Source organism: Actinomadura fibrosa (genome assembly GCF_900659615.1).
GTDB classification, from domain to species: Bacteria; Actinomycetota; Actinomycetes; order Streptosporangiales; family Streptosporangiaceae; genus Spirillospora; species Spirillospora fibrosa.
The window spans coordinates 1-56,744 of the sequence record NZ_CAACUY010000042.1; the positions used below are offsets into that span (position 1 = coordinate 1).

The following is a 56,744-nucleotide window of genomic DNA, read 5'->3' on the forward strand; positions in this document are numbered from 1 at the left end:
CAGCCCTCTTCAGGAGCGGACCGTGACCAACACGGTCTACGTCGCGAGGACACAACCAGCCCAGGCGTAACGCTGGCCAACCGATCTGCGGCATGAGCGGATGTCCGTTGTCGGGAACAGGGAAACATGCTCCGGACTGGCAGGAGACGCAACGTGTCCGATTGAGGCCTGGACGCCGCCGCCTCCAAGACGACGCGCCACGATGGTGCTCCGCTTTGCGAGGAGGATCAGCATGGGCAGGGACGACAAGAAGATCGTCTTCTTCGCGGCTGGAGTGCTGTTGATGATGGCCGTCCTGCCAGCTGGCCTGCTGCTCGGCCCGCTGCAACTGGGTGAGGGGGAGGCTACGCGGCTTGCGGCCGTGCTCACCTTCATCGGCGTTCTGGTGACGGCGTCGGTGTCGCTGATCGGGCTGATGGTGAACCGCCAGACCGAGCATCGGCTGCAGACAGAGCAAGCCGAACAGAGCCGCCAGCTCCGGCTGGACGCGGCGATGCGTGCGGGGCAGTTGATCGCCCCCAATGGCGGGGCCTCGTCCGATCCGGCCGCGCTGGCCTCCGGGCTCCTCGCGCTTACCAAGCTCGACAACGCCGGTCTCGCCGTGACCCTGCTGGTCGACCTGTGGTCCGACGAGAACCCGCGTGTCGCCAAAGAAACCGCTGTGCTCATCATCGACGCGGCATTACGCTCGCCGTCGTCCAATGCACAGCTCATCGCCGCCGAACTGCTGTGCCGTCACGCGACTCGCCTCAATCCCTGTCAGTCCCTGCACTGGCCGAGTGCGGTGGAGGGCTGCTGGATCCCCGATCTAAGCCCACGGGCCAAGCTGCTGCTGGTCGAGGCCTTGGTAAACATGACACTGGCCGGACCGCCCGACGAGAGCGCACTGCGTGCAGTCGCCGTGCGTCTCTACGGCATCTGGCGCGAGGATTCCGACGACCGTGTGCGGGGCTGCATCGGCAAGCTCATCGATTCATTGATCGGCAGGCTCAACGACCTCGGCTACAAAGATTTTATGCAGGGCACCCAACGGGTTATGCTCAGCGAGTTGCAGGAGGCCGCCCGGAGTAGAAGCAATAACCCGGACGGCTACCTCGACCGATTGTCGACCAGATTCGCCGACGACCTCCGCGACTGGGCTCAGCGGTGTGAAGGACTACCTACAAAACCCGGATGCCTCGCCACAGCTCACTGATGACCAGATCCGCCCGACACGATCGACCACGCGAAGCCAACGCGACCAGTCTGCGCCGTGCATCACGTTCCAAGATGGACCCCGCCACTCGCCCGATCGGCGGCATGAGCGGATGTTGCCAGGTAGGGGCCCGAACCAAGACGCTGCAATCGTGGCTGACAATGAGCGCCCCTAGAGGATGCTCGATGAACTCCGGCAGATGCGCGACCCAGTTCGAACTCGAGGTACCTGCGGTACTCTCACGTGGTCTCCGTGCTCCGGTAAGTAATTGATGATCTAATCAAGGAGCGGCAGGTATGTGGGAATCGTTGTTGGGTGACTATCAGCGGCTAGCAGCGATCGTGTCCGCCCACCAGCGGGGCCGGCGCTTCGAAGAGTTGCTGGAGCGGTTGTTCCAGCAGGCACACTTCTGCGTAGACCGTGATCCCTCCGTGGCGGCTCCGCGGCAGACAGATCTGGTGGCCCGCTACGAAGACACCTGGTACCTCATCGAGGCCAAGTGGCAAAACGCTCCCGTTGACGTCGGTGTCGTGGATGCCGTGCGGAGCCGTATGGATCGGACGGCATCCAGAACCGTGATAGGTGTGATCATCAGTGTCAGCGGGTTTACCGAGTCAGTGGTGGAGGACCTGCGCCGCTACCGGAACCGCGCACCGATCCTGCTCTTCGGTGAGGAAGAGATAGCTCAGACCCTGAAGACGCCCAGAGATTTGTTGGCACTGCTGCGCTCCAAACACGAGCGGCTGGTCGCCCACGGTGAGGTGCAGTTGGCCGCCGACCGCAAGGCTCAGCCGCGGCCCCGCCCATCCAGAGACCTGCCAGAGTCCACGACGCGACTGCTCGATACCGATCTTGCCCCAGTGGACTCGTTCACCAGCGACGGACAGTTCGGGGAGTTCGTCTTCGTTCCCCAGGTGCCGGACGTGGATTGGGAATACCCCGGCGGGCACGGCGTCAGTGTTGATTTGCCGCTGCGGGTCTTCAACCAGGAGCACGTTGTCGACCTCGTACACACTCTGTCCCGCCTCGGCTTGAGGGGCTCGGAACCACGATGGATCATCCAGCAGTCCACGGTGAACTGGCACGGCGTCGGCGCCCGAACCCTTTGTGACGCCCTGCGCGCATGGGAAGCACGTACTGCGGACCTGATTGATGCACACCATACGGAGCAGGTCGTCTATTTCGACACTTGCCCAGGCGGAGGCTTCTATACCATTACCGCAGATGTCGCGATGCACACGACCAGACGGGTGTATCGCTGTAACGTGTCGTTTCAGTTGCCGGGCGTACCCCTGGACACTGGACCGCTCCGCCATCTGTTCGAGCGGTACCAGACCGGGGTCTTTCATTATTTTCGTCCGATGACCACCTCGGCGCTCACTCGGTTCTCCTGGCCACGGAGCGAAGCGCCGATCCTGGAGGTAGTCGGCTACGTCGTCGTCCACGACGACCTACCACCCAGCTTTTGGCCCGATGTCCAGGCAGATGAGACCCAGAAACCCGCAGGACCTGGCGAGGTCCCCACGGAATGGGTGACCGGAGTGGTGGCTAGGAACCCGTATCGGACAGAAACTGGCATCACGGTCCCGCCCGAGTGGCCGAACGAGATCCAAGCCAGTGACCTACTGATCTGCAGTCTGCGCAACCACCACCCGCTCGACCGTCCCAGCGGCGCCTATCGCCTGGAGTCCTGGCGATACGCTCGTACTTCAGATGCGCTGGTCTTCCAGCCGCTGGCCGACTGGTAAGGGCGGCCCAGCTTGTCTCGCATGGTGACGACCCGGGCCGTATACGATCAACGATCTCGTTGGCCTGGGCGACGTCCACCAGGGATTCGAGTTCAGAATCGATCCGCCACGGTCCCGTTCACCGTGCCGACTGTAAGGAACACCAAAACATCCGGTTATTGGAACGAGCGGGCGCACAAGATTCGCCACTCACTCGCGCGGTTGGCGGCATGAGCGGACGTTCGCGAGACGCCACACATGCGGGTCGGAACCTCCCCCGGCCCGCGGTGGCGCATAGGGGATGCCCTAGCCTCCGATCGCGATCCGGTACGGCTCACCGAGGGACGACAGGGGATATGTGCAAATAGATATGATCATCCCGGAGACAAACCATTTGCACGTGCGGGGGTCTGGCAAGACATCGTAGGCGAGCAAGTGGACAGGATGATGCAACCTGCCGTTCGCGCCGATCGCGGGGTTCAGGAGGTGCTGGCTGCGAGGCGGTACCAGCCGGGTGCAGCGGTCTGCATGTTTTCCCCGGGGGTCCAGGACCGTACCTGGGAGCGGGCCAGCCTCCCAGGGTGGTTGTCTCCGCTACCGAGGTCTCTGTATACGTCCTTGCCGGTGTTCTCGACCCAGATCATCGACTTCTGCTCGGCGATGAGCCACCGTTCGAGCCACTCAGCGTCAACGAGGAGTTCGTTCTGTCCAAGTTTGCCCGCGTGCCGAACGGTCGCGACGAGCTGGCTCGTTTCGTCGGTCCAGCCGTTACGTCCATTCCATCGGAGCTCGCCGGGAGCGAGTCCGAAGAACTCGGGGGCGGGCATGTATAGGGAGATGGTGTTCTGGTCTTCGGGGGCGTACTCGTACTCGCCGAGGAGGCGCCAGGCGGCGGGCTGGGTGGGGACGGTGAGTGGCTCGGTCCATTCACGGCGCATCATGTGGAGTTCTTCTCCGTGGTGATGGCCGTAGGGGAATTCGCCGACGTATCCGTGGTGCAGTTCGGGGTTGTTGGCGATTGTCTGGTCGAGGAGATCGCGCTCTTCGAGTTCGCTGATGGCGGTAGCAAGGTCCTGGGTTGCGACCAGATGGGCGTAGAGATGGGACCAGATACCCCGGTTGCGCTTTGTGGTGTCGGAGCCGTTGTTCCAGTTGTAGGTGCCCGCCAGGACGATGTGGGGGTGGCCTTCGAAGACGGCTTCGTTGACTGCGATGTCGGGGAGGTCGGTGTCGTCGGCGACCCACTCGGCGTCGGTCTTCGCGACGGTGGACGCCCAATTGTAGGCGGGCACCCATGAACGTGGGGTCGGGTTGGGGGAGAACTCGACGACGGTCGGGTCGACCTGCCGGGAGATGTCGGTGTGTGGGCCAGGGACGGCGGGCGCTGGCGGGTCCCATCTGTCGGGGGTTTTGGGGGCGTGGTCGGAGACGATGCCGATGAGGCGATTGAGTGCTATCCACTGGTACTTTTTGCCGATGCGTTCAATCCATGCCGGCTTGGACCGGCCGAAGCCGAACTCGCCGAGGACGTAGCTGTCGAAGGATGCGTGGAGGTGGGGCTGGTACCCGAGGCGGATGACTTCGGTGACGACCCACCGGGCGGCAGAGGCAAGGTCGATGCCGGGGCGGTCTCGGAGTTCGGGGCTGAGTTGGTAGATGAAGAAGTCGTCGCCGGTGGCCGAGTGGACCAGCTTCGGGTAGTTGCTGGTGTCGTACGAGGCGATGTCTTCGTCTGTGGGCCAGGTGAGGGGCCAGTCGCTGGTGTAGGGCGGCCGGAACTGGTCGACGTTGACGCCAGCGGGGAGAGCTCCGCGGTCGTTGGCGGCTTCGAGGATGCTGCGAGCGGCATCACGCACGGCGGCGTTTGGGGTGACCTCCGACGGCACGGAGAAGACGTTCTTCCACACCACCTCGGCTGCGGCCTCCCAGTCGTCTTGGGTGCCGCTCACAAGGAGGGCCGCGTATGGGGCCTCGCAGGCTCGTTCGATGACCCACTCGTCGTCTACCACGGTGAAGCGGTCTAGCAGCCCGGCCGCCTGACTCGGGTGGCGGGTCAGGAGACGGGCGGCGGCGATGGTTACCGGTTCTCGGACGCGGCGGTCGCTGGCGCTGGTTGCCCACAGGAGCGCTGTGACCCACAGGCGGGTGGTTTGCTCACCGACGTGGTCCAGCGGCTTCTCCCTGGCCCACCGGATGAGCCGGTCGACTGCTCCGCTGGTGTCGTGGGTGATGTGGAACCAGCCGGGCAGAAACGAGTCGCGAGCCGCCATGTTCAGGCCGGTGAGGAATGCGTGGAGGCAGTCGGCGTTCAGGGGGTGGCTGGGCCGGGCGGCGAGACGGAACAGCATTGTCAGCGTGTCGGAGCATACGTCGTTTCGGCGGAGCGCGTCGATGACGATGTCTCGGGTGGCGTCGGTGATTGAGCTGTCGTTGCGCCATCCGATTCCGGCGACGACGGCAGCCGCGATGGCGTCGTCGTCACCGATCTCAGTGCGGAACTCGGTGAGCTCAAGCCCGAAACGTTCCGCGACGACGATGGAGGTTGCTTCGAGAAGGCCGAGGTCGATCGTACCGCCGAGGCCGATGACCCTGCCGAGGCGACCACCAAGCTGGGCCGTGATGCCGGCGGCGTCGGTGACGTCGGAGAGGGCGTCGGAGACGATGAGGTGGTGTCCGATGCGTTCGAACGTGATGGCGATGACGTCTGCGCCGTAGGGGGTGCCATCCGGGACGATGTCTTCTTCGAGAAGCCCTTGGGCGATGAGCGCGTCGAGGAGTGATTTCTCGGCGCTCCGGTCGGACCAGATCGATGCCAGCTGGGCTTGGGCCTGGGTACGAGTCAGCAGCGGATCGCCGCCGCCGTCGGCGATGGCTGAGGCGAGGGCGTGCATTGCCTCGTGGACGACGCGGTCGGACGGTGAGGCATCAATCCGGTCACTGACGATGTCGTTCGCATTGTCAAGGACCATCTGAGTCAGCTCGCCGAGGCCCATGGTGGCCTGGTCTAGGGACAGCCGGGTATTGCTCTTGAGCGCTTCGCAGACCAGGCGCAGGTAAAGCGGGTTGTCGAACTCGCCGTGGATAGGCGGCGACGTCGGCGGTTCCAGGCCGTAGAACGCGGCGTACTCACTGACCGCCTCGAACTCGACCCCTTCGAACCCGGTGTGCTCGAACTTCGCCAGGGTGAGCCCGGGCGGGAGGACCTGGCCGACGTAGTGCGTGCGGGCGGTCAGAAGGAGCCGGACGTTGGAGTATCGGCCGACGGTGGTGATAAGCCGGTCGAGGTTGTCGCGCCACATGGACCGTGGGCGGGTGTCGTTGAGCGCATCGATGACGAGGAGGGCCGGGACGCCTGCGACGCGGGCGCTCTCGTCGAGGAGTGCGATGGCCTCCTCACTGGTGAGGTCGGCCGGCATCTTGAGCACGTCGCGCAGGTGGGTCAGCGGGTCGCGGTCGGTGAACCAGCGGCCGTGGATCATGACGCTGGGGCGGCCCTGGCCGAGGCGCCGGACGACCGCGTCGATGGCGAGATAGGTCTTCCCGATACCGGCGGCACCCGTCATCAGTGCGACCTGGGCGGCGGCGAGCCGGCCGACCGGGCTGATGAGGAGGCCGGTGGCATCAGTGAGCTTTTTGCCGAGTTCGCGCAGAGCATCGACGGCTGCCGCGGGGAACGACACCTGGTACTCAGCCTGGAACTGCCGCCAACTCCGGGTGTCCCAGCCGTCGGGATACTTGGCGTCCATCGCTGCGCCTTCGGCAGCTTCTTGGCCGCTAACTATTCTCGAGGCTTCATCGAGCGCTTGAGCGAGGTCGTCGAGTCCAGCGGTCGTGCGCGAGGTGTGCCATGCAGCTAAAGCCTCAGCGACCTTGCTGGCGGCGTCGAGGGCTGCGTTCAGGTCTGCGGCGAGCACTTCCTTCTCAGCGTTGCGCACGCGGCGAGCGGAGTCGTTGACCTCATCGATCTGGTCGGTGACGACCGCCCACCACTCGTCGTCGGAGCAGAGCGCCGCAATAGACCTGGCTGCGGGTACCTCAACGTTCACCTCGGGCATGTACCGGGGCCGGGCGGCAGCGATCGCCTCTTCCAACCGGTCTTCCCACCACTGGGCGGCGAGGACATCGGCGTCGAACCAGTACCGGCGCTGGATCCCGGTGGGGTCAAGGCGTTCGAGACGGGTAAGGATGTTCGTCGCCCACTCGAACTCAAATTCCACCGTCATACCGCGCATGGTGGCCATCGATTTCCAGCCCTCGAGCCACCCCCCTGCGTTGTTGATCTTCTCCAGGAGCGACTTGCCGCGACCTCCGGTGCGGCCGGTCGGATCAGCAGGGATGGCAATCGTGTACTTGGTCAGGTTCGGATGCTGGTCCAGGGCGGCCTCGACGGACCCGTCGAGTTGGGCCTTGTTGACGTCAGTGTGGGTGGTCCAGTACTTGGCCTGCCAGCCGTGCTCGGTGCCGTCAGGCAGCATCCAGTAGCACTCGACGCCGCCATCGCCACCGGCTCCGTGTAATGAGACGAACCTGGCCTTAGTCGCGGGCGGCTCCTGTGCGACCTGTTGACAGATGAACTGCTCATACCCGTCGCGTTGCCCGCCCGGGCCCAGCGACCGAATTCGCGTGAACTCGATGTCAGGGATGTTCACTGGGGGAGGTCCTCCGAGCTGCTCCTGTTGCGGTCGTCGAGGCGTGGGGGAAACGCTACCGGTCCGCCACGAAACTCGCGGCCAGGCCGGCGTGACCCGGCCCCGATCGCGACCGATTCGCCAGGAGCACTCCCGAGTTCCGATCCCGCAGACGCATAGCCAAGCCCGTGACCTCGGCCTCGCCATGTGCGTTAGGTTGTGCTCCCGCTCTCGCCGACACGAACCCCGACCCGAGGAGCCCCGCAAGCGCCGGCCCAGGAGGAAGAGCGTACTGATGCCATACCAGCAGGGACCTAGAGGGCGAGAGACGGCTCAACCGCCGAGCGGGAAGAAGCCGCTGATCACCAACCGACCGGTCAGCGTACCGCAGCCCGCGACGATGGGTGTGTCTCCATCTGCGGGATACCGGCAGAGGTACGTCACGACCGGGGGCGCTTGCACCCGCCCGGTCAGCGACTGGCCGATCGATGATCGGCAACTCTATTGTCCTGGGCTCGTTAGGAAGGAGCTACTCATTCCGCGGCCCCAATGATCGCCTTCTCCGGCCGTACGGTTACGCTCGCGTTCGCGCTCGCGTTCCGCTGGCCGAGAGCAAACGGGCCGAGCCGATAACGGCAAAGATCGAAAGACGCGGGCGACCGAGGCCGCCCGGACGCCACGTTTGGGTGCCGGGGATGTCGTCGAGCGCCCGGCCTCCACGGTGGGGACGACGCCTTGCGCCATGGGCAGGGAGATCACTGTGAAACCGGCGTGACTTCCAGGACGTCGTCTGGCGGAACGGCCACATTGCGGCAATCGTGACCGTATATATGGTGCCAGCCCAGCTTCTCTCCACGTAGAGAAGCATGGATATACCAAAAGGCCGTGCGAATCGCGTGTGTCGTCGTCTCGGCTGTACGGAATTTGACGATGTGAGGGCTGGCCGCGCTTTCGAAGAGTTCCTGCAGGCCGAAGTCGCAGGTCCGCGCTATGTCTTGAACGATTTTCGGGATCGCCAAGTAGTCGTGGTGCCCATAGAAGGTGGACAGGTGCTGGTCGCGTATCAGGTAGGCGTACGGTCCTCCATGGAACGCGGCATCCTGTGTCTTCAAGCGGTCAACGAGTGGGTCGCGTCCATTCGTGAAAGAGCGGGCGCTTGGCTCGCGGCTCGTGGCTTCTTCACCGACGCACGGGCGTTCCGGCACCTTCCCGAGCTCCTCGCACGCCTGGACCGGTACGACGAGTTGAAGGAGCTCATCCAGCCAGGGTTCGTCGCCGAAGGCATTCGTGCGTTCCAACCACCGGAGGCGCTTCAGCGGGCCGTCGGAACCGTTGCCCGTGAAAGCGAAGTGCGGCTCGACTGGCCAACGCTGATTGCCTGCGTCGAGACCCGCAAGGCGATTGACACCTACGAGTCCGAGTCGCTGATCGACTCGATTGTCGAGTACGCGGACGTCGTGGTGGCCATCGTTGGTGCCGACGTCGTAGCCGAGCGGCTTATGTACGAAGGACGGCCAACATTCCCGGCACGGTGGGGCCTTCGCATCTGTGAGTCCGTGGACCGAGCCGGGGACGCGGCCCCATGGAACGCCTACATCGACGCCCGCGAATCCGAATCGAAGCGCGAACGCTCCACCTACAGCTCCGATCACGACGGCGCACTCCACCTCGCCATCCAGCTCGGCGCGCTCCGCCGCCATAACCAGCGGGGTGACATCCCGCCGAACCTGGCTGAGCGGGTCGCCGAAAACCTCGAACAGGATCACAAGGCGTCACTCGAAGACCTCGTCGAGGTGTTCACTGCCGGTCTCCCGGCAGGCGTCATGCCGGATATCGCCGCCGCGATGACCGACCCTGACAAGGCCGCCCGGGTCTACCTGAAACTCGCCGACCTCGCCGCATCTGGGGCACCTGGCCTACCGAACCCAGCCGACCTCGCCCGGCAGGCGTGGACGCTTGCGCCGGCACTCGACATCGTCAGGTACCTGGACCACAGCATCCCGGCCACTGATGTCCTCGCAGGGCTGGGAACCACCGACCTCGAAGCAGACATCCAGGCCGCTACCGATGCCGTGCTTGACGGTCGCCCCGTAACCTACGACAGCATCCAACGGTGGCTTTCGCTCCTCACACTCGCCCACACCCTCGACCGGACCATGCCACTCAGGTACGTGGGCCAACTCGCAGGCGTCGGCTTCTATCGCGCCTGGCTGCGGTACGCCGTGGGGACCATCGGTATCGCAGACGACGTCGCCGCAGATGTCACCACGGCCGAAGCAGCCTCCACGGCCGTCCTGGTCGCGCTCGCAGACCTCGCGGCAGAAGCACATCCGTTCACCGGGAACCCACGAGCGTGCGACCTATATTCCATTCACTCATTCATCCACAAGGTCGTCGAGGACTCGCTCGTTGTCGTCCAACCCAACGATATCGATCCGGTTCTCGCCCACCTCGTCGCGATCGGCGATGGCACCACCACCACGACCAACTTCGGATTGCCCGAGAATGGACCCCTGGTAACCAACGACCTCCTCGAAATCCTGTCTCGCGTCTCCGACCACATAGGCGTCGACGCCATCCACGCTCTGATGGAGGTCATCCGAGACCGACGCTGCGACACCAACACCCAGTACCGCGTCACTGCCGACTTCGAACTCGCAACGGCCCGCATCTGCATCGCCGCGGGAGCCAAGGATGAAGCCGACGAATGTTGGCGCCGCGCCTGCCTACTCCTCGCCAGCTACGGTGGACACAAGGATCCCACCGCCTCCGAAATCATCGATAGCGTTCAAGACATCGCCGACGTCGACATCGACACCGCACGCTCCTGCCTGGAGAAGCTCGTCGATCTCGTCTACCTGGTGAGGCAACACACCGACGGCCGCGACACCTCACACTTCGTAGACCTGTGGTGGGAGACGGCCGCAACCATTGATCCGACCGCCGCCGCCATCGACGGCGCCGACACCCTCCTCAGCGAACTCGGGTTCGAAGACAGGCGCGCGTACACCGCACACACTCACCTGCTCGAAACCCAGGTCATGGCGGCGGACCCTATTATCTTGGCGGCCCTGCGCCTCACCGTCGGGACGGATTGGCGTCGTCCGACCACCGATCTCCAACTCCTCACCCGACTCGAGGATGAGCTCGGCAAGAGCCCGCAGACAGACGTGATGCTCTCCATCGTTGCGAACAACGTCGCGGCGACCTACGACGATCAGCCGATGCTGTACTCCAGCGACCAACCCAAGTCCGTGGTGACACCCGAGCTTGTCGAGGCAGTCGTCCGGCTGGGTGGGGCGGCTTTCCCGGCCCGGACGCCGCGCACGGAGCAGGAGCGTAAGAGCGCATGGGCCTCCACCCCAAAGCCCGACCCGCAGGAGATACAGAAGCGACTTGTGAACGACCAGCGTCCTGTGGTCCCCGAAGGCCGGGCCGGCGCGGTACTCGCGGCACGCGAGTTCGAGATCCAGCGGTCTAGGGATGATGCGGCTCCGAAATGGGACCTTGACGCGCTCACGAACGCCATCGGGTGGCGTGTTATCGAAACGACCCTAGCCCATGGGGCCGAGGCAGGTATCAGGCTAGTTGACGAAGTCGCCTGTGAGGTGGCTTGGTATTCCAACAACGAGGTATTTGCTGGTCTTGGGGAGGGGCTCGCCGCCCGCAGTGGTAGCACCCACGACTCATTGAAAAGGGTCGCGAGCTACTGCCTTACACTCGCCTACACCCGGATCCGTGGCGGGGGAGGGTGGCGCAGGTTCGCCGGACGGGAACGCGTACACCTGTGGACCGCGGCACACGCGCTGGACTCGGTTATTGCGGAGAGGACGCTGGCGACGGCGGTTGTCGAGACGGTCGTTTCTGATGCGCAGCGCACGTACGGGGTGACGCAGGCTGTGGTCGCGGCACTCGCTGCGACGCCGACCTACGCGCCGGGCGGTACGGCAGTCCAATGTTGGGAGGCTGCACTCCCCATCATCCAACACCGGCTCCCAGGGATCGCGGAACGGGGCGGCCACACCTATCGGCCGACCGCAACCCCTGACTCGCAGGACACCTTAGATGTCGCGATGGTGGCGCTTGCGCTGGCGACGATCGCTCACCCGCTCCGCGCGGACCTGCGGCAGACACTCGTCGCCGCCGCCCTGCTGGTGATGTGCCGCCCGAAGATTGGGCAGCTGGCACTCGTTCACGTACTGAGGGCAGGGTTGGATGCAGGCCGGACCACATGGCTGTTGGACGTCGTACGCGCCTGCCTGCCGATTGGTGAGCTGACTGATGAGATGGCGGCGGAGTTGACAAAGCTGGCAGGGACGGATCGGTTGTCGGTTCGTGTACTCGCGGACCAGATCCTGGATGCACACGGGCGGCCAGTTCCGCACCCGCCGGCGACCGAACCGGACCCGAAGGTGCGTGCCGCGTTTCACGACCTGATGAGGGAGCACGAATGACGTCGCCGACACCGGAGGAGCGGGCTGACGGCCTGGTAACCCTCTTCCTCGATGACCTCATCAAGAATGCGAACCAGCCCCCAGGACTGCGTGAAGCAATCGTCGCCCGGCTTGCTGGGCGGGTCGACGACATCGGACAGCGCTTCGGCCAACAGATCGACCATCTGCGGTCACCATCGGCTCGACGAATCCCGAACGCGTACCTCGCGGACGAAGAGGCCGTCGAGAACGAGCTACAGGCCGCTGCTGCCGGTATCCGGACCGCGAGAGCCTTGGAGGGAGTCCTATCAGACCCTCGACGGTTCGAACGCAATCTCGCACAACGCTTGGCACCGAACATACGATGGGCGCTGCGCAGCGAAGCATCAAGAGTTCCGCGGCCTCCAACCCGAGCCAGTGTGCTCAACTGGTCGTTGACGCCCGTCCCGTGGGTCGAAGACGACGCTGAGTGGCCCCCTGCCGGTGCAGTGGCCCTCGCGGATGTCCGGCAACTCACCGGTGAAGATGGCGAGTTGGTACGCGTCATCGAGGAGCCCTACCGAGGATGGGTCCAGCTCGGGATGTTCGAGCGGCAAGCGACACTCGCAACCCGCTACCCCGACGTCCCAGCCCGGCAACTACTGATTGCCACCGGACTCGAGGCGTGCGACGGATCACCGCCGGTCAATAGCATGCCGATCTCCCACACTGCGCCGAACCCGTGGGCCGTCCGCTATGACCGCCTCGCACCAAGCCTCGACGCCGAACATGCCCGCATCACCATCAACTCCACGCAAGGGCCCCTCGCTGCACTCATCGACTACAAGGGCCAATTGGGCTCCCCAGCGCCTGAGCGCGGAGTTGGTCTCCAACCCTTCGCGCTCGTCCCCCGGATCGAGGTTATCGCTCTCCTTGGGCTTCGCCCCGAAGCACCAGCACTACGTCACGCCCTCGTCGACGACCACGGCGCAGCAATCGTCGGCCGGCAATGGCGCGGATTCCTCATCCACGACGGCAACTACAGTCCACTTGAACCAGCCATTTACGGAGCCGACCTACTCCTCCGCCCAGACCTTTACGAGACCCTCGTAAACGCCGTCGGCAATGGCAGATTTGGCTTCGGGGTGAGCGTTAACCATTTCGAGTCCGCGCCATCGTCTAGCAAGCCGGAAGGTGGTGATTGAAGCGCTCATCTCACCCTGCTGAGATCATTCGTCGCTACACACGCGCCAATGGATATGTCTCGATTTCTCGTGTCGTTTATTGACGGGTGGCGCACGCTGATCGACATGGGGCGGTGGATCGCCTTTAAATGGGTTTCAAGATCGCGGTCTGGCTCTTCACTGGCCGCGGGTACCATCGGTTCGCCTGTCGTGCCGCACCTCGCATCAGGGCACTGCTTTTGCGGCTCGGTCAGGCGCGCCGTGATCTCCGCAATCGAGTGATCTGGCGCTGCTCGCGCCGCGAGAAGTACCCAATCTGTATCGCTGGAGGTCATCCGATACCGCGCTTACCGTCCGTGGCTACGGTATGTCAGACGACCCGTTCGCGCTAACTGATTTGGCTATGGGGAGTTGGTGGGCCGGACAGTCTCACATACAACGACTCTCCCCTCGCCAACCGCTCAGCTATGTCTTGGGCCTGCGGGTGGCTGGACGACATCAGGCGGATGCGGGCACTAGCGAGAGCGGTGGTGACTTGCCGTGCCAGTTCCGCGCGCCCGTCTAGGGCTTCGATGTCCGTGGACAGCTGGAGCCGGAGATCAAACCGTAGTAGAGCGGCAGCAGCGCGTCGGCCAAGGCGTGCTTAACGCCAGCGTCGGTCAGGATTCGGACAGCCTTGACGCGCAGGTCAGCCGCGGTCTTCTTGTCGACCTCGCGAGCAGCTGCGTAGATCGCTTCGCAGAGCATGTGTGCGGCGCGGCTTGCCGTCTCAACACCGATCTTGTATGGCCCTAGGGTGATGGTGCCAGCCCTGGAGTCGTAGCCGAAGCCGGAGAATGTCCGCGCGATATCGCGCAGGTCCTCACCAGCACCCCGACGGGACCTCTGAGGCTCTCCCCGGCCCTCACCGCGGGACCAGTCCTCGAAATGCGTGAGGGCGTCCCGCACGCGGGACCAGTCCTCGAAATGCGTGAGGGCGTCCCGCATGTGCTTGATGCCGGGAAGGGCGTCCTCGAAGCGGTCACGAGCGGCCTTGAGGGTATGGCCGACGGTCGGGTCTATGTCGAGCGCTTTGAGCGAGAGTTGTTCGAGCTGTTCTGCTGCGAGTAGCTGCCGCAGGGCGAGGATGACAACCCGGGCGTCGATCTGCTCGGAGCTGAAGGGTTGCGTCCAGCGCTCCTCGCCCCTTCGGATGCGAAGCCTGCTCAGCTCCACCATGTGTAGCCACCATTGAGCCTCTGATACAGCGATGGTGTAGGGGTGGTCGGCGGGGCTACATTCGGCGAATTCGCCTGACCAACAAGCCCGCTCATTCTGCTACTCAGCAAGACTATCGCCTGATCCCGGACTGTCACAATTCGTGATCAACGAGATCTCCACGTGAGCCAGGCAGCTTGCTGACGCCGGACTCCCAGCATCCGCTCATCGGCATGAGCGGACGATGGCACAGCGTCCGGGAGCAGGCCATGGACCCTCATCCGAGCCAGGTCTCGGCGCTGAGGCAACACTTCGCTGCAAGACCGTCTGCGAGGATCGTCCGGTCGACGGACTGCACCGACTCGGCGCTGTGGGAGGCGATTACCGAATCGTGAACGCCGACCTGCTTGGGCCAGCGTCACTCTCCCCGCTCACCAGACACGCCTTGCGGCCGTGAGTTGGCCTAACGGCCACAACACCATTCAGTGGCCTGTGACCGCGGTGGCCAAACTTTGATCATCAAAGCAACCAGGCACACACACGACCACAGGCCGCCAAGTCGAGTGACCGGCTCGCACTCGACAGGTTCCCAGGCTCGAGAGGATCGCCGGCCGTTTGCGACGCCCAGCCGGGCTGCACAGGGTGATCAGTCGGCGTCGAGTAGGGCGCGGAGGGCTGCGGTGGGGACTCGGTAGCAGTGGCCGATTCGGATGACCTTGCAGGGAAAGGTGCCGTCCTTGGCGAGTTGGTACGCGTAGGTGCGGGAGAGGCCGAGGGCGCGGGCGGCGGTGGTGATGTCGACGACGGCGGGCAGGTTGTCGAGGTCGGCGTACTTCATTGACTGCACAGCGATGCCTCCGAGGTATCGGGATGTGTGGCTGCTTGTTGATCGGTTCGTTAGGTGAAGCACCAGCCGCTGTCGCAGGCGCCGTCGCCTTCGTCGAAGGGGAGGGTGTCGGTGTCGGGGGTGACGTCGTTGAGGGGTGCGTTGTAGCGGGTGAGGTAGACGGGGTCTTTGCCGAGGGTGGCGCGGCGGGTGTTGATGGTGTGTTCGAGGTGGCAGGCCTTGGTGAAGAGGTCGGGTTGGTCGCGGCGCATGTCTTGCCAGGTGGTGAGGCGGTGGAAGGGGCAGAACCAGCAGGCGGATTTGGGTGGGACGGGGAGGCCGGCGGAGCGGATGATGCGGGGGCAGTCGGTGCGGCGGATGCCGAGGTCTAGGAGGGGGTAGGTGATGCGTTCGTAGGGTTCGTGGCGGCGGTTGTTGGCGCGGTGGATCTCGTCGAGGCTGATGCCGATGCCGATGGTCGTGGGGTTGGTGGGGCTGGCGCCGTGGGCTTTGAGCCAGCGGCCGATGACGCGGATTTTGAAGTCGGCGGTGCAGGAGCGGGTGCCGGGTGCGCCGTTGCTCATCCGGACGGGGATGGGGATGGAGCGGGAGCCTTCGCGCATGAGGCGGCCGTAGAGGGTTTCGGTGGTGCCGTCGCGGCGGGTGCGGGCGAGCTGGCGCAGTTCGATGCCGTGGGCGGCGGCGTAGGGGGCGGCGTGGTCGCGGATGTAGGTCAGGGTGGCGGGGTGTTCGGAGTCGTCGCCGACGTTGGCGAACAGGAAGAGGCGGAAGTCCAGGTCGCCTTGGGCGGCCAGGACGAGGGCGGCGGTGGATTGCCAGCCGCCGCCGAAGCTGAAGGCGCGGAGCGGGCCACATGGTGGCGAGGTTTTTGTGGTCCTTGCTCGGACGAGCTCGTGGGAGCGGGTGACGGGGCGTTTCGCGGCATGGTGCGGGTGCCTGGGGTGTCGGTCGCTGGGGTGGGCGGGTCGGGTGTCGTGGTCGTGGTGCAAGGGCGTGCCTCCGGTCAGGTCAGCGTGGTGCGTATGGTGGGGCGGGTGGCGCCGGCGTATTGGTGTTCGCGGTAGGGGTTGCTGGTGAATGGGGAGATGCGGACGACGTCGCCGGTTTGTGGGGCGTGGATCATGCGGCCGTGGCCGAGGTAGATGCCGACGTGGTGGATGGTGGCCGGGCGGTTGGGTTGGGTGGCGAAAAAGAGCAGGTCGCCGGGTTGCAGGGCGGTGCGGGCGATGTGCGGGCCTGCGTTGTACTGGTCGGCCGCGACGCGCGGGAGCGTGGCGCCGGCTTGGGCCCAGGCGTATTGGGTGAGGCCGGAGCAGTCGAAGCCCTTGATGCCGGCGCCTTGGGCGAAGCCGTAGGTGGGGCCGGAGGGGCCGCCGCCGCCCCAGGCGTAGGGGGTGCCGAGCCAGCGCAGGGCGGCCCGGACCGCTACGGTGCCGCGTCTGCTGCCAGTGGGAGCGAGGGTGGCGTAGCGGTGGGCTTGGGCGAGCACTTTGCGGACGTACCAGTCGGCGTGGTTGTAACGCCAGATCGCTTGGTAGAGGTGGTGGCCGCCGTTTCCGGCGCCGTTGGCGCATAGGTAGTGGGCGGCGCCGTGGATGGCGTCGGCGGGGTTGTAGCGGTCTTTTCGGCCGTCGTGGTCGCCGTCGATGCCGTAGGTGTTCCAGGTGGTGGCGAGGAACTGCATGGGGCCGCCGGCTCCGGCGGTGTTCTGGCCGGAGTGCACGCCGGGGGCGGTGGAGCGGCCGTGGTCGGATTCGATGCTGCCGATCGCGGCCAGGACGTTCCAGGGCAGGCCCGGGCAGGTGGACGCGGCGTCCAGGTACCAGCGTAGGTAGGCGGGCGGGATGTCGGTCCTGGCGTAGGCGGTGGGCGCACCGGCTGCCGCGGTGGCGGTGCCGGAGGCGGAACTGCCGCCGGTGAGCAGGACGATCAGCAGGAGCGGCAGGCTGAGCAGCGCGGCGCCTGCGGTGGCGGCGGCCTTCACCGCCCGGGCCGCCGCGCAGGTCGGTGGAGGCTAGTCGGCGGGCTGCTGGGCGCCGGTGCGAGCACGGCGCTGGGCGCGATACCCAGCGCCCTTTCTGGGCTGCTCGGTGGGCTGCTGGTCGGTTGGGTCATCGGCGGGCACCCCGGGTTGATGGTGGGGCTGCCGCAGCACCTGTTGGACCGCTTGCCAGGAGTACCGGAAGTCCTTGCCGGTTTTGAGGGCGGGGATCTGCCCGGCGTTGGCCATCCGGCGGACGGTTTGTGCGGACAGGCCGAGCTTGGCGGCGAGTTCGGCGGTGGTGAGCACGTCGGGGTCGCGGCCGGGCAGCTCGGTCATCGCTACGTCTCCTGGGGTGTGGGTCACGGTGTCGCCTCTCAGTGTGGTGGACGGGTGCCGCGGAAGCACGTTCTTAGATGTCGTGGCGCTTTCAGAAACTGTTTGACGTTGCTTGCGCTCTGTCATGTTGCCACGTACGGTGATCGTCAAGCAACTCAGCGCAGTGATTCGGGGGTATTCGAGTGAGTCTCCGTCAAACACGGGCAATCCGCCCGGCGCCGACGCCAGCACCGGATGAGCACGCGGCAGCGCCCATGGACGTCGTGGTCGCCGGCGCGCACGGCGGCGCGGGCACCTCAACGCTGGCGGCGCTGCTGCCGGCGGTCTGGGACATGGGGTCGCTCAAGCCGCTGCTGGAGTTCGATCGATCGCCGTTGCGCGCCAAGGGGCGGCCCGTCGTGGTGACCGTCCGCAACACACCCGCGGCGGCCAAGAGCGCGATCGCCGCGATCGCCGCCTTGGATCAATGGGGCGAGGCGGTCTCGGCGCTGGCGATCGTCAGTGACGGCGGCCCCGAGCCCAAGGACGCCACCGCCCGGTTCGCGCTGCTCGCACCCCGGGTCGGCGGCGTGGTCCGCATCCCGCACGTTCGCGCCCTTCGGCTGGTCGAAGACCCGACCGAAGTCGTCCTGCCCGTGAAGGCGCAGCGGGCGCTGGACGAGCTCCGCCGCCTGGTCGGCGACCGGTCCAGGTGAGGAGCACCCATGTTGCTGACCACGCTCGTCCTGCACATGTTGGCCGCCGGGCGGATGCCGCTGCATGCGCCCTGGCTCGCAGGCCCTCAGAGCGCTCCCAGTCCCGGCGTGAAAGTGCCGGATCCACCGCCGACTCCCCCACCTGGGCTGGACAAGAAGATGGACACGCTGCTGGCCTGGGGCAAGTGGGGCGTGATGGTGTGCGGTGTCGCCGGGCTGTTCTACTGCGCGGGCCAGATGGCGATCGGCCGCAAGAACCGTTCGACCTTCGCCGCCGACGGTGCCACCGGGGTGCCCTGGGTGCTCGGTGGGCTAAGCCTGGCGGCGACGGCAGCCCCGGTCGTCGGGGTGTTCTTCAGATGAACCAACCGCCGGGATATGTGCACGGTCGAGCGCCGGCAGCGGGATGGCGGCGGGTCGGCCTGACCGCCATCACAGCGGCGATCGCCGGAGGCGTGCTGGTGGGCCTGACCATGCACTCGACGCGTCCGGCTGCTCCCGCAGCACCGGAGAACCCGTCAGCGGAGGGTCATCGGCTCGTCCACGATGAGCCGCTGTGGACCTCGCCACATGTCTCCTTCGCCGAGCTGTCCTGGAGCGACTACCATGGCGTGTCGTTGCCGCGTTCGGTTCAGGACGGTCCGCGCGATATGGGCGGGGAGCTGGCGGCCGGGTTCAGCCGGACGGCGCGCGGTGCGCTGCTGGCCGCCCTGCACATCGCGGTGCGGGCGAACGCCCAGTGGGGCCCAAGGGTGTTCGAGCCGACCATCCAGCGGCAGGTCACCGGACCCGACGCCGCGACCCTGCTGGCCTCGACCAGGACCCTTTACGTCGGCCAGCGCGAGCGCGCCCGCGTCGCCTACGGGACGGCGTTGGGCAGGGCGTACTCCGTGCTGGAGGGCTTTCGCTGGCTGGGTTACTCGCCGGAGGTCGCGAGCCTGGATTTGGTCTCGGCTGGTCCGGGTGACAGTGACGCCACGGTGCGCGCCGTCACCAGGATTCAGCTGCAATGGCGGGACGGTGATTGGCGGGTGGTGGCCCCGCCGGGCGGAACGTGGGGTGGCTCGGCTGCCTCGGTCGACTCGCTCGATGGCTACTTGCGCTTCCCCGATGGGAGCGGCTGATGCTCGTGCTGCTCGCACGGCCTGGGCCGTGCTCGTCGGTGCTGGATCCGGGGTGCGTCCAGACCGTGGACAACGACGATCACCCTTTCGGTCCGCCCATGCCCGATATCCCGGCTGAGATCGGCGGGAACGTCCTGGACGAGGCTGCTAAGGCCTTTCAGACGGCTGTCGGGTGGCTGGTGTCCAACACCGCCTCCTGGTGGGTGAAGACACCCTCCCCCGATCTGGAGGCCGAGTCGGCGATCGGCACGCTGCAGGCCTACCTCCAGCCGCTGACCGTCACGGTGGCGTTGCTGGCGCTGCTGGTCGTCGCGGGGAAGATGACCCTGACGCGCAAGGCCGCCCCGCTGATCGACGCGGGCCGGGGTCTGGTCATCCTGGCCGCCGTCACCGCGATCGGGACGGTCCTTCCCAACCAGTTGCTGCAGCTGGGCGACCAGTGGTCGGACTGGGTGCTGCAGGCCTCCGCCAGGGGCGGGTTCGCCAAGCGCATGGCCGAGATCGTGGCCGTCCCGTCGGGGGTGCCCGCCGCGCTGGTCATCGTCTTGTGCCTCGCCGCGCTGTTCATCGGCATCGTCCAAGCACTGTTGCTGCTGTTCCGCGGCGCCGCCCTGATCATCCTGGCCGGGCTCCTGCCGCTCGCCGCGGCCGGAGTGAGCACCACCGCGACGCGTCCATGGTTCGCCAAGGTCACCGGCTGGATGCTCGCTTTGATCTTCTACAAGCCCGCGGCCGCGGCCGTCTACGCCACCGCGTTCGGGCTCATCGGCACCGGCAAAGACCTGCATGCCGTGCTGATGGGGTTCGTGATGATGCTGATCAGCCTCATCGCCTTCCCCGTCCTGCTGAAGTTCTTCACCTGGACGACCGGTGGGACCGAGTCCGGCAGCGGCGGCGGGATTCTCGGCGCGTTGCTGGGCGGCGCGACCGCGCTGGGAGCGCTGCGCGCCTACAGCGGCGCAGGCGGCTCGGCGGGAGGACGCGAAGCGTCGGCCGGCGAGCACGCCGACTACCTGAACCAGCAGCTGGGCGAGCAAGGCAGCCAGTCCCCCGCTGGTGACAGCCCTCCATCGGGCACGACCGTCCCCGGGCAGACGCAGGACGAGCAGTCCGCGAGCACGGTGCTCGGCAGCCAGGACGATGAGCGCGGCGCACCCTCAGGGAGCGGCCCGCTCCCTGATGACGGGTCGGGCGCGCAGCAACCCTCAGCAGGCAGCGACTCCTCTGGCCGGACACCTTTCGAGGGCGGCACTGGGGAACCGGTCGGTCCGACAGCGATCCGGACCTGGGACAACGAGCGTCACCGCGGCCAGGACACCCTCCGCTGGCTGGGCAACCCCAGCGGATCCGACAACGCCGGAGGCCCAAGCGGCGCGGTCGGCGAAGGGGGTGGTGGCGGTGGGGCATGAGGTGCGCACCTACGGCGGCTGGCGACGCCGCCACCCGATCGGCCTGCTGGGCCTGGACACCACCTCGACCTTCATCGTCCTGGCGTGCGCGATGCTGCTGGTCTTGGTGGCGGCCGTCGCCCCGCAGGCATTGGTCTTCCTTGTGCCTCCGGTGGTGCTCGCCGGCGGGCTGGGGCTCGTCCGCATCGGCGGCGTCCCGGTTGGACGGCTGGCGTTGGCGCGTTGCCGCTGGCACTGGGGCGTGTTCTGCGGACGGAACCGGTACCGGGCCGGCGTCGTCGTCGACCACCCGTGCGCGTTCCAGCTCCCTGGTGTGCTGGCGCCGTTGACGCTGCTCAGCGCTGAGGACGGTTATGGCGGACGGTACGGGATCGTGTGGGACCGCCGCACCGGCCTGCTCACCGCGACACTGCGGGTCGTGCCGACGTCCACCTGGTTGGCCGACCGTGGCGACGCCGACACCTGGGTGGCGGCGTGGGGAGGGTGGCTGGCCACGCTGGGGCATACGCCCGCCGTGCGGTGGGTGACGGTGACCGTCGAGACCGCTCCCGAACCCGGCTCCACTCTCGCCGACTCCGTCGAGCGCGCCGTCGTACCGGCCGCTCCGGCGGCCGCACGCGCCATCATGAGCGAGCTGGTCCGGACGGCTCCGTCCGCGGCCGCCGATGTCGACACCCGCGTCTCGATCACCTTCGATCCACGCGCGTCCCCGGCCAGCCCGAAGGACCTGGTCGAAGCGGTCGCCGAACTCGGCCGGACCTTGGACGGGCTAGCCTCTCGGCTGGGTGCCTGCGGTGTCTCCGTGCTCGGCCGGGCCACCGCCGCCGAGATCGCCGGAGCGGTCCGCACGGCCTTCGACCCGCATGCGCGCGGCGAGGTCAACCGGCTCCTGGCACGTCCCAGCTCGGAGGAGATCCTCAGCTGGGGCGAGGCCGGCCCCGTCGCCGCGACCGAGCACACCGACCGCTACGAACACGACGGCGGCACCTCGGTCACCTGGGCCTGGCACGAGCCACCACGCCAAAACGTGCGCTCGGACGTCCTGGCGCGGCTGGTCGCGCCCGGTCCCTTCCCCAAACGGGTCGCACTGCAGTACCGCGCTCTCCCGGCTGCGGCCGCAAGCCGAGTGCTGCAGCAGGAGGTGAACGCAGCGGCGTTCCGGGCCCAGTTCCGGCGCCGCATCGGACGGGACGAGACCGCCCGCGACAGCTGGGATGCGGCGCGCGCCCGGCAGGCGGCGGTCGAGGAGGCGATGGGCGCCGGCGTGTGCCTGGTCTCGATGTACGCCACCGTCACCGTGACCGACCCCGCGGACCTTCGGCGGGCCGTCGCCCAGGTCGAGGCGTCCGCCGACTCCTCCAAGATCCGGCTCCGGCGGCTGTGGGGCAGCCAGGCCGCAGGCTTCGCCACGACGCTGCCCTGCGGCATCTGCCCACCCGAGCTGTCCCGCCGCCTCGTCCACTGAACCGGAGGTACGACATTGCTCCTTCGCTCCCGACGCCCCCAGGCGCAAGCCCTCCCGTACAACACCGAAGGCCGGGCGATGGCCGAAGCACTCGCCCCGGCTTGGGGCTGGCGCCAGCCCGGCGCCGGACGCGCGGCACACGTCGAGGCCGCACCGGAGTTCCAGGCGACCACCAGCCAGGTGTGCGGCCTCTTCCCGTTCACCGCCGGCTCCGGCACACCGACCGTCGGCACCCCGGTCGGCCGACATCAGCTGTGGGGCGAGGTCGTCTGCCTCGATCCCCTGGCCTGGCTACGCGCAGGCCTGGTCACCAATCCCGGCATGTTCGTCCTCGGCCAACCCGGGACCGGCAAATCCACCCTGGTCAAACGTCTCGTCACCGGCGCGGTCGCCACCGGCACGACACCGATCATCCTGGGCGACACCAAACCCGACTACACCAAGCTCGTCGAGTATCTGGGCGGCCAGGTCATCCGGGTCGGCCGTGGTCTGGACCGCATCAATCCGCTCGACGCGGGCCCGCTGGACCAGGCACGACGCAGACACGCCGGTGCCGACGCCGAGGCGCTGCGCTGGGAGGCCCGGTCCCGGCGGCTGTCCCTGATACTGGCGCTGGCGACCCTGGTCCGCGAAGCACGCATCACCAACGCCGAGGAAGTCGCCCTCGGACGCGCCATCGACCTGCTCGACGACCGACTCGACGGCGAACCGACCATCGTCGACGTCCTGCGCGTCCTCGAACAGGGCCCGGTGGAACTGCGATCAGCGACCCGAAGTGACACCGACACCGCCTACCGCGAGCAGACCCGCGATCTGGTCTTCACACTCGACCTGCTCATCTCCGGCTCGCTCGCCGGTGTCTTCGACTCCCCTACCACCCGTCCACTCGACCTGGACGCGCCGGCGATCAGCGTCGACATCTCGCGCGTCCGCGCCGCCGGCGACAAGCTGCTCACCGCCGCGATGCTGTGCACCTGGGCCTACGCCTTCGGCATGGTCGACGCCGCCACCGCCCTCACCCACCTCGGAGCCGGACCACGCCGTTCCTACCTCGGTGTGATGGACGAGCTGTGGCGCGCCCTGCGCGGCGCGCCCGGCCTGGTCGAGCACGCCGACGCCCTCACCCGCCTCAACCGCGCCAAAGGCATGGCCTCGATCATGATCACCCACTCGCTCGCCGACCTCGACGCCCTGCCCACCGAAGAGGACCGCGCCAAGGCCAAAGGCTTCGCCGACCGCTCGGCCATCACCGTCCTGGCCGGGCTACCACCACGCGAACTGGCCCGCGTCAACCAGATCACACCGCTCACCGGCCCCGAACAGCACCTGGTCACCTCCTGGTCGGCGCCCGACTCCTGGCAACCCGGCGCCCGCCACCCCGGACGCGGCAAATACCTCATCAAAACCGGCGAACGCCTCGGCATCCCCATCGAACTATCCCTCGTCGGCCCCGAAACCGAGCTCTACGACACCGACCAAGCCATCCGGGCAACCGCATGACAAGATCCCTGGGACCGCGGGCATCGCTCTGGCACACCGGCGCCGGCGGTGCGTGGCTAGTGCTGATCGCCTGCTGGACACCCATCTTCGGTCTCTGGCTGGTGTGGGCTGCCGCGAGGATCGCCGCTGCTCTGAGCGGCGGCGACGTCATGCATTTCGGTACCGACTTCGCGATCGCTCTGGCCAATCGGCAGACGCAGCAGAGCTGGCCCGCTACCCCGACACCGCTCGTCCTGCTCGTCGTCGCCGTGCAGTCCACCGGGCTCGCGGCCCTCGCAGGGCTGGTCTGGCGGTGCGTCGCAGGACGTCTCCCGCAGCCCGGTGATCCGCTGGCAGCACTGGCCGACAATCCGAACCTGCTCGCGCTCCAACCCGCCTCCGCCGCGAAGAAGGCCATCGCGCTACGCCGGTCACTCCAAGGCACATCACCGAGTCAGCTTGCCCCTGAGGATGTCGGACTTGTGCTCGGCGACGTCTTGCTTCCGGGCGAGCGGAGCGGCCCAACGCTGTTCTCCTCCTGGGAAGACACCGTGGTGGCCTTCATGGCGCCACGCTCGGGCAAGACGACCACCCAATCCATCCCCCACGTGCTATCGGCCCCGGGACCGGTCATCGCCACCAGCAACAAGGCCGACCTGTGGTCGGCGATCGCCACCGTCCGCGCCGAACACACCGGCGGACGCACCTGGCTCTTCGACCCCCAGCACATCACCTACCAACCCCAAGCCTGGTGGTGGAACCCCCTCGCCGGGCTCACCACCGTCGAAGACGCCCACCGCCTCGCCGGACACTTCGTCCTCACCGTCGACGACGGCCAAAAGAAGGACCTCTGGGGACCGGCCGCCCAAGACCTGCTCTGCGCACTCTTCCTCGCCGCCGCCACCTCCGCCCGATCACTGCACCACGTCGCCCAATGGCTGGACGAACCGGCCGTCCCCACCCCCATCGAGCTACTGCAGAAGGCCGGGTTCCAGCTCATGGCCTCCTCGCTCAAGGGCACCCAGAACGGCGCCGTCGAAACCCGCGACGGCATCTACCAAACTGCGCGCACCGCAGCCAAAGCCCTCCGCGACCAAGAGATCCTCGCGTGGGTCACACCAGGCCGCGACCTTCCCGTCTTTGACCCCGACGCCTTCGCGACCTCCCGCGACACCCTCTACCTGCTCTCCAAATCCCTGTCCGCCGCCGCCCCGCTCATCGCCGCCCTCACCGACACCACCATGCGCGCCGCCGAACGCCGCGCCGAACAAGCCGGCGGCCGCCTCGACCCACCCTGGTCGTCGCCCTGGACGAAGCCGCCAACATCTGCCGCATCGCCGACCTGCCCCAGCTCTACTCCCACCTCGGCTCACGCGGCATCGTCCCCGTGACCATCCTGCAAAGCTACGAACAAGGCGTCACCGTCTGGGGCGAACCCGGCATGGCCGCCCTCTGGGGCGCCGCCACCCGCAAACTCATCGGCGCCGGCATCGACTCCCCACGCCTCGTCCGCGACCTGGCCACCCTCACCGGCCAGCACGACGTCCCCGTCCGATCCCTCACCTACAACGACGGACGCCTCAGCGAACAGATCTCACTCCGCCGCCAAGACATCCTCGAAGCCGCCGACATCCGAGCACTCCCCACCGGCACCGCCCTCCTCCTGGCCACCGGCACCAAACCCGCCCTCATCCGCCTACGCCCCTGGTACCAAGGCCCGCACGCACACCCCATCGACCAAGCCATCAAAACAGCCGACACCGCCATCGCGGACGCCGCCCGCCACCACTACCACCGCACCGACGAACCGCCGGTCCCCTGACCACACGACTCGTCCCGCCAAACCGACACCGCTTCAAGAGAAGCGCCCGCTCATGCGACCACCCGACTTCGGAGGCCCGATGTCCAGCAACGCCATCAACAGCTCAGCCGCTCAAGAAGCCAACCCCAAGCCGCTGTACGCCGACCTCACCGGCTGGGTAACACAACACTTCGTCCCCATCTACCGCCGCACCCTCGGCGGCGACTTCCGCTGGTGCGCCCAATGGTGGCAACACGGCGAAGCGATCTCCCGCCTCATGGCCCTCTGGTACTCCTGGGAAGCCATGCGCCTGCAAGGCGCCACCGGCATGGCCCTGTGGTACCGCGACCACCTCGACCACCAACTCCCCGTACTCCTCGGCCCACGCGGCCCCTTCTACCAATGCACCGAAAACGAACACCTCATCCCCCACCAGGCCAGACTCGTCCCCACCCCGAGCGGATGGCTCGTCTCCGGGTCCTCAGCGAGCCCGGCAGAAGAACAGCTCCCTGAAGACTGACGCATCCGGCGCCTCCCCCTGGGACGACCCGGAACAGGCGCCGCGACACCGCGAGCCTCTCGGACGACCAGACAAACCCACGCGCATCGCCCGAGCCGACCTCTGCGAAACATCACCTGGGCAGGAGGACGTCCGAGATCGCCAAGCCTTGCAAGGCGCGTTGGCAACCTGACACGAACTGGACGAACGCGTCACCGACCTCCTCCTTGACAGGATCTCCAACCACCCCCGGTCATACGGAGCGGTCCAGCAGGAGTCGATCCCGCTCTTGACCGACCGGGCCACATCGAGACGACTGGCCACTCAGGGCCTCCCCGAGCATCTCAGCCCTGACTCCGCAAGCGAGTCGGTGGCCATGAGACGAACAGCCGCTGCTCGCCGCTCCCTATCCAGCCCTGCCCTCTGAACCGCTCGTGCACCCCATTGATTTAAAAAGACGATCGACGACACTTCACAATGATCATTGACGTCTTCTCGATAGGCCGACAGACTGATTACAGCAACTTTAGTCAATGGCCGCGTCTCAATCTGGGACTCGGACGATCCGGAGGAACCAGTGCAAGCGCATCTCGACTACGCCATCAAGCAGATCAAGGCCGCCGACAACGTCCCGAACCTGCTCGTATCAGCGTTCACCGGCCTCGAACTCATCGAGCGCGCCACGACCGTCCTGGCCGGGGAAGCCTCCGAAACCGCCTACCCGGCCTACCGCGCCGCACTCGACGAGGCTTCAGAATCCTGGTGGGCGCTGTCCGAAGCGCCCACTCTGGCCTGGCTCGGATCTTCCGAGGCCTTCACCGCCGACTTGCAGGACTTCGCCGATTCAATCGCTCGGCTGGTGATGGTCTCAGCCGAAGCGATCATGACTGTGGCGTCCAAGACGACGGACCCGGCCGACCGAGCGGCCTGCCTCCGAGCCGCGCACCACGCCGGTCACATCTACGCGGCCCTCAAGTAGGCGGGCATGACCGACGACAACGCCGCGGCGAAGCAGATCGGCCGTGCCGCCAAGGCTCTCGAAGCCTATGAGCAGGACGCTTTCCCCGGCGAGGCTTCACTCCTTCAGGGAGACACGCTCTACGCCGAAGCACTCCTGACCGGGCTCATCTGCGACCTTGAGCACTACGCCACCACACACGGGATCAACTTCTCCGAGACAGTACGCACCGGCCACTCCATCAATCTCGAGGAGGTGGCCGACCAAGCGCCGTACACGGTCGGCGCCGAGGTACAGCTCCTTCGGCAACCCGGCTACTGCGGCACCATCATCGGCTGGGGCAACACGGCGTCCGGCCTCGAACAGACCTTCCTCATCGAGGTGCCGGGCATCCCGTACATCTTCGAAGAGCCCACCCACCACCTCGCCTCCGCGCCGGCCTTCCCGGTGACCAGCACAACGCTGGGCGATCTGCAGCATGCAGACCAAGCCGAGCAGGCATACGCCGACCTCGCCGCCCAACTCCCTCGCGCCACTACCGCGGCCCGTCCCGTCATCGAACGAGATTGTCAGGCACTCATCACCGCCTTGAGCTCCTGGAGTGGCGTCCCGACACCCCTGCTCGAGGCTCAGCATCGATCCCGATTCATCAGGGGGAGCACGAGAAGGCCGCAGTCCCCCGCCAGGTCCCCGAGAAAGCACGAAGAGAACGAGCCGTCGCCCGAGGACCCCACCCAAGCCGCCTGAACCGGCCAGCGCGCCAGCACAGCTGGTGATATCCCACCTGAACGAACCCCACCACAAGCTGCAAAGCATGCTCACCACCGGCCTCTTCCACCACCATCACCCAACCCGGAGACACCCAATGACGCATGATCGCGAGCACGAAGAAGTCAGGCGTACCTGGTTCACCGAGATCCTCAACCAAGCGCTCAACGACCTGGCACACGCAGAACGGGTCATCAGCTCGTTCGCCGATCAGGGAACGAACGGCTTCATCACCTGGGGCATGGCCGAGGGGGAAGCCACTCAAGCACATCAGGCCCTCAGACGGGCGCCGTCGCTCCGCTCCGCGGCACCTTCGGATCACACAGCCGCGAGCGCCACCGCCGACGCGCTCTTCGCACTGGCGAAGAAGGTCTCCCAGGACCTGGTCCGCGCATCCGAACTCGCCAGCGACCCTGACGACAAGCTGGCCTGCCTCCAAGCGGCCCTTCACGCCGGACGCCTCAGGGAGGCGCTTCGGTAGCCGCCGTGGTCACCTTCGGGGAGATGACCACGCTTGCCAACGCCCACCTGGACGAGCTGAACCGCGCGCTGCACCGGCCAGAACTCGAACAGCAAGCCCAACATCCAGACACCGCCGGCGAACTGGCCAGGTTCGCCCGAGTCCTGACGCGCTACAGCGATCGGGTCGCCACCGGCTTCGGCATCGCCGGTGACCAGGACAGCGGCGTAAGGGATGTCGCCCGACAGTGCGGCATGCTGATCAGGCAAGCCGAGGAGGTCCTCAGTGCGCCGCCGACCAGCAACACATCCACTACCGAGCTAGCCGGACACCTTCGCCTCGTCTCGATCTCCTTGGGATGCGGCCTGGATCTGCTCTCCTCACACTTCTCCGCCACTCGTCATGAGCCTCACCGCCCCGCATCACCCAGCGCGGCCGTGATCAGCGCGACCGACACGGCCAGGTCGCTCCTTCACCAGTTCAGCGAGTACGCCGCCACCGCGGGCCATCTCGCGCGCCGCATGCCACCGCCCTCAAGCCACGCTGGCGGCCCGCTCCTGCTAGCCGCTCTGCTGGCCAGGCTTCTCGGCGAGACAACGGACGAACCCGTCTCTGCCGTACACCTACTGCACACTCCTCAACGGATCCCGCCCGCTCCCGGTGAAGATATGGCGCGCGCCATGGCGGGAATCGACACAAGCGCCCGACGCCTGAGCTCACCAACCGACCCCAGCACCATCTCGAACTGGCATTACCTCGCCCGGGCCGCAGCCATCACCTGCGACATCAGCACGAAAATCGTCCGGCACCTGGCTCTGCGCATGCACGAACTCGACCAGGAAGGTCAGACCCTCGCCTTTCTCACGGCCGCTCAGGCGGCTCGCAACACCGGTCGCAAGTGGAAGGTGATAGCCCGCCGCTGGAGCGAGTTACCGAGCCGGGACGGCCGCCCGCTCGATGGTCCAGCCGTCGATGCCGGCGACCTCATCATCCGCCTCGGCCGCCTGGTCTACGCCGACCCCGCCTGGAAGCCGGGGCCGCGAGCGTCCTACCGTCTCACTCCGCCCGATCAACTCGCCGCCACCCCTACCGACGCCGCCACCGTCGCCATGGCGGCGCTCAAGGCGATCGAAGCCTGCAACATCATCGCCACCGGCCACAGAGCCGCGGTCAACGATGTCGCAGTAATCAGCAGACTCGAGAACAAGCGCAGATATCCGGACCGCTTCCCACGCCCGTCCGCGGAGGTTCGCCATCTCCTCAACTGGTACAGATCCGCCGAGGCACAAGGACGGCAGGCGGTGATGGCCCTGGGCGAGGCCATACGCGACCTCGCGCTCGCGCCACTCGCCTCCGTCGCAGAGGCATCTCTCCTCGTCCGCCGCGCAGCGCCGATCGGTCAGCAGATCCCCGGCGCCATTACGAGCACCGATTTCCCGAACTCCATCAGCGACTGCCTCTCAGCGGCACAGGCCACAAGCACGGAAGCCTCGTCGCAGACGGCCAAGCCCGCAGCCACCACGACACCGCGCACCCACTCCGCACCGAACTCCCGAAAGACCAACCAGAAGAGGTCGACATGAGCACGAGGAACAAGCTGGACGTCTCCACCTACGTCCGCCACGAGATGAAGAACCTCAACGACATCTACGACAACCTTCGCGCACTCGAGAACGGCCACATGACCGAGCCGAGCGACGACAACCTCAGCGACTACGACATGCTCGTCGACGACCTCGAAGCCACGTTGCAAAACCTCCTACGAGCGCTCAACCGAGCAAGACCGAACCTCGAACCGCCAGAGCCCGCCAAGGACGACTTCCCGACGCCTCTGTCCGGCAGCCTCTCCACGACAGCTCAACCGACGCGACCTCGACAGCAACGGCCGGCTGGCCACGAGCGACTGGCCGAGTCTCCTTGACCATCGACTGACGGCATGCAGACTGCCCTATTGATGCGTCTCGCTGACCTGGAAGGACACTGCTAAGCGAGATCCCCGGTCCCACAGGTTTTTCGTCCGGCGCACAGGGTTTAGGCCGGTCGAGGGCCGTAGCTGCTCCATCGACGAGCGACCGGAGATAGCAGGCAGTCACGAAGGGCCGGGCAGTCACCTGGAACGCCGCCGTCGCGAGCCCATGCGACGGCGGCGATTCCAGCTCCACCTACCGCCGACAGACGCAGCCCGGTGGGTGACTCAACCTCAGCGTTGCAGGGACCGACCGCCCTCGCCTCGGAGGATGCAGGCAACGAATCGGGCTCCAGGCCCTGCAGGGCAGCAGGCGACACCTCCAGCGGCTGCTCATGTCGAGTACCTGAAGCGTCACCTGCGGGAGGAGACGTCCTTGAAGGCAGGCTGCAGCCGACGTCGGCGTGGGCGGCCGGAGCTCGCTGACCCGTTCGCGGTCGTCCCCCCATTGCATGGCGGGACGTCGCATCGTGCTACGTCGGTTCCCGGATGGATGAGAAGGCGCGTAGTTCGGCGGCGGCCTGTTGTGCCGTGAGCAGCTCGATCGGCCGAGGGGGGAGTTCTTGGGCGCCGCCCGCCCCTATGTAGTGCGTAGGTCCGTAAGCCCAGGCACCCCAGACCAGGGCGGTCACCTGCGGGCTGCGCCGGTGCCGTAGGACTTGGTGGACGACGTCTGTGTGCTGGCCGGGAGCGACGAACCAGATGATCGCCGAAGACCGCACGGCCGGGACGAGCCCACCGTTCGGCACAGGTTCGGTCTCTGACTCGATGTACTCGACAGCGTCCTCCAGTAACTGAAACGTCCGAAGGCGAGTTCCGGCGGCTCTTCTCGCTTCGGCGAAGGCTTCGCAGAACAGCCGCTCGAAGAACTGTTTCTCGATTACGACTTCTGCGGTGCCGGGGTCGCGGGTGAAGAGCTCGGTCAGCGCGGTCCGTCCGAGAGCGTCGGCACCGGGGCCGATGAGGCCAGCTCCCTGTGGAGCACCGAAGAGCTCGCACAAGAGGTCCTTGGCTGTGCCTGGGCGTCCGAGTCCGTGTGCGAGACGGCGCTGGATGAGCACCCGCAGGTGACCGGAGATCTTCCGGGACGACGGCCAGCAGATGTAACCGGAGGTCATGCCGGTGCGATGCTGCTGCGCGGTGTCCCGCTCGGTCGGGCACTGGTGCTGGGACGGGCTCGGTGCCGAGGAACTGTTCATGGTCGCTCCAGGTGGCCAGGTCGGCGGATGCCATGATCAAATCGGAAGCGGTCCGCCACGGGGGTGAGCAAAACTCGCCACCGTCGCGATTGATCAGTCCGGGGAGCATGAGGTTCAGCCGTTGACGCGGGCCGATCCCTGGTGCTGCGGCAGCTCGCTGGCCTTGCTCCGGCCCCTGGTGACTTCTGCTCACTGGCGCGAAACGCTCACTCGTCAGGTCATGTAACTCTGACGTCGCAAGCCGCTACTCTCTGTGCCCGGAGGTGGTCGTGTGAGTGTGCAAGCCGAACAGCAGGCGACACGACTGTTGAAGGGGATCGTGCCGGACGCGTTGCTGGCCTCCTACACCCGCCTGGTGCTCGAAGGCGCTTGTCCGCAGCCTGAGGCGGCGGATCTGCTCGGCGGTGCGGATCAGGTCGCGGCGTTGACCAGCTCGGGGATGGCGCAGATCCGGTCGTCCGGTCCCACTTTGCCCGCACGCCTCGTTCCGGTGCCACCTGATCTGGTGTTACAAGGAACGCTCGCCGATCTGACACGCCGACTCGTCGCCGACCAGGAGCGGTTGCTGGACGGGCAGCGGCGGATGGCCGAAACGCATCCGTGGGCGAGTTCGGCCATCACCGAGTCCGATGACCGCCTGGTCCGCCTCATCACCGATCGGGAAGAGATCAGCACCGTCTCCCGCGCGTTGATCGGCGCGGCCCGCCACGACTGGATGACCTTGGAGAACCAGTTCGTCGAGCGGTCGATGGATGAGCTGTCCGCTGTCCCGCCTCCACCGTCCTTCGACGGTCGCGTCCGATGCCGAGCCATCTACGAGGCCGGCTGCGCCGAACATCCGGTCGCCGTCATGAGCATCGAGATCGCCGTGCAGGCGGGCGAGGAGGCCCGGCTGCTGCCCCGCATCGGCATGAAGATGAAGGTGGCCGACGACTCGATCGCGATGCTGCCGCTGACGCCGACCGGGATGTCGGGCGCCCTGCTGATCCGTTCCTCGGTCATCGTCAGTGCACTGCGCGAGTATTTCGAACTGCTGTGGGAGCGCGCGGTCCCCTTCGGCGCATCCTGCACCGAGAGCCCGCTCAATGAGAAGCAGCAAAAGGTTTTGAGCATGCTCGCCGAAGGTGTTCCTGACGCCGCCATCGCGAAGCGGACGGGGATGGGCCTGTCCACGGTACGGCGGCACTCAGCGACCATCCGCGCGAAGCTCGGCGTCGACCACCCGTTCGCCGCCGGAGTGGCCGCCGTCCGCCGCGGCTGGATCAAGTAGCCCGTCAACCCCCCGAAAGGCCGCCATGCCCGGCTACCGCGACTTCGTACCCCGAGAAGGCTTTCAACGGACCTTGGCACTGTCTCCGGACGGCAGCATGGTGGCCTACTCCAGCAATGCCAGTGGCCACTTCGACCTGTGGACCGTCCCGGTCGCCGGCGGCAAGCCCCGGCGGTTGACCCGCCTCACCGAGCGCGCCGTCCGGCAGATCGCCTGGGCACCGGACGGAAAGAGCCTGGTGTTCACCGCAGACCGAGGCGGCGACGAGCAGTACCGCCTGTATCGCATCGGGCTGGAGGACGACGCCCCCGTCGAACTCAGTCCGGGGCATGACTGTCAGCGAGTGCTGGCGAAGTTCCCGTTCGACCCGGGCGGCCGCTTCCTCGCCTATGCCGCCAACGACCGTGACGCCACCGTCCAGGACGTCCTCGTCCGCGATCTGGCCGAGGACACCGAACGCCGTGTCCAGCCGCCGCCGGGTGTGATCTTCGAGCCGGTCGGGATCTCACCGGACGGGCGATGGCTGCTGATCAGTGGGTTCCGTTCCAACAGCCAGATGGCGGCCTACCTGGTCGACTTTGAGGACCCGACCATAGATCCGAGGTGTGTTACTGCGGACCATGGCGACGGGTTCTTCGAGCCGGGCCCGTGGGCGGCCGACTCGTCCGGCTTCTACCTGCGCACCGACCGGTGGGGGGAGTACATCTCCGCCGCGTTCTACCGCCTGGACACCGGGATCCTGGAACCGGTCGCCCGCCACGACTGGGACGTCGAGCACATCGACGTCGCCGGAGACACGCTCGTGTGGTCGATCAACGTGGACGGGTGCTCCACCCTTCACGCCCGTCACGGTGAGGACGACCTTCCGCTCCCTTCCATCCCGCCTGGCGTCATCACCGCGCTGGCACTTGCGCCTAAGGCACAGCCGATCGCCGTCCTGCTGGGCACAGCGACCCGACCGACCGAGGTCGCGGTCCTGGACGCGGTGAATGGCCTGCGGTACCTCACCCACGCTCGCCCGCCCGTGCTCACCGTCATCGAACCGGTAGAGCCTGAGCCCGTCGTGTACCCGGCGTTCGCGGGACGCGAGATTCACGCGCTGTTCTACCGGCCGAACACGCCCGGCCCTCACCCGGCCCTGCTGTCGATCCATGGCGGTCCGGAGGCACAGGAACGGCCGATGTATCTTCGGGCAGGCCTCTACCAGCATCTTCTGGCGCAAGGCATCGCGATCTTCGCTCCCAACATCGCCGGTTCCACCGGGTACGGAAGCACGCACCAGAAGCTCATCTACCGCAACTGGGGCGGCATCGACCTGGACGACCTCGATCACGCCGCCCGCTATCTCCAAGCGCACCCGGACATCGACGGCAACCGCATCGCCGTCATGGGCGGATCGTACGGAGGCTTTGCCGCACTGTCCTGCCTGTCCAGGCTTCCCTACAACTGGGCAGCCGGCGTCTCACTGTACGGGCCCACGAACCTGGTTACGCTCGCCCGCGCCTGCCCCCCTACCTGGAAACACTTCGTCGCCACCGTGCTCGGCGACCCGGATACCGACGCCGAGTACCTGACACAACGCTCACCGGTCACCTATGCCGACGCCATCACGGCGCCGCTGTTCATCCTCCAGGGCGCCCGCGACCCGCGTGTCGCCCGCGCTGAATCCGACCAGCTCATCGCCCGCCTCAGGGACCGTGGCGTCGATGTCCGTTACGACGTCTTCGATGACGAAGGCCATGGGTTCACCAACCGCGAGAACGAACTGCGAGCCCACGAACAGATCGCACATTTCCTTTGCAGCCATTTGCTCTAGCCGAGAGACAGGATCTCCACTGATTTACGAAATGATGGCGCGGGCATGAGTGCAATGCAGAGGCCAGCTCGCTAGCGTGCCTTCGTGGTCGAATTCTCTTCACCTCTGACTTTTCTCAAGAATCCAGAGATCGCGCCGCTATTCATCGCACGCCTCGTCTCCAGCGCCGGCGTCGGTTTCGGTCAACTCGCTCTGGCCTGGGGCGTCATGCGACTCGGGTACGGTCCAGGCAGACTCTCCCTCGTTCTGGCCTGCAACTCGATCCCCGCGATCCTCATCATCTTCACCGGCGTGGCCGGTGACCGTTTCCGGCGCCACCACATCCTCATCACAGCCGAGGTCATCACCTGTGTCTCCTGGCTGGCACTCGGCATCTGCCTCTCGGCCGAACGAACCCCACTTCCCGTAATCTGCGCGCTCGCGCTCTCCTCAGGAATCGCCACGGCGATGTTCCTGCCGACGATCCGCGGCATCGTCGCCGATCTCATGTCGGGCCAGGAACGGCTCGGCGGCAACGCGATCGTCAACCAGACCGAATCCATCGGCCTGCTCATCGGCCTCGCCTCATCCGGCATGGTCGTCACGGCCCTCGGCCCCGGCTGGGCCGCCTCGATCCGAGGTGTCCTCTGCGCGGTCAGCGGACTCCTGCTCTGTCGTCTCGACACCCCCCGCTGGCAGAAGCCAGGAAGCAACGCGCTGCGCGACCTGCGCACCGGTTGGCGCGAATTCACCGCCCACCGCTGGGTCTGGATCATCACCCTGCAGCACACCGTCGTCATCATCGCGATGATCTGCTACGACGCCATCGCGGCCCCGGTCTACATGGACCACGGTCACGGCGGGGCACAAGCCTGGGGCATCGTGTCCGCCTGCGAATACACCGGAGCACTGGTCGGCGCCTTCCTCGGCACACGCTGGAAACCGTCCAGGCCGATGCTCGCCGTCGCCGTACTACCCGCCGCCGGGGCCATTCCGATGTTCCTCATGAGCATCGAGACGCCGTGGATCCTCCTGGCCGGCGCCGCCCTCCTTCCCGGCGCCTGTGAAGCGATCTACTACGTGCTCTGGACGACAGCACTCCAGGACACCTTCGCGCCCGACGTCCTCGTTCGCGTCAACAGCTGGAACATCATCGCCACGTACATCCTGATGCCCGTCACCTTGCTGACCGCAGGTCCCCTCGTGGGCCGGCTCGGCGCTGAGACCACGGTTCTCGGCACCGCCGCCCTCACCCTCCTCGCCACCACCTGTGCATTCTCCGTCCTGCGAGCGATGCGCCCTGCGGCGGACGGATTCGCGGAACACGGCGACCTGCGAGTGCCCGCTTCAACGTCGGTCAGATCGCCGAACAGCCTCACGGAGGGGTGAACAACGCGGCTCGCCATTGACTCGCGGACCTGGGCGGATGCGGCTAGCTCGATGACCTGACAGGTGAGTGTGCGGTCCCACGATCGGCCGAGGACGCCAGCACGCCGCTGACGCCCCGCCCCCGGCACGGCGACAGCAGAGATGGGATCCGGGGCGTTGGCGTCGCTTGCGTTCCTTGTGACTCTGGGCCGTACTGCTGGCTCAGGCGCGCTGGCTGGGCAGGTAGATGGTGCGGGCGTCTTTGCGGGCTTGGCGGGCGGCGGGGATGCGGGCTGCGGTGTTGGCCGGGAAGTGCGCGGGTGCGGCATCCCAGTCGAAGAAGGCGACGTCGTCGAGTTCGGTGTCCTGCACGACGATGTCGTCGGGGTCGGCGGTGCCGGCGTCGAACAGGAAGTTCATGATGGGCCGGTGCCGGTCGCCGGCGGCCGGGGCCCAGTCGACGACCAGCAGCAGCCCGGGGGCGACGGTGAGGCCGGTCTCTTCGGCGGCCTCGCGCTGGGCGCAGTGGTGGGGCGCTTCGCCGTCGTCGGCGATGCCGCCGGGGAAGGCCCAGTGGGGCCGGTAGTTGGGCTTGACCAGCAGGACCCGGTCGGCGGGGTCGGTGAGCAGCACTCCGGCCGAGACATGGACCGCGGGCAGTGTGGCGTAGTACTGCGCGGGCGGCACGAAGTCGTTTGAGCGCACCCGCTCCACGCTACCCCGGTCGCCGCCCGGCAGCGGTGGGAAGGGGCGCGCGGTGTGGTCGGCGAGCTGACGCGTTGTCGAGTGCCCAGTGCCCATCGTGTGAGGTGGGCCTAGCCATCGAGCGACTCCCGCGTCTGGCGGCTGCACAACGGTAGAACCGTCAGCCTTTCGAAGGCATCCGACCGCGAAAGCAGAGACAGTGACTCGGGTACGACTTCGCCCGGCTTTTGCTGCGGCCACTTGCTGACTTCACCGGTGGCGGATATCACGGCCGATGATTTGAGGTCCTCCAGCGAGAGGACGGCTGTCTCAACCGCCGCAGACCCTGTGTACGTGACCGTGGGCTCAGTGCCGGACATGATGAGCAGTCGCTGCGATGTCACCGGGATAGCCAGGTAAGACTGCGTATGCCGAGCGTTCTCGGTGAGGATCAGTCCCGGGATCTGCTCGCTGCACAGGGCTTCGTTGTCCAGTTGAAGCAATCGCCAGGCGTCAGCGCGGGTGAGGACGACCTCTGCAGTGCTCCCGCTGCGTTTCGTCAAGAGTTCGATGGCTATGTGACGCACCGCGTCCTCGGCTCCCGGTCCGGCCAGCGATAGGTTCTTGAGAACGAAGAGGTCCATAGCCAGCTTCGGCCGAACTGGCGGTGGAGCAACATGTGAGGATGCCAGCGCAAGGTCAGAGGTACTCGATGAGGTTCTGGCCCCAAGTCGCGCCGACATTGAGGAGGCGGTGACGGCCGCGCATAGGAGTCGCCTCCACTTGTATGCGGCGGCGACTACTGCAACAAGCGCGAGCGCTATCCCGATCCACGCGCTCGGTCCTTCCGGGTGGTCATCGTCGACTACCCGGACCCGGCTGTCGGGGATGGTCGGTCGGTTGCTCGGTAGGGAGACCCGCGGCCGCGGGGTAGACGGCATCGGTTTTGGGTGTTCGTTCGGCTGCGGGCGATGCTCGCGTTCGGCGTCTTCCATCCTGGTAGGGGCCGATCGCCGTCGGGGCTGGCGGTTCGTCGTGGGTGCAGACTCGCGTTGTATGGCTCGGTGTTCCCCATGGCTTGTGCTTCGGTGTCGGCGCGGGTGCCGGACGCTTCGCCTTGGCAGGTAGTCACGGAAGACGTCTCGCCAATCCGGATCCTTGCCGGTCTCGAGGCTGCGTAGGATCTCGTTCCTGGCTCTACGGCAGAGTCTCTGGTTCGCTCGCGGCCTTAACTTGTCGCAGATTGCGACGATGCTTGGTGCTGCGATCGCGTCGGCTGGCGTTTGCATAGCGAGAGCGCTCGATGCGAGAAGCCCAAGCAGGAGTGTCACGAGCGCGCTCCTAGGGACGTTTGAGCGTGTCACCGCCTTGTTGTCCTCGCATCGTGATGCTGCGGCCTTGCGCTCGGTGAGGATCGTCCGCGTCCTGGCCGTGGATAGCGGCGGGGCCATGTCATGGCCATGATGAGGGCCACCGGCCAGCCGATGACGGTGGCGCATGCGAGCACGTTGACCAGGATGATGAGCATCAACTCGTCCGCACCGCGGGCGATCGCGATCAGGGTCGGCAGGACGGCGAGGATCAGCAGCATGCCGATGACCGTGAGGCCGAACAGCCAAGCGGTCTGAGTGCTGTTCAAGATCGTGATCCTCCAGTCAGAGGTTGCGCCGGCGGTTTCTGTCCGGCGTCTGGTCATGGGTTCGCCGAGCGCTTGGGGTGTTCGACGGTTTCTCGGCCGCTGCTTGCAATGCGTCCTCCACGGACATCGGGAAACCCTCGGCCGCCAACCGCACCTGTTCGGCAGGGCCAGGTCGTCGGGCGGCACCGGATGCGGGAACGACTTTGGTGATGACTTCGTCCGGCAGGTTGGTGGTGGCTTCGAGGACGGCTCGCAGATCTCCGGGTTCCGGTTCTCGGCCGCCTTGGCTGTGCTGTCGGTCGCCCAGTGCAGCGGTGATCGCACGGGCTCGTTGTTCTTGGCGGGCCTGCTCCCATTCGCCGCGGTGTGGACCGTGGACGGTCGCGGCCCACTCGAACCCAGTGCCCTCGGAGAGTTCCTCTCGCTGAGACACCGGCTCGCCCGTGCGGACGTTCGGGTCGCGGGCGAAGAAGGGAGCGGCGTTGGCCATGGCTACGAGTTCCTCCTGGCCTTCAGAGCGAAGTCGGTCGTAGTGGCTCATCGCGTGCGGATGAATCTCACGGAGCCGTTGTTCGCACTTGCGGACGGCTGAGGACGCCGAGGTATTGCCTGTGGCATAGGGGACGGCCGCACCCCAGGTGTCGGCGACATCCAGAAGATCAGCCCTTCGCAGCCATGTGGGGTCGTGTGCGCGCCCCCACCGGGAACGGGCCTCCGCTGCTTCCGCTCGCCGGGCCTGCTCTTCGGCCCGCCGTGCTTCCTCGTCGCGGGCCTGTTCGGCGATCCGTAACCGCGTCATCCGCCGGACGCAGCCTTGTTGGACGGCCGTTGCCATGGTGACGATCTGGACGAGTCGCTGGCCGCTGTGCAGGAAGCCTTCGGTGATCGGGTCCGGGTGTTGGTTGCTCATGGTGCTCCAATGCCGAGGATGTGCAGGTCATCGTGAGGGCGACCGCCGCATTCCGCGCGGCGGTTGCGGCGCAGTCCTTCCGGATGGCGCTCCAGAGTTGAGCGAGACGGGTAAGGGGAAGTCCTCGGACGCCGGTGAGGTATCCGTTGCGGAGTCCGGGACGATCGCTGAGGCGATGGCGGCGGTTACCTCGGCGAGGTCCACGCCCGTACGGGCGCTGATTCGACCGACCTGACGGGCCGCCTGGGCCGATGGCATGCCGGCGACCAATCTGGCGGCCGCCCGGACTGCCAGAAGTCTGGTCTCGGCAAATGCGAACTCGCCGCCGACGCTTTCGAGCGTCTCGTCGACGACGAGATCAGCGAGAGGGCGCAGGACCTGAAGAGCCTCGCGGACGGCCGCTCCTCCCTCCGCGTTGAGAAGGTCCGCTGGATCACGACCCTGCGGAAGCAACCCGACATCGACCGGCCCGGTGAGATGGCTGAGCTTCGTCCAGGCGCGCAGCGCAGCCTTGTGTCCGGCGGAGTCTCCGTCGAGTGCGAGAACGAGGCCGGTGGTTGCGATGTCGCAGTGCCGGTCGATCGCGTCGATCTGGGCAGTGGTGATAGCGGTCCCGCAGGGAGCTACGGCAACGAGGGGACCCGGAGCGGCGACGTCGACCGCGATGGCGTCGAGCGGGCCTTCGACGAGCACAGGACGTGCGCCTCCGGCGAGCTGATCGCGTCCCTCATAGAGCCCGAAGAGGGTTTCACTCTTGCGGAAGAGAGCGGTCTCGGGGCTGTTGAGGTACTTCGGCCCCTTGGCCCCGTCGAGCCGACGACCGATGAAGCCGACGATGGCTCCGTGCCCGTCCCGGAGCGGGAGAAGGGCACGGTTCCTGAAGACATCGGTGAGCTGCCCACCACGACCACGTCGCGCGAGGCCCGCCGCCACGATGTCTTCGTCGCCATGTCCTACCTGACGAAGGTGATGGACAAGGCCGTAGCGCCCGCTCGGCGCATGGCCGACTTCCCATCGCTCCTGTACTGCTGAGTTGAAGCCGCGGCTCGCCAGGTATCGCTCACCCCAGCTCCCGCCGAGCTTGTCCCTATAGAACCGGTGAGCGTCTTCGAGGACGGCATGAAGACGCGCCTTCGCAAGTCCGAGCTGGTCACCGCCCTCATCGGCGTTCGTCCTCGCGGCCGTGGCCGAAGACTCCGTCGCTGGTGTCGAATCAACGCCAAGCACGCTCCGCGTGACGGCCTGAGCTCTCGAGAGACCCTCGGGACCACCGTCTCCTGGGAGTCGGAGGCCACTGAGTCGGCGTCGTAGCTGAGTCCCGAGGCGTACGACGTCGCGCCCCATCGCCCGAACAGCGGCATGCGGATTGGCGCGGACGTCCTTGCCTGCCCAAAGCTGCACTGTAGAGAAGACCAGCTCGGCAGGCGGCAGGCCGAGTTCCGCGAGCCCGAGAAAAGCGACCGAGTCAGCGAGCACTCGCCGCGCACCGTAACAGGCAGCCAGATCATCATCGGCCGTGTCCACACGACCGCCGGGCTGGAGTACATGAGCAAGCTGATGTGCGAGTGCTTGGGTGGCGGCGGCATCGTCCAGGTCGGACGGGATGCGGATGCGCCGCTCCGGTGGGCCGAGGTAGGACCAGTGCTGTCCCCGGTCGACGTACATGTCCAGGTTCGCAGCCAAGCGAGATAGTCGGCGCAGGCCGTCGGCCGGATCGGCCGCTCCCCGATCAGTGACCTCTCCGCCTTCGGTCTGCTCGATGTCGAAGACAGACCGTGGCGTTCCACGGGAGGTGATGATGCGGATGCCGATCTCTCCACGTATGACCTGGCGCCCCTGCTTCTTCCACTCGTCATACGAGCGGACGTCGGTCGCCGACCTCCTTTGGGCCGGTATCAGCAGGGTGTTGGTGAAGCCGTACCGTCCATGGCGGCTTGCCTGCTGTAGCCAGTCAGTCCAGGTGGACTGACCTTCGTAGAGACGGGTCACTTCATGCTCGGCGATGCCCCGCAGGACCTCGAGCCGACGGTTCTGTTCCTCTTGGCGCTCATCGGGCTCCGCCGATGACGGAGTGGTCATGGCTGAACCTGCTCAGGGCGTTCGTCTTGGACGGCGGCGAAGAGAGGACCGAGCCGGTCATTGGCGATCGTGAAGCCGAGTTCACGCAGGTGACGTCCGAGCATGACCCTGTTGAGCTTGGCGCCTTCTTGCTGTGCGTCTCGGACGACTTGCCGCGCCGCCTTCACCAGCTTCTCGTCCCCGCAGAAGGACCCCGCACAAGCCGCCTCGTTCTCCACCTCATCGACGGCCAGCCGCTCTCCCGTGGCCTCCAACTTCTCGGCGGGCAGGTGGCGCAGCGAGAGGCGCTCGGCCAACGGGGCTCGCCACCGCCACGACCACCTGCCGTACTGGCGCTGCAGCTCGGAGACGGCCAGCAAGTGCCGGTATTCCAGGTCGACGCCTTGCCGATACGCGGTGATGTGCCAGAGCACCATGCGTCGCCACAGCAGGAGGCTGGAGACCGGTGCGAGCAGCCAGCGCGCGCTCGGAACACGCTCGATCCTGCTGCCGGACGCCAGCCCGACCCATCGGCGGATCAGATGCCGTACGCCCTCCATGACCGTGATGAACAGGACGGGCATCGCGGCGTTCATCACGCTGCCTGCCAGGTCACCGCGTGCCGCGGCCACGTTGACGAGCACGGTGGCGGCGATGTACGTCCAGGCGACCCATCGGAGAACCGGCCAGGGAAGGTCGAGGTACTCCATGAGCAGGTCCCACGCCAGCAGGATCAAGATGCCCAGGTCCATGCCGACGGGCACGATCCACGCCAACCGGCCGAAGTGCGGTTCCGCCATCTCGCGGACGGTGGTGAACGAACCGAGGCCGCCGAGGATCGCAAGCGCCAAAATCAGCGGCGCCATCACCGTGGCTACGATCTTGGCCGCCTTGACCCGTGCGTCCGCCACGGCGCGGGCGGACCCGGTCTCCATCGCCCGCGCCTCGTCCACACCGACGACCGGGACCTGCGCGCTCGTCGGGCTCACCGCTGCTTCCTCTCGATCATCCAGATCAGCAGCCGAGCGACGTGCCGGACCTCGTCCGTGGTGCCGAGAAGCCGGCCGTGCGCGGTGACGTAGGCGTAGACGCCCTCTGCGCCGGCGCACAGAACGGTCTCCGACCATCCGTCCCTCCGGACTCTGAGACGCCAGCGTCCGTTGCGTGGCTTGCGGGCTCGCGCGGAAGCCCCGAGCCGACCGAGCTCGTAGTGCAGACGGAGGAGGCGGGCACGCCGTTCCTCCAGCTCAGACGGTGTGGTCGTTGCCAGCATTTTCATCGCTCCCCCGGTGGCGTCGGCCGACGGACAGCACGTCCGTCAACTAAAGTCCTTGGACACGACGATGCATCACACGCTGACAACTGTCAATCGAAGTAGCTACTCAGCGTGTTGCACAACTCAGATCAACAGGAGTGTCTGTGGCCGAGGCTGGATCGGGAGACATCGAGGACGTCCCTCCTGCGGCGAGCTTGTCCGACAAGATCGAGTGGCTGATCCAGAACCTGTGGCCGGCCGACGCGCCACCGCCGCGGAACAATCTGGAGACCGCCGCCGCGATCGCATCGGCCACGGGCGAGGACATCTCCTCCACCACCGTCTGGAAGCTGCGTACGGGACGCCAGGACAACCCGCAGTTCAGGACGCTGACCGCCCTCGCCACCTTCTTCGGCGTCCCGATCGGCTACTTCGGGTTCGCGACCGAATCCGCCGGAATCACCGACGTTCTGACTCTCAGAGCCCTCTGCCAGGGGGCTGAGCGCGGCACCGTCAAACCCGAGATCGTGCGCGCCTTCCTCAGCCTCTCCCCCGCGGCCCGCTGGCTCGTCGACGAGATCATCATCGCTGCCGCCGAAGCCGACCGAGTGCGCCGGGACGGCGAGTCGAGCGAAGGCGGGTAGCAGCAGTAGCGGTGGTTGCGCCGGATCCGGATCGACGAACACACCGCGTTCGAGACCTGCACGTGGTGCCGCGCGGCCGGCCTCAGGGCATCCCGCCGCTACGCGCACCCGCCGACTCAAGGCGCTGACGATGCACCAGCATCATGATCGTCGTGAGCGTGATCCGTGACCGAAGCCGGGCCGCGCTCTGGGAACGAGCAGCGGAGGACGGTCCGCAGCTCAGGACTTCCCACATCGCTTACGAACAGCATCGGCCCGTGCCTAACCTGGGAGTGCGAACGACCAGGAGGTACCGGCAGATGCATGATCACGATACGTGGGACGCCACGACCATCGGAGCTCGGCTGCGGGTGCTGCGCAAATGGCGTCGACTCACCCTGACGGAGCTGGCGGGGCTGGCGGGGCTCAGTCCCTCGTTCCTGTCCATGGCCGAGCGCGGTCAGCGAGCCCTGGACCGCCGGTCGCACATCAGTGCCCTGGCCAGCGCACTGCGCGTCTCGGAGAAGGACCTGGCCGGAGGGCCGCATCTGACGGCCGACCCCGTCCAGGCCGCCCCGCACGCCACCATCCCCGCCGTCCGCGCGGCCCTGATGACCAACACCCTCACCGCTCCAGCAGTGGATCGAGCTCGTCCGCTGGACGAACTGGTCGCCGAGATGGGACGGATCGATCGGTCGGAGTACAAGCACACGACCGTGGGCGAGAAACTCCCCCAGCTCATCGGCGAACTGCACGTCCACGCCTGCGATCCGGCGGACGAGCGGGCCCGGCGGGTAGCCCTGGCTACGCTGATCGAGGCGTTCCAGACGGCGACCTTCACGGCCAAGGACCTGGGGTATGACGACCTGGCCTCAATCGCCGCCATGCGGGCGGCCGAGGCGGCATCGCTGCTCGACGACCCCATCACCACCGGCAAGGCCGCGAGCCTGCGCATCCACACCATGCCGACCACCACCCGGGACGTCACCCTCCAGGCCGCCGAGAACGCCGCGAACGCGCTGGAACCACACGTTCGGGACGACCTCGGCGTGCAGGTGCTGGGCATGCTCGCCCTGGCGGCCTCGCTCACGGCCACGGTCATCTACGACTACGGCAAGGCAGACCACTGGATGGACCAGGCCACCGAGCTGGCCAGGCGCATCCCTGACACCCCCGGCCAGAACTGGGGCGCATTCTCCCCGTCCAACGTCGGCGTCTGGAAGGTCTCCCTGGCCACTGAGCGAGGCGAGAGCGGCGGCACGCTGCTGGAGTTGGCCAGGGACGTGGACGAGACCGTCATCGCCTCCAGGAAGGGCCGGCACGCCTCGTTCCTCGCCGACGTGGGGCGAGGTCTGGCGAGGGACAAGAAGACCCGCCCGCAGGCCGAGGACTGGCTGCTGCGGGCCGAGGAGGTCGCGCCACACAAGATCCGCAACTCCGGGCCGGTGAGCGAGACGGTTGCGGTGATGATCCAGCAGTCCTATGGTGCAGCGATCGGCAGGGAATTGAGAGGGCTGGCGGCCAGGATGGGCGTCCCTCACTGAGATCTCTCGTCTTTCCGCTCTGACTTCACACTCGTGAAACTCCTGGGACTGGTCAGGTCTACCGTCCAGGCCCATGAACCTCGCCGTAGACGAGCAGCACCTGTCCGAGCTCGCAGCCGAGCTGGACGCCGAGACCTTCAAGACCTCCTTGAGCTGCGGCAACGACCACACACCTGAGCTGAAGGTCGTCAACCGAAGCTCGGGGCGCCTGTCCGAGCGGATCAAGGTGTGCGACGGCCACTACATGTGGTCCTGGAACGAGCGCATCGCCCCCGTCACCGAGCGCGCCCTCGCGGCCCGTCGCGTCTCCAACGTCCTGGGCTCGGTAGGGGGCTGAAATGTCCCTCCGGACCAGACTCACGCCCACCCACATCCGCACCTACACCGACGCCTGGTTCGACGTCGCACGCGCCAACGCCCTCGCTTCGGGTCACGTGACCGAGGGCCTGCTCCTACTCAATGCCCAAGGCCGCCGCAAGGTCGTGGTCAACGTCGCCAGGGCGACCTTCCACGACACCCGCCGGGCGGTGAAGCAGGCCATCGACACCTATCGCGCCGTGGCCTTGGTGCACGTCGCGCCATACAAGGTGACCTGGGTCCGCGAAGGCGTCGCGGCGGGCTTGTTCGTCTCGGGGCCGCCGCAGGAGGACGAGCGCCGGATCGTCGCCGCGGAGGGCTACTGGCCCTCGGGGAACCTCAGCTACGTGCGCCTGGCCCAGGTGATCGAAACGGGCGGCAGCCGTGACGTGGTCGATCTGACCGACCCAGAGGTCATCCCCGGCGGCTGGCTCGAAGAGTTGCTGCCCCAGCGCTGAGGAGAACCCATGCACCGCGCTACACCCATGCATCTTGACCCCGAGGACGACCGCTCGCGCTCGTCCTCCCATCCCTTGGCCGCCACGCTGTTCGCCCTGGCCGTGTTGCTGCTGATCGCTGCCGTCGTCGCAGTGGCCGCTACGCGTCCGGACGACAGACCACAAACGACCTTCCACGAGTCGGAAGCGCCCCCTCACCAGGACACCCGGTTCCTCCCGGCCTCCAAGGCGTGCGAAAGGGACGTCGTCCAGGCGCTCATCCGGACGTACCGCGCGGCGCGCGGCGGAGGCTCGGCCGACATGGCGGTGGCCGAGGAGCGCGACCGTCTGGGGGAAGTGCCGTACCAGGCCTACGCCTACGCCATGAACGACTTGCAGATGGCCGAGGAGACAGGTCGGCGGCCTGATCTGACGGCTCAGATCCAGGCGGTCATGCCCGACGTCCGTCACATCTGCTCGCAGGAAAGCTGATCCAGCGCGCCGGTGGCACCGGCTATCACCGGCTTGCTGTGCCTCACCGGAACCCGAGCGCAGGCGCTTCGCCCGCAGCCGGGTCATCGTTAGCAGCCTTGTAGCTGCGGAGAGGCGGCGCGGGCTGTTTCTCGGCGACACGCCATGCTCATCCTTGCGCACGGTGGTCGTCGCACTCACTATAGAGCGCAAACAGCTTCAAAGAGCGCGACTGAACGCCACGTCGATGCCACCCTCGAGAGAAAGGAGTTCTGCATGGTCGAACTGATGCTCAACCTGGAGGACTTCTCTCATGAGCGAGACCGATGCACGTACCGACCACGACACAGAGCTGCTCGCCGGCGAGCTGCATGAGCGTGTTCGGGCACTCAATTCCCTCACCAGAGGTGGACGCGGGCTGACGCAGCCGAGCGCCGCCTACACGATCCTGGGCAACCTCGCCCAGACCGCCTTCTGCCTCGCTCAGACGGCCGAGCAGATCGACGCCTTCCTCGACAGGGAACTCACCGCCGGACGGATCGTGCACGACCAAGGCATCAACCCTGTGCCAGCGGTTCTCCGTGCGCATGATGCTCTGGTCCGTTCGGCAGAGCAGATGCAGGAGGCCGGCGACTCCCTGCGCCGTGCCCAGGGGGCGCTCACGACCATCCATGCGCACGAGGTAGACGAAGTCCAGTCGCTGCGACAGCGACCCAGTGCGGCGCCTCTGCATCAGGCCGACCACGCTGCGAGCGAGGTCAACCCGGCAGGAGCCGGATTCCCTGCACCGATCGGCGACATGTTGCCCGAGGCCAGCCAGTCGATTGTGGAACAGCAGGAACGTCGTCCCACTCCGCAACCGCCGCCCAACCGCCGCGAACTCTGACGGCGCGTAGCCGGGGCTCGATCGAGCCCCGGCTACGGGGCCAGGTCTCAGCCCTGCCTCGAGCGTTGAGGAAACGGACGCCTCGGCCGCAGGAACTCCACCTTCGTCTTGAACGCTCAAGAGCAGCCAGCAGGTCGGCTGGCTCGCGGAGCCGAGCAGGGTCCTGTCGGCCGTTTCCGGTGCAGGGCAAGAAATGCAAATCGTTCACTTTTGCAGGTTCGGACCGGACGCAGCTAGGGGATCGAGCGCGATCCCGGAGGTGAAATGGACGTTGCGGCGAGGCCGCGCGCATCGCGATTGAATCGGCGGTCTCATCAAGACTCTCGTCGCGCACGGTCGGTGCGGATTTCGTTGTCGGATGAGGAGAAGGGGTTGTTGGCTGCCGCCGCCCGGCGGCAAGGGCTGGCGACTGGCGCGTTCGTGGCGCAGGCGGCGCTCGCGGTGGCCAGTGATGCCGTGCACCCCGAGTACTTCGTCTTACGGGAGGCGCTGGCGGAGGTCATGGAAGCCGCGGGGCAGGTCCGACGGATCGGCGTCAGTTTGAACCAGGCTGTCGCCGCCTTGAACTCGGGGAACCTCCCTGCGCGACTTCAGTGCTACGCCGACGCCGCGGCGCGGACGGTCGGCAAGCTCGACGAGCTCGCCGACGAGCTGTGCCGACGGCTGCCGTGAGGTGAAGACGATGCGGAGGGTGGGCATGCCCTGATCGGCAAGGTACTGCGAGGTAAGCGCGTTCAGGGCCTGCTTCGCTACCTGTACGGACCGGGTCGGCACGGTGAGCATCGCGATCCTCACATCGTGGCCGGCTTTCGAAGCCCGGCCGAGCTGGAACCGGGTGAACGCGCGGACGGCAGCCGGGATTTTCGCAGACTGGGCGGCCTGCTCCATCAGCCGCTCGCCCTCCTGGGCGAGCGGAACTACGACAAGCCGGTGTGGCACCTGTCCCTTCGAGCCGCCCCGGAGGATCCCGTGCTCAGCGACCAGCAGTGGGCCGAGGCCGCCCGCGAGCTGATGGCACGCACCGGACTGGCGCCCGATGGCGACGCCGATGCCGTCCGCTGGGTCGCGATCCGGCACGCCGAAGACCACATCCATGTGGTAGCGACTCTCGCGCGCACGGACGGCGGACGGCCGGTCGTCTGGAACGACGGATACCGGGTCCGGGACGCGTGCCGTGCCATCGAGCGGCGGTTCGGGCTGCGGTCCACCGCGCCGGCTGACCGGACCGCTGCCCGGTGCCCCAAGCGAGGCGAGCACGAGAAGACGGCTCGTCATGGGCGTGCCGAGGTGCCGCGCGTGGCGCTACGCCGCCATGTCCAGCTCGCCGCAGCGGGAGCTCGCTCAGAGCAAGAGTTTTTCGCCCGCCTGCGGGCCGCGAACGTCCTCGTCCGTCAGCGGTTCAGCCAGCGCGATCCGACGCAGCTCAGCGGGTACGCCGTCGCCCTGCCCGGCGACCACAACGGGGACGGACGGCCGGTCTGGTTCGGAGGCGGGAAGCTTGCCGCCGATCTGACTCTGCCCAGACTTCGCCACCGCTGGAGACCGAGCCAGCCGTCGGCCGGTCCGTCACCTGCGGACTACTATCCGGTATCCGGACGGCACCTCTCGCAGCGGACCGCCGGTGCCGTGTTGCGGACGACCGTCCGGGATGCCGCTCGGCGAGCCCGTACAGCCGAGCAGTTCTTCGAACGCCTCGAGGACGCCGGGTTGCAGGTACGGCGACGCTTCAGCGACCGCGCTCCCGGACAGATCACCGGATACGCCGTCACTCTCCCTGATCACCGCGATGAGGAAGGCGCCGCGGTCTGGTACAGCGGTGGACGCCTTGCCGACGAACTCACCTGGACAAGACTTCGAGAACGGTGGAGCTCGAACCCGCCTCCTGAGCCGCATAAGGCTGGCTCGGCCGAGCTGACTCACGAAGAGCGACAGACCCTCTACGATGACGCCGCCCGGTCCGCTGCGTACGCGACTGCCCAGATCCGCCGCTACAGCGTCATCAACCCGCACGCCGCTCGGGACGCATGCTGGGCGGCGGCCGACATCCTTCTCATGGCGTCCAAGGTCACCGGCAATTCGCACTTGAGGCGAGCCGCGAAAGCATACGATCGAGCCGCTCGACCGCCGTACGGACGCCTTCCGGCGCCAACGTCGGCGGGGAACGGTCTGCGCACCGCGGCTCGACTGCTCGCCCTGGTGGACCCGGCGGGCACCCGGACAGTCGTCATGGTTACGCGCCTCGTCATCAACATGGTCGAGCTCTTGGAGTCCATCGCCCAGCTACACCAAGCTCAACGACGGCGGGAGCAGGCGGATGCGGCCAGCTCGGCTGCTGTGCGGCTGCGTCGAATCGCTGTTCCAGCAACCGAGAGCACGCATCCCCAGAGGTTGGACCGACCCTCTCCGAGCCTGAGCCCGGATGCTCTGGCCTTGCACGGATTCCCACAGCCCTGGCGCGCGGAGACGCCAGGGCGACTTGATCGAAGTGCAGCCAACCTCAAGCAATCAGGCCAGCTAGCGCGCCCTCAGCCAGGCCATCGGCCGTCCCGCTGAGTTTGGCCTGAAGACATGAACGGGGATGAACCGGACGACGAGCCGTTCCGCTGGTGCACTGGGATTCAGCCCGGAGGCTTGCTACGGACTGGGACGCTTCTGTGACGACCCTTCCTATGGATGCCTCGCATCAGCTCCTCAATGAGTGAGCCGGGGCGCGGGCGATCACCAGACGTATCCGACCTGGTGGGATGCGCAATATGACGAAGGGCGAGGGCCGCATCCATGGCCGCTCTCATGTGTACCGAGGCTCGAGCGACGTCAGCGACTGGGCAGAGCGGTTGGTACCAGCGGCCGATGACGATGCCGTCCATATAGAGAGGACGCGACCACTGCCAGTACAGGGCACCGGTACGAGGCTCGGCCAGGCACCAGATGGTCCGGCTTATCCAGGGCTCCATGTCAACACGCCAGCTCGTGACCGAGAGGATCGACGGCTCCGCTTCCCATGAACTCAACGCGCGACAACCGGCCTGGCTGAGAAGGTCGACGAGCGCACGTGCGAAGTCGAACCTGTCGCATGGGACGTGCACCCGTGGTGATGCCGTGCGCAGCGACGTCATCGTCATGCCGTGCGGCCTGTGGTTCGCTCGGGCTCTCCGACTCGTACATCGGACGGCGCGGGGGCACGGTGCCGCCCGGCCTTGGCCGGTGGGCGACTCAGGGTTCGCGAGGCTTCGGTGTTGCCTGGACACGAAGGCATCGGATCTTCGGCTTCCTGGGAGTGATGCGCTGGCACTGTGCATTTCACGCCGTCACCTGCGAGAGCACTGCGGTCGTCTTCCCAGGACCAGCTGATGAGGGGGATCATCGAGTCTCGTGGTCCTGAGAGCCAGCGAGCGTCTTCACGCCGTCGGGGATCGGCGGAGGAGGCACAGGACCGCCATGGACGAGCACCACGGCCCGGATCGCTCGATCGATCTGGCTTAGCGGCGCGATCTGCCGGTGCGGGCTGCGCGCGTACGCGAAGAAGAAGCCATCACCGCCGAAGCGGACGACGATCTTCACGGCCTCAGTGCGGCTATCCGGCGGCAGTGTCGTCAGCACCGTCTCTTCGGCGAACACGAGCGCCACCTCCCAGCCTCGGGCGCGTAGTCCGGCGGCGAGATTCTCCAGCGCGGCTCGCGCTGTCGCAGACGAAGGATCGCTGAAGCACCAGAGGCGGATACCGCTCGGGAGCGCGAACGCCACTGCTTTGCCGGGCTGGCCGGTCGCCGAGATGACGGTTGGATACGCGCGGCACCGTCCTCCGGTCAGCCGATGAACGATGGCCAGGCCACGGCCGCTCTCCTGCTGGAGATCGTCCTGGTGCGCCTGCTCCTCCGGCATGGCGTTCCGGTGCAGACTCTCCAAGATCTGCGGTATGCCGGCGAGGTCACGGCCTCCATCGACGACCTCGCACCAGGCGGGGTGTCCGTCGATGGTGACGAAGCGGAGCTCGTACGGTCCGGCGGAATGGGAGATGGCGTTGGCTGCCAGTTCGCCGACCACAAGCTCGGCGTCGTCGACATCGGATTCACCGACGACAGCGTTCACCAGGGTCCCGCGAAGGATCTTCCTGGCGAGGCGCGGGGCCTGCTCCTCGGGCAGCGCGTACACCACCAGGTGATGTCCAGGGTGGCCATCAGCGTTGATCGGGATGTCACCATCTGCGGTGAGAGAGGTAGAGGGTGACTCGTGTGGTTCTGTCACGGCGAGCCCCTTTCGAGCATCGCGGTTCGGTCGGCCGCCCGAGCACGACCGGACAGCGCATTGCGTCAGAACAGTGACGCAGAGTCAGCAACTGACCAATCGCGGTGGTTCCACGGAAGGCGAAGACCCGTGGCCTGAACGCGGATCAGCTGCCGAAATCCGCGGTCGATCCACGTAACGACCTACTGCGTCAGGCAGCCGGGGCCCCGGCTCCGTCTGAGCCATCTACGCTGGAAAAACAGCATCACCTGGCCTCGGCAGAACATCGTGGGGAGAGCGGATGGCCCGAGGAGAGCACGCACCTGCCTGTGCCCGGCGGTGGCGGGAACAGGCTGAGGCCCAAGGCGGATCGACGTGGCAACTAGTGCAGGCGATCCACGGCTGCTGCGGAGTGAGTCTGCTGAAGGCTCACCGCCTGGCCCGCGGCTGGACGGCCCGGGTCGCGATCGACCAGCTCTTGGAAGTTTGCGAGCGCGAGCGCCTCGACCCGCCGCACGCTAATATCGACCTGCTCAACGCATGGGAGAACGGCCGTGCGCGCCCGCGGCCCGACACAGCCGACCGGCTTTCACGCCTCTACAAGGCGAATCTGATCCGCTTGGGGTTTGCCAACGACTATTCCGACGATGGTGAGCCGAACAAGGTGGTGGTCGTTCCAGCCGTACGCTCTTCCCCGGCTCCGGCCCGGGTACCTGATTACCGGCCCGAACCGCCGGTTCTCGTTCCAAGCCAGATGCACGATCCACGCCCGACGGGCAGGACCGGCGAGGAGTCCGACCGGCAGTCTGTGTTCCACGATGTGATCGCCGGTCACCGCGGCGGATCGATCGGACGCGTGCTCGCCGAGGTGGAGGGACTACGCCAGCAGATGGACCGAACCCTGGCGTCCGGCACCATCACCGAAGACCAGATGGACCGCATGGACGAGATGGTCGTGAACTGCCGCCGCGATTACCTGGTCACCCCGCCGCTGCTCATGCTCTGCCAGCTCATGCTCGAGTTCAGCAACGTCCAGAACCTGGCCGCCCAGCGTCAACCGGGCGCCATCCAATGCCGGCTGGCCCGAGTCGCGGCGGTCTTGGCCGTCCTCAGCGCCGACGCCCTCATGAAGCTGGGCGATATCCGGCAGGCACGAGCATGGTACGGAACCGCCAAATCAGCAGCCGACGACACCGGTGACCCGCGACTGCGGGCACTCGTCCGCGCGCAGGAGGCGATGCTGCCGTACTACTACGGAGATCTCCAGGAGACGGTGCGGTTGGCTCGGCAAGCTCAAGCGCTATCGCGAGCGACGCCGTGCTCACCGACCGCGCTCGCAGCCGCCGCCGAGGGCCGTGCTCTCGCCCGCATGGGAGACCGCGACGGCGCCAACACCGCCCTCACCAGAGCTCAGCAGCTCTTCGGCGAACTCAGCGAGGGCGACAAGGGCGCGCTGGCTTTCGACTTCACCGAGCAGCGCCTCTACCTCTACCTGAGCGGCGCGCACGCCTACCTTTCCAACGTCCGGCGCGCCGAAGCCGTGCACGAATCAGCCCTGGCGTGTTGCACGGCCGGGAGCCGGGGCATCGACTCAGCGCTCATCCGCCTCGACCAGGCCACCGGTCTCGCCCGCAGCGGCCGGGAGGCAGAAGCCTGCGAGCTGGCCGCCCACACGCTGCTCGACCTCCCACCCGAACAGCGCACCTCCATCGTGTTCGTCCGCGCCCGCGACGTCCGCTCCGCCCTTCCACTCGACCGCCGCAGCGGGAAGGCGATCAACGGCTTGAACGACGTACTCGCCCTCGAGTCGTCATCGTCACCCCGCAGCTCACAGGCTCGCGATGCCTAACCAACTCGCCGGCGCAACCGACCTCCATGCGCGCGCCCGGACGGCACTCGAACGGATCTGCCGTCTGGTCGACCTCGACGCCACCGACGCCGAGCTGCTCCGCTTGCGCAGCAACGCCGTCTTCAAACTGCGGGCACCGATCGTCGTCCGGATCGCCACCTCACCCAACGCCGCCGAACGGCTCCCCGCCGTTCTGGCCGTGACCCGCTGGCTCGCCGGGCGCGGGTTCCCGACCGTCCAGCCCGCCGACGAGGTCAACGATCAACCCGTGACGCTCGACAACGTGACAGCGACCTTCTGGCGCTACGTGCCCAGCAGTGCCACTCCCGTCCACACCAGCGAGCTCGGTCGGGTGCTCCGCGACCTGCACGCCACCCCTCCCCCGTCCTTCCCCATCAAGACCCTCACCGATCCGCTCGCCAGCATCCGCACCACGGTCACCCATCACCCCGGCATACTCACCGCCGACGAGCGAACATGGCTCAGCCAACGCATCGCCGCCCTGACAAGCGCCTGGAACGAACTCCCCTTCGCTGCGCCGCCCGCTCTCGTCCACGGGGACGCCTGGATCGAAAACCTGCTCCGCCACCGAGACGGCCACGTCGTCTTGGGCGACTGGGACAGCGTCGCGATAGGCCCGCGCGAATGGGACCTGATCCACAACTACCACGGCCAGCGCCGCTTCGGCCTCTCCCCCTCCGACGTCGACGCCTTCGCCACCGCCTACGGCTACGACCTGCGCGACTGGTCGGGTTACGACACCCTCATGCAGATCCGTGACGTCTACGCCATCGGCATCCACATCCGCAACGCCCCCGGCGACCCCTTCTCCCGCCATGAGCTGTCACGCCGCCTGACCTCCCTAAGAAACGACACCACCCACACCCGCTGGCAAATGAAGCACGAATAACCGACGACACACTTCGTGCGAAGACGCCGCCACCAAAGCGACCGTGCCGATGAGGATGCGCGGGTTCACGAGTCGGCTCCGTCCGGAACCGGAACCGGGACCGGGACCGGGACCGCGGCGAGGTGATCGGCCATGGCCCTGCCCGCAGCCCATTCCGCCGCCCGGGCGATGTCCGCCTTGATCCTCTCGACCATCGCGATCAACTCAAGGTCGCCGATCGTCTCGGCGCGCACGACGCTGCGGCACCCCATGCTCACCATGAAGTCGGTCAGCGGGTACCGCGCGGTCGCCTCCGCCACGTTCTCGTCCAACTGCCGCAGCGCGAACGCAGGCACGTCGGCTTCGTCCTCGGGCACATCACGGGGGAACATCTGTGGACGATCTGGATCGCGGTGGTGCGCCTGCATGGGACCGTTCTCCCGGGTGCGATGCGGTGGTGGTGATGCGGTCACTGCAAGTGAATCCAGGGCATGGGCCGCGAAGGCAGTGGAGGATGAGAGGAGGACAGAGGAGGGTGATGCCCTCCCCCCGGCGAGAGGTGCATGGCAGTGTCGACCGCCGACAGCAAGGTCATCGGCGCGCGCCTGCGCGCGGAGCGGGAGGCCCCGCCGCGCTGGTCACGCCCTGCGCTGGCGAGGCTGCTTCGGGACGCCGCCGATCCACGTGACCGCGAACGCATGCCGCACGTCGCCAGCCTCACCGACCAGATCAAGCAATGGGAGAACGGGCGCTGGATTCCCGAGCCGCGCTACCGCGCCCTGTACGCCAAGGTGACCGGCAGATCCCAGAGCGAGCTGTTCGGCGGCGAACCGCCCGACGCCCGCACGTCCGGCGATGACGCGGTCGCCCTGGCCGACTGGCTCCAGCAGTCCAACATCGGCGACGGCACCATCGACTACCTGCAGACGGCCGTCCGCCGCCTGGCGTTCGGCTACGCCCGCCGACCGCCGCTGGACGTTATGCGCGAAGCCCGCGAACTGCAGACCAGAATCAACCGGATCCTGCGCAGCGGCCGGCAGCGCATCGCACAGACGCAGGCACTGCTGGCCACCTCGGCCGAGCTGTTCGCGCTGGTCAATCTTCTGGCCGGGGACGTCGGCCGCTACGGCCTCGCCGACGCCTACGGGTACGCCGCATGGACGTGCGCGCACGAGGCCGACTCCGACGCCGCCCGCGCGCTCGTTTTGTGCGCCCAGTCCAAGACCGCCCGCTGGGAAGGCCGCATCCAGCAGGCCGCAGACCTCGCGCACCGCGGCTTCGAACTCGCCCCGGTCGACGGCCGGGGCCGGGTGCTGCTGGCGGTATCGGAGGCGACCGCCCTGCAACTGCGCGGAGACATCGACTCGGCGACCGGCGCGCTGGAACTCGCGCACCGGGCGCAGGACCAGAATCCCACCGCCGACGCCCTCGCCGACGCGTGGAGTTGCCCGCGACCGCGGCAGGCCACCTATGCCCTGCAGGTCGGTCTCGGCGCCGGCGACCCCGGGCGCGTGCTGCGTTCGGTCCAGGACGCCGATGAGGCGTGGGCGGACGGCGCACCGTGGGTGTACGGGACGTGGGCGCAGGTCCGGATCGGTGCCGCCCTAGCGCATGTCATGCGCGGGGATCCCGAGGGCGCCGCCGCCGAGTTGGATGAGGTGTTCGATCTCGGCAGCGAGTTCCGCGTCGTCACCATCACCGGCCGGCTGGCCGAGCTCAGCCGACGGCTGCGGCACAGCCGCTACGACGGCGACCCGCGAGCCGCCGACCTCCGCGATCAGATCCGTGCTTTCCAGGCCGGATCCCTCGACCGCAACGTCGCGACCTTGGAGGCCCTGTGAGCCCCCTACCCGAACGCATGTCCGATCACTGGTGGTGGCGTCCGGGCGTGCGGCCCGGCCGCCGACTGCTGGTCTGGCACATCCTCCCCGACGGGCAACCGGACGTGGTCGACCTCGTCCAGCAGTACCAGGACAAACTCGCCGGACTACCCGGCCTCGACCTGATCCCCGCCCCGTGGCTGCACATGACCACCCAGATCATCGGATTTAGCGACGAGATCTCCGACGCCGAGATCGACGCGATGACCACACAGGTCGCCCAGCGGTTCGCCGACCTCGAACCGCTGGAGGTGGAGCTCGGCCGCCTGTGGTTCCACAGCGAAGCCGTGATGCTGGGCATCCAGCCGCCGGACGGCCTGCACCCCCTACGTACGGCCATCCGTGACGCGATAGCCGCAACGGTACGCACACACCAACTCGCCGACGAACCAGAATGGACCCCACACATCTCGGTGGCCTACAGCAACAGCACCGGCCCCGCGCACCCGGTCATCAACGCCCTATCGTTCCGCATGCAACCGCGGCACCTGCGCGTGACCGAGGTGCACCTGGTCGAGCAGATCCGAGACGGCCACCTGTATCGCTGGGAACGGCGAACGGCCGTCCCTCTCGGCACCTGATTCAGGCACCGCGACACACCCAGCCCCGCGTCTTGCGGGCGAGATAAATCGCTCCCTCAGCCACGTGAAGGACTCGTACGTCGGTCACTGCGGAGCCGTGCGCAGACATCGTCGATCAGGCCGTCCAAGACGCGATACTTGACGATCAGGCACCCACGGCATCGCCGAGACTTAGAGGTCATAACAGAATGCGCATATGGCGCGACCTGTGGTGAGAGTCGCTGTTGCGTGAGGACGTGCGCAAGGGAGAGCAGCCTCCGTGGATCGTGCCCGACACCTGTGGGAACGGGTCGAGCCGCTGCTGCCGAAGGTGGAGCGCCGTCAGCGCTACACCGGACGCAAGCGGCTGGACGACCGTCAGGTGCTCTGCGGGATCCTGTTCGTGCTGCACACCGGGGTCCGCTGGGAGTACCTGCCCCAGGAGCTGGGCTTCGGGTCGGGAATGACGTGCTGGCGCAGGCTGGCCGAATGGCATCAGGCCGGGGTCTGGGACGCCCTGCACCGGCTGCTGCTGGAGGAACTGCACGCCGCTGGACGGCTGGACTGGTCCAGGGCGGTGATCGACAGCTCCCACGTCCGGGCCCTCAAGGGTGGCCCAAAACCGGGCCGAGTCCGGTCGACCGTGGCCGGCCGGGCTCTGAGCACCACGTGCTGACCGACGGCCACGGCACCCCGCTGGCTGTGTCCCTGA

The 56,744-nt window shown here is 67.0% G+C and carries 49 protein-coding genes and 1 pseudogene; 34 read left to right on the forward strand and 16 right to left on the reverse strand.

The annotated features are described in order from the left end of the window. Positions 1 to 232: 232 nt before the first annotated feature. Together E1300_RS17045 and E1300_RS17050 are read left to right on the forward strand one after the other, a co-directional pair. Positions 233 to 1,195 (forward strand): hypothetical protein, encoded by a 963-nt coding sequence (locus tag E1300_RS17045; RefSeq protein WP_131757992.1) that lies wholly within the window; start codon positions 233 to 235, stop codon positions 1,193 to 1,195. Positions 1,196 to 1,491: 296 nt separating this feature from the next. After that, positions 1,492 to 2,943: a restriction endonuclease gene (locus E1300_RS17050; RefSeq protein WP_131757993.1), complete on the forward strand. Its 1,452-nt coding sequence runs from the start codon at positions 1,492 to 1,494 to the stop codon at positions 2,941 to 2,943. A 458-nt stretch (positions 2,944 to 3,401) separates the two neighbouring features. Here the strand turns inward: E1300_RS17050 and E1300_RS17055 are convergent, their stop codons facing one another. Both E1300_RS17055 and E1300_RS17060 read right to left on the reverse strand, forming a co-directional pair. Then, positions 3,402 to 7,571: an NACHT domain-containing protein gene (locus tag E1300_RS17055; RefSeq protein WP_131757994.1), complete on the reverse strand. Its 4,170-nt coding sequence runs from the start codon at positions 7,569 to 7,571 to the stop codon at positions 3,402 to 3,404. A gap of 734 nt (positions 7,572 to 8,305) precedes the next feature. Next, a complete protein-coding gene (locus E1300_RS17060; RefSeq protein WP_131757995.1) occupies positions 8,306 to 8,569 on the reverse strand; it encodes a hypothetical protein in 264 nt (87 codons plus the stop codon). A gap of 30 nt (positions 8,570 to 8,599) precedes the next feature. Here E1300_RS17060 and E1300_RS17065 point away from each other — a divergent pair, with 30 nt between their 5' ends. Both E1300_RS17065 and E1300_RS17070 read left to right on the forward strand, forming a co-directional pair. Beyond that, complete coding sequence (locus E1300_RS17065) at positions 8,600 to 12,004, forward strand: hypothetical protein (RefSeq protein ID WP_131757996.1); 3,405 nt, start codon at positions 8,600 to 8,602, stop codon at positions 12,002 to 12,004. Further along, a complete protein-coding gene (locus E1300_RS17070) occupies positions 12,001 to 13,167 on the forward strand; it encodes a hypothetical protein (protein WP_131757997.1) in 1,167 nt (388 codons plus the stop codon). Before E1300_RS17065 ends, E1300_RS17070 begins: the two co-directional genes overlap by 4 nt. A gap of 540 nt (positions 13,168 to 13,707) precedes the next feature. Here the strand turns inward: E1300_RS17070 and E1300_RS17075 are convergent. The 5 genes from E1300_RS17075 to E1300_RS17095 all read right to left on the reverse strand — a co-directional run bounded on the left by E1300_RS17075 (position 13,708) and on the right by E1300_RS17095 (position 17,510). Further along, positions 13,708 to 14,364, reverse strand: a complete 657-nt coding sequence (locus E1300_RS17075) for a hypothetical protein (RefSeq protein WP_207399791.1) — start codon at positions 14,362 to 14,364, stop codon at positions 13,708 to 13,710. A gap of 625 nt (positions 14,365 to 14,989) precedes the next feature. Further along, positions 14,990 to 15,181 (reverse strand): helix-turn-helix transcriptional regulator, encoded by a 192-nt coding sequence (locus E1300_RS17080; protein WP_131758037.1) that lies wholly within the window; start codon positions 15,179 to 15,181, stop codon positions 14,990 to 14,992. A 59-nt stretch (positions 15,182 to 15,240) separates the two neighbouring features. Further along, entirely contained in the window at positions 15,241 to 16,179 is a 939-nt protein-coding gene (locus E1300_RS17085; RefSeq protein ID WP_207399792.1) for a phosphoadenosine phosphosulfate reductase, read from the reverse strand. Positions 16,180 to 16,193: 14 nt separating this feature from the next. Continuing rightward, a complete protein-coding gene (locus E1300_RS52525) occupies positions 16,194 to 17,174 on the reverse strand; it encodes a C40 family peptidase (RefSeq protein WP_131757998.1) in 981 nt (326 codons plus the stop codon). A 30-nt stretch (positions 17,175 to 17,204) separates the two neighbouring features. Beyond that, the gene (locus E1300_RS17095) at positions 17,205 to 17,510 is read right to left on the reverse strand and encodes a helix-turn-helix domain-containing protein (protein ID WP_131757999.1); all 306 of its coding nucleotides are present in this window, start codon (positions 17,508 to 17,510) and stop codon (positions 17,205 to 17,207) included. 254 nt (positions 17,511 to 17,764) lie between these two features. Here E1300_RS17095 and E1300_RS17100 point away from each other — a divergent pair, with 254 nt between their 5' ends. The 14 genes from E1300_RS17100 to E1300_RS17165 all read left to right on the forward strand — a co-directional run bounded on the left by E1300_RS17100 (position 17,765) and on the right by E1300_RS17165 (position 30,089). After that, on the forward strand, positions 17,765 to 18,205 hold the full coding sequence (locus tag E1300_RS17100; protein WP_131758000.1) for a hypothetical protein: 441 nt from the start codon (positions 17,765 to 17,767) through the stop codon (positions 18,203 to 18,205). A gap of 9 nt (positions 18,206 to 18,214) precedes the next feature. Continuing rightward, entirely contained in the window at positions 18,215 to 18,568 is a 354-nt protein-coding gene (locus E1300_RS17105; protein WP_207399793.1) for a hypothetical protein, read from the forward strand. After that, entirely contained in the window at positions 18,565 to 19,329 is a 765-nt protein-coding gene (locus E1300_RS17110) for a DUF8175 domain-containg protein (protein WP_131758001.1), read from the forward strand. Before E1300_RS17105 ends, E1300_RS17110 begins: the two co-directional genes overlap by 4 nt. Further along, the gene (locus tag E1300_RS17115; protein WP_131758002.1) at positions 19,329 to 20,738 is read left to right on the forward strand and encodes an ICP22 family protein; all 1,410 of its coding nucleotides are present in this window, start codon (positions 19,329 to 19,331) and stop codon (positions 20,736 to 20,738) included. Before E1300_RS17110 ends, E1300_RS17115 begins: the two co-directional genes overlap by 1 nt. Further along, on the forward strand, positions 20,728 to 22,203 hold the full coding sequence (locus E1300_RS17120) for an SCO6880 family protein (RefSeq protein WP_207399794.1): 1,476 nt from the start codon (positions 20,728 to 20,730) through the stop codon (positions 22,201 to 22,203). The genes E1300_RS17115 and E1300_RS17120 overlap by 11 nt, the downstream gene beginning before the upstream one ends. Before the next feature lie 78 nt (positions 22,204 to 22,281). Next, complete coding sequence (locus E1300_RS17125) at positions 22,282 to 23,703, forward strand: putative type IV secretion/conjugal transfer ATPase (RefSeq protein WP_131758004.1); 1,422 nt, start codon at positions 22,282 to 22,284, stop codon at positions 23,701 to 23,703. A gap of 59 nt (positions 23,704 to 23,762) precedes the next feature. Beyond that, positions 23,763 to 25,073, forward strand: coding sequence for a type IV secretory system conjugative DNA transfer family protein (locus tag E1300_RS17130; RefSeq protein WP_165502872.1), 1,311 nt, complete (start codon positions 23,763 to 23,765; stop codon positions 25,071 to 25,073). Then, positions 25,025 to 25,504 (forward strand): TraM recognition domain-containing protein, encoded by a 480-nt coding sequence (locus E1300_RS17135; protein WP_242619200.1) that lies wholly within the window; start codon positions 25,025 to 25,027, stop codon positions 25,502 to 25,504. The genes E1300_RS17130 and E1300_RS17135 overlap by 49 nt, the downstream gene beginning before the upstream one ends. Before the next feature lie 79 nt (positions 25,505 to 25,583). Further along, complete coding sequence (locus E1300_RS17140; protein ID WP_207399795.1) at positions 25,584 to 26,003, forward strand: DUF4913 domain-containing protein; 420 nt, start codon at positions 25,584 to 25,586, stop codon at positions 26,001 to 26,003. Between the two features lie 556 nt (positions 26,004 to 26,559). Further along, entirely contained in the window at positions 26,560 to 26,961 is a 402-nt protein-coding gene (locus tag E1300_RS17145) for a hypothetical protein (RefSeq protein ID WP_131758008.1), read from the forward strand. Positions 26,962 to 26,967: 6 nt separating this feature from the next. Continuing rightward, complete coding sequence (locus tag E1300_RS17150; RefSeq protein WP_131758009.1) at positions 26,968 to 27,687, forward strand: hypothetical protein; 720 nt, start codon at positions 26,968 to 26,970, stop codon at positions 27,685 to 27,687. 67 nt (positions 27,688 to 27,754) lie between these two features. Further along, a complete protein-coding gene (locus tag E1300_RS17155; protein ID WP_131758010.1) occupies positions 27,755 to 28,189 on the forward strand; it encodes a hypothetical protein in 435 nt (144 codons plus the stop codon). 23 nt (positions 28,190 to 28,212) lie between these two features. Then, positions 28,213 to 29,751 carry a hypothetical protein gene (locus E1300_RS17160; RefSeq protein WP_131758011.1) on the forward strand — a complete coding sequence of 513 codons (1,539 nt, stop codon included), beginning with the start codon at positions 28,213 to 28,215 and terminating at the stop codon, positions 29,749 to 29,751. Then, entirely contained in the window at positions 29,748 to 30,089 is a 342-nt protein-coding gene (locus E1300_RS17165; RefSeq protein ID WP_131758012.1) for a hypothetical protein, read from the forward strand. Before E1300_RS17160 ends, E1300_RS17165 begins: the two co-directional genes overlap by 4 nt. Before the next feature lie 518 nt (positions 30,090 to 30,607). On the opposite strand, the gene E1300_RS17170 is transcribed toward E1300_RS17165, so the two are convergent. Beyond that, positions 30,608 to 31,333, reverse strand: coding sequence for a hypothetical protein (locus E1300_RS17170; protein WP_131758013.1), 726 nt, complete (start codon positions 31,331 to 31,333; stop codon positions 30,608 to 30,610). Between the two features lie 271 nt (positions 31,334 to 31,604). Between E1300_RS17170 and E1300_RS17175 the strand changes: the two genes are divergently transcribed. The 3 genes from E1300_RS17175 to E1300_RS17185 all read left to right on the forward strand — a co-directional run bounded on the left by E1300_RS17175 (position 31,605) and on the right by E1300_RS17185 (position 35,787). After that, positions 31,605 to 32,603 carry a LuxR C-terminal-related transcriptional regulator gene (locus tag E1300_RS17175; RefSeq protein WP_131758014.1) on the forward strand — a complete coding sequence of 333 codons (999 nt, stop codon included), beginning with the start codon at positions 31,605 to 31,607 and terminating at the stop codon, positions 32,601 to 32,603. Positions 32,604 to 32,628: 25 nt separating this feature from the next. Next, on the forward strand, positions 32,629 to 34,419 hold the full coding sequence (locus tag E1300_RS17180; protein ID WP_131758015.1) for a S9 family peptidase: 1,791 nt from the start codon (positions 32,629 to 32,631) through the stop codon (positions 34,417 to 34,419). 84 nt (positions 34,420 to 34,503) lie between these two features. Then, on the forward strand, positions 34,504 to 35,787 hold the full coding sequence (locus E1300_RS17185; protein WP_131758016.1) for an MFS transporter: 1,284 nt from the start codon (positions 34,504 to 34,506) through the stop codon (positions 35,785 to 35,787). Between the two features lie 201 nt (positions 35,788 to 35,988). Here the strand turns inward: E1300_RS17185 and E1300_RS17190 are convergent, their stop codons facing one another. From E1300_RS17190 to E1300_RS17215, 6 genes are all read right to left on the reverse strand, one after another. Continuing rightward, on the reverse strand, positions 35,989 to 36,471 hold the full coding sequence (locus E1300_RS17190) for an NUDIX domain-containing protein (RefSeq protein WP_207399796.1): 483 nt from the start codon (positions 36,469 to 36,471) through the stop codon (positions 35,989 to 35,991). Between the two features lie 110 nt (positions 36,472 to 36,581). Further along, positions 36,582 to 37,445: a hypothetical protein gene (locus E1300_RS17195; RefSeq protein WP_131758018.1), complete on the reverse strand. Its 864-nt coding sequence runs from the start codon at positions 37,443 to 37,445 to the stop codon at positions 36,582 to 36,584. Between the two features lie 365 nt (positions 37,446 to 37,810). Beyond that, positions 37,811 to 38,089 (reverse strand): superinfection immunity protein, encoded by a 279-nt coding sequence (locus tag E1300_RS17200; RefSeq protein ID WP_165502874.1) that lies wholly within the window; start codon positions 38,087 to 38,089, stop codon positions 37,811 to 37,813. Positions 38,090 to 38,105: 16 nt separating this feature from the next. Next, a complete protein-coding gene (locus tag E1300_RS17205) occupies positions 38,106 to 38,999 on the reverse strand; it encodes a hypothetical protein (RefSeq protein WP_131758020.1) in 894 nt (297 codons plus the stop codon). 27 nt (positions 39,000 to 39,026) lie between these two features. Next, on the reverse strand, positions 39,027 to 41,078 hold the full coding sequence (locus E1300_RS17210) for a toprim domain-containing protein (protein ID WP_131758021.1): 2,052 nt from the start codon (positions 41,076 to 41,078) through the stop codon (positions 39,027 to 39,029). Beyond that, on the reverse strand, positions 41,075 to 42,046 hold the full coding sequence (locus tag E1300_RS17215; protein WP_165502875.1) for a DUF2637 domain-containing protein: 972 nt from the start codon (positions 42,044 to 42,046) through the stop codon (positions 41,075 to 41,077). The genes E1300_RS17210 and E1300_RS17215 overlap by 4 nt, the downstream gene beginning before the upstream one ends. 430 nt (positions 42,047 to 42,476) lie before the next feature. Between E1300_RS17215 and E1300_RS17220 the strand changes: the two genes are divergently transcribed. The 8 genes from E1300_RS17220 to E1300_RS17255 all read left to right on the forward strand — a co-directional run bounded on the left by E1300_RS17220 (position 42,477) and on the right by E1300_RS17255 (position 49,183). Continuing rightward, positions 42,477 to 42,956, forward strand: a complete 480-nt coding sequence (locus E1300_RS17220; protein ID WP_131758023.1) for an XRE family transcriptional regulator — start codon at positions 42,477 to 42,479, stop codon at positions 42,954 to 42,956. Positions 42,957 to 43,255: 299 nt separating this feature from the next. Further along, the gene (locus tag E1300_RS17225) at positions 43,256 to 44,479 is read left to right on the forward strand and encodes a helix-turn-helix domain-containing protein (RefSeq protein WP_165502876.1); all 1,224 of its coding nucleotides are present in this window, start codon (positions 43,256 to 43,258) and stop codon (positions 44,477 to 44,479) included. 73 nt (positions 44,480 to 44,552) lie between these two features. After that, positions 44,553 to 44,816: a hypothetical protein gene (locus E1300_RS17230; RefSeq protein WP_131758025.1), complete on the forward strand. Its 264-nt coding sequence runs from the start codon at positions 44,553 to 44,555 to the stop codon at positions 44,814 to 44,816. 1 nt (position 44,817) lies between these two features. Next, on the forward strand, positions 44,818 to 45,294 hold the full coding sequence (locus tag E1300_RS17235; RefSeq protein ID WP_131758026.1) for a hypothetical protein: 477 nt from the start codon (positions 44,818 to 44,820) through the stop codon (positions 45,292 to 45,294). Between the two features lie 27 nt (positions 45,295 to 45,321). Then, a complete protein-coding gene (locus tag E1300_RS17240; protein ID WP_131758027.1) occupies positions 45,322 to 45,765 on the forward strand; it encodes a hypothetical protein in 444 nt (147 codons plus the stop codon). A 292-nt stretch (positions 45,766 to 46,057) separates the two neighbouring features. Continuing rightward, positions 46,058 to 46,630: a hypothetical protein gene (locus tag E1300_RS17245; protein ID WP_131758028.1), complete on the forward strand. Its 573-nt coding sequence runs from the start codon at positions 46,058 to 46,060 to the stop codon at positions 46,628 to 46,630. A 351-nt stretch (positions 46,631 to 46,981) separates the two neighbouring features. Then, positions 46,982 to 47,302 (forward strand): hypothetical protein, encoded by a 321-nt coding sequence (locus E1300_RS17250; protein ID WP_131758029.1) that lies wholly within the window; start codon positions 46,982 to 46,984, stop codon positions 47,300 to 47,302. A gap of 126 nt (positions 47,303 to 47,428) precedes the next feature. Then, positions 47,429 to 49,183 carry a relaxase/mobilization nuclease domain-containing protein gene (locus E1300_RS17255; RefSeq protein WP_131758030.1) on the forward strand — a complete coding sequence of 585 codons (1,755 nt, stop codon included), beginning with the start codon at positions 47,429 to 47,431 and terminating at the stop codon, positions 49,181 to 49,183. Between the two features lie 807 nt (positions 49,184 to 49,990). Here the strand turns inward: E1300_RS17255 and E1300_RS17260 are convergent. Continuing rightward, entirely contained in the window at positions 49,991 to 50,785 is a 795-nt protein-coding gene (locus E1300_RS17260; RefSeq protein WP_165502877.1) for an ATP-binding protein, read from the reverse strand. Between the two features lie 481 nt (positions 50,786 to 51,266). Between E1300_RS17260 and E1300_RS17265 the strand changes: the two genes are divergently transcribed. Both E1300_RS17265 and E1300_RS17270 read left to right on the forward strand, forming a co-directional pair. Then, a complete protein-coding gene (locus E1300_RS17265; RefSeq protein WP_242619199.1) occupies positions 51,267 to 52,703 on the forward strand; it encodes a helix-turn-helix domain-containing protein in 1,437 nt (478 codons plus the stop codon). Then, entirely contained in the window at positions 52,696 to 53,613 is a 918-nt protein-coding gene (locus E1300_RS17270) for a phosphotransferase enzyme family protein (protein ID WP_131758033.1), read from the forward strand. Before E1300_RS17265 ends, E1300_RS17270 begins: the two co-directional genes overlap by 8 nt. 65 nt (positions 53,614 to 53,678) lie before the next feature. On the opposite strand, the gene E1300_RS17275 is transcribed toward E1300_RS17270, so the two are convergent. Next, a complete protein-coding gene (locus E1300_RS17275) occupies positions 53,679 to 53,984 on the reverse strand; it encodes a hypothetical protein (protein WP_131758034.1) in 306 nt (101 codons plus the stop codon). Positions 53,985 to 54,155: 171 nt separating this feature from the next. Here E1300_RS17275 and E1300_RS17280 point away from each other — a divergent pair, with 171 nt between their 5' ends. The 3 genes and pseudogenes from E1300_RS17280 to E1300_RS17290 form a co-directional block, all read left to right on the forward strand. Beyond that, complete coding sequence (locus E1300_RS17280) at positions 54,156 to 55,433, forward strand: NsdA family TPR-like regulatory protein (protein WP_131758035.1); 1,278 nt, start codon at positions 54,156 to 54,158, stop codon at positions 55,431 to 55,433. Between the two features lie 17 nt (positions 55,434 to 55,450). Continuing rightward, positions 55,451 to 56,053 (forward strand): 2'-5' RNA ligase family protein, encoded by a 603-nt coding sequence (locus tag E1300_RS17285; RefSeq protein WP_131758036.1) that lies wholly within the window; start codon positions 55,451 to 55,453, stop codon positions 56,051 to 56,053. A 259-nt stretch (positions 56,054 to 56,312) separates the two neighbouring features. Continuing rightward, positions 56,313 to 56,744: pseudogene (locus E1300_RS17290) on the forward strand (IS5 family transposase); the annotation flags it as partial.

Excerpts from the sequence above, each read along its gene's own strand:
- E1300_RS17045 (WP_131757992.1), top strand. The coding sequence starts at position 233 with ATGGGCAGGGACGACAAGAAGATCGTCTTCTTCGCGGCTGGAGTGCTG.
- E1300_RS17050 (WP_131757993.1), top strand. The coding sequence starts at position 1,492 with ATGTGGGAATCGTTGTTGGGTGACTATCAGCGGCTAGCAGCGATCGTG.
- E1300_RS17070 (WP_131757997.1), top strand. The coding sequence starts at position 12,001 with ATGACGTCGCCGACACCGGAGGAGCGGGCTGACGGCCTGGTAACCCTC.
- E1300_RS17075 (WP_207399791.1), bottom strand. The coding sequence starts at position 14,364 with ATGGTGGAGCTGAGCAGGCTTCGCATCCGAAGGGGCGAGGAGCGCTGG.
- E1300_RS17080 (WP_131758037.1), bottom strand. The coding sequence starts at position 15,181 with ATGAAGTACGCCGACCTCGACAACCTGCCCGCCGTCGTCGACATCACC.
- E1300_RS17095 (WP_131757999.1), bottom strand. The coding sequence starts at position 17,510 with ATGACCGAGCTGCCCGGCCGCGACCCCGACGTGCTCACCACCGCCGAA.
- E1300_RS17100 (WP_131758000.1), top strand. The coding sequence starts at position 17,765 with ATGGACGTCGTGGTCGCCGGCGCGCACGGCGGCGCGGGCACCTCAACG.
- E1300_RS17105 (WP_207399793.1), top strand. The coding sequence starts at position 18,215 with ATGTTGCTGACCACGCTCGTCCTGCACATGTTGGCCGCCGGGCGGATG.
- E1300_RS17110 (WP_131758001.1), top strand. The coding sequence starts at position 18,565 with ATGAACCAACCGCCGGGATATGTGCACGGTCGAGCGCCGGCAGCGGGA.
- E1300_RS17115 (WP_131758002.1), top strand. The coding sequence starts at position 19,329 with ATGCTCGTGCTGCTCGCACGGCCTGGGCCGTGCTCGTCGGTGCTGGAT.
- E1300_RS17125 (WP_131758004.1), top strand. The coding sequence starts at position 22,282 with ATGGCCGAAGCACTCGCCCCGGCTTGGGGCTGGCGCCAGCCCGGCGCC.
- E1300_RS17140 (WP_207399795.1), top strand. The coding sequence starts at position 25,584 with ATGTCCAGCAACGCCATCAACAGCTCAGCCGCTCAAGAAGCCAACCCC.
- E1300_RS17150 (WP_131758009.1), top strand. The coding sequence starts at position 26,968 with ATGACCGACGACAACGCCGCGGCGAAGCAGATCGGCCGTGCCGCCAAG.
- E1300_RS17155 (WP_131758010.1), top strand. The coding sequence starts at position 27,755 with ATGCTCACCACCGGCCTCTTCCACCACCATCACCCAACCCGGAGACAC.
- E1300_RS17160 (WP_131758011.1), top strand. The coding sequence starts at position 28,213 with ATGACCACGCTTGCCAACGCCCACCTGGACGAGCTGAACCGCGCGCTG.
- E1300_RS17165 (WP_131758012.1), top strand. The coding sequence starts at position 29,748 with ATGAGCACGAGGAACAAGCTGGACGTCTCCACCTACGTCCGCCACGAG.
- E1300_RS17170 (WP_131758013.1), bottom strand. The coding sequence starts at position 31,333 with ATGAACAGTTCCTCGGCACCGAGCCCGTCCCAGCACCAGTGCCCGACC.
- E1300_RS17180 (WP_131758015.1), top strand. The coding sequence starts at position 32,629 with ATGCCCGGCTACCGCGACTTCGTACCCCGAGAAGGCTTTCAACGGACC.
- E1300_RS17195 (WP_131758018.1), bottom strand. The coding sequence starts at position 37,445 with ATGGAAGACGCCGAACGCGAGCATCGCCCGCAGCCGAACGAACACCCA.
- E1300_RS17205 (WP_131758020.1), bottom strand. The coding sequence starts at position 38,999 with ATGAGCAACCAACACCCGGACCCGATCACCGAAGGCTTCCTGCACAGC.
- E1300_RS17210 (WP_131758021.1), bottom strand. The coding sequence starts at position 41,078 with ATGACCACTCCGTCATCGGCGGAGCCCGATGAGCGCCAAGAGGAACAG.
- E1300_RS17225 (WP_165502876.1), top strand. The coding sequence starts at position 43,256 with ATGCATGATCACGATACGTGGGACGCCACGACCATCGGAGCTCGGCTG.
- E1300_RS17230 (WP_131758025.1), top strand. The coding sequence starts at position 44,553 with ATGAACCTCGCCGTAGACGAGCAGCACCTGTCCGAGCTCGCAGCCGAG.
- E1300_RS17235 (WP_131758026.1), top strand. The coding sequence starts at position 44,818 with ATGTCCCTCCGGACCAGACTCACGCCCACCCACATCCGCACCTACACC.
- E1300_RS17240 (WP_131758027.1), top strand. The coding sequence starts at position 45,322 with ATGCATCTTGACCCCGAGGACGACCGCTCGCGCTCGTCCTCCCATCCC.
- E1300_RS17245 (WP_131758028.1), top strand. The coding sequence starts at position 46,058 with ATGAGCGAGACCGATGCACGTACCGACCACGACACAGAGCTGCTCGCC.
- E1300_RS17270 (WP_131758033.1), top strand. The coding sequence starts at position 52,696 with ATGCCTAACCAACTCGCCGGCGCAACCGACCTCCATGCGCGCGCCCGG.
- E1300_RS17275 (WP_131758034.1), bottom strand. The coding sequence starts at position 53,984 with ATGTTCCCCCGTGATGTGCCCGAGGACGAAGCCGACGTGCCTGCGTTC.
- E1300_RS17280 (WP_131758035.1), top strand. The coding sequence starts at position 54,156 with ATGGCAGTGTCGACCGCCGACAGCAAGGTCATCGGCGCGCGCCTGCGC.
- E1300_RS17285 (WP_131758036.1), top strand. The coding sequence starts at position 55,451 with ATGTCCGATCACTGGTGGTGGCGTCCGGGCGTGCGGCCCGGCCGCCGA.